General features: G+C 72.7%; 54 protein-coding genes (1 of these 54 cut by a window edge). 35 read left to right on the top strand and 19 right to left on the bottom strand.

The features are described from left to right. Together ACFXKZ_RS41100 and ACFXKZ_RS41095 are read left to right on the top strand one after the other, a co-directional pair. A protein-coding gene (locus tag ACFXKZ_RS41100; RefSeq protein ID WP_380009399.1) for a glycosyltransferase crosses the window boundary here: on the top strand, positions 1 to 265 show its 3' portion. Its footprint begins 104 nt before the window's first position; only the last 265 of its 369 coding nucleotides appear in the window; its start codon lies off the left edge, out of view; the stop codon is at positions 263 to 265. A 51-nt stretch (positions 266 to 316) separates the two neighbouring features. Next, positions 317 to 1,117 (top strand): glycosyltransferase, encoded by an 801-nt coding sequence (locus ACFXKZ_RS41095; RefSeq protein ID WP_380009396.1) that lies wholly within the window; start codon positions 317 to 319, stop codon positions 1,115 to 1,117. 89 nt (positions 1,118 to 1,206) lie between these two features. Here ACFXKZ_RS41095 and ACFXKZ_RS41090 read toward each other — a convergent pair whose 3' ends face one another. Beyond that, positions 1,207 to 2,217 (bottom strand): Gfo/Idh/MocA family protein, encoded by a 1,011-nt coding sequence (locus tag ACFXKZ_RS41090; RefSeq protein WP_380009393.1) that lies wholly within the window; start codon positions 2,215 to 2,217, stop codon positions 1,207 to 1,209. 598 nt (positions 2,218 to 2,815) lie between these two features. On the opposite strand from ACFXKZ_RS41090, the gene ACFXKZ_RS41085 reads away from it, so the two are divergent. Together ACFXKZ_RS41085 and ACFXKZ_RS41080 are read left to right on the top strand one after the other, a co-directional pair. Then, positions 2,816 to 4,951 carry an ATP-binding cassette domain-containing protein gene (locus tag ACFXKZ_RS41085; RefSeq protein ID WP_380009390.1) on the top strand — a complete coding sequence of 712 codons (2,136 nt, stop codon included), beginning with the start codon at positions 2,816 to 2,818 and terminating at the stop codon, positions 4,949 to 4,951. A gap of 28 nt (positions 4,952 to 4,979) precedes the next feature. Continuing rightward, entirely contained in the window at positions 4,980 to 5,180 is a 201-nt protein-coding gene (locus tag ACFXKZ_RS41080; RefSeq protein ID WP_380009387.1) for a hypothetical protein, read from the top strand. Positions 5,181 to 5,249: 69 nt separating this feature from the next. Here ACFXKZ_RS41080 and ACFXKZ_RS41075 read toward each other — a convergent pair whose 3' ends face one another. After that, complete coding sequence (locus ACFXKZ_RS41075) at positions 5,250 to 6,092, bottom strand: helix-turn-helix transcriptional regulator (RefSeq protein ID WP_380009384.1); 843 nt, start codon at positions 6,090 to 6,092, stop codon at positions 5,250 to 5,252. A 117-nt stretch (positions 6,093 to 6,209) separates the two neighbouring features. Here ACFXKZ_RS41075 and ACFXKZ_RS41070 point away from each other — a divergent pair, with 117 nt between their 5' ends. The 3 genes from ACFXKZ_RS41070 (at position 6,210) to ACFXKZ_RS41060 (ending at position 8,987) form a co-directional block, all read left to right on the top strand. Then, positions 6,210 to 7,019 carry an SDR family oxidoreductase gene (locus ACFXKZ_RS41070; protein ID WP_380009381.1) on the top strand — a complete coding sequence of 270 codons (810 nt, stop codon included), beginning with the start codon at positions 6,210 to 6,212 and terminating at the stop codon, positions 7,017 to 7,019. A gap of 41 nt (positions 7,020 to 7,060) precedes the next feature. Further along, positions 7,061 to 7,924, top strand: coding sequence for an oxidoreductase (locus ACFXKZ_RS41065; RefSeq protein WP_380009378.1), 864 nt, complete (start codon positions 7,061 to 7,063; stop codon positions 7,922 to 7,924). A gap of 103 nt (positions 7,925 to 8,027) precedes the next feature. After that, positions 8,028 to 8,987 carry a GlxA family transcriptional regulator gene (locus tag ACFXKZ_RS41060; RefSeq protein ID WP_380009375.1) on the top strand — a complete coding sequence of 320 codons (960 nt, stop codon included), beginning with the start codon at positions 8,028 to 8,030 and terminating at the stop codon, positions 8,985 to 8,987. Between the two features lie 37 nt (positions 8,988 to 9,024). Here the strand turns inward: ACFXKZ_RS41060 and ACFXKZ_RS41055 are convergent, their stop codons facing one another. Further along, positions 9,025 to 9,834, bottom strand: a complete 810-nt coding sequence (locus ACFXKZ_RS41055; RefSeq protein ID WP_380009372.1) for a helix-turn-helix domain-containing protein — start codon at positions 9,832 to 9,834, stop codon at positions 9,025 to 9,027. Between the two features lie 202 nt (positions 9,835 to 10,036). Next, positions 10,037 to 10,873: a class I SAM-dependent methyltransferase gene (locus ACFXKZ_RS41050; RefSeq protein ID WP_380009369.1), complete on the bottom strand. Its 837-nt coding sequence runs from the start codon at positions 10,871 to 10,873 to the stop codon at positions 10,037 to 10,039. A 100-nt stretch (positions 10,874 to 10,973) separates the two neighbouring features. Between ACFXKZ_RS41050 and ACFXKZ_RS41045 the strand changes: the two genes are divergently transcribed. Together ACFXKZ_RS41045 and ACFXKZ_RS41040 are read left to right on the top strand one after the other, a co-directional pair. Further along, entirely contained in the window at positions 10,974 to 11,573 is a 600-nt protein-coding gene (locus ACFXKZ_RS41045) for a TetR/AcrR family transcriptional regulator (RefSeq protein WP_380009366.1), read from the top strand. Positions 11,574 to 11,799: 226 nt separating this feature from the next. Next, positions 11,800 to 12,150 carry an STAS domain-containing protein gene (locus ACFXKZ_RS41040; protein ID WP_380009363.1) on the top strand — a complete coding sequence of 117 codons (351 nt, stop codon included), beginning with the start codon at positions 11,800 to 11,802 and terminating at the stop codon, positions 12,148 to 12,150. A gap of 37 nt (positions 12,151 to 12,187) precedes the next feature. Here the strand turns inward: ACFXKZ_RS41040 and ACFXKZ_RS41035 are convergent, their stop codons facing one another. Next, positions 12,188 to 15,499, bottom strand: coding sequence for an amidohydrolase family protein (locus ACFXKZ_RS41035; RefSeq protein WP_380009360.1), 3,312 nt, complete (start codon positions 15,497 to 15,499; stop codon positions 12,188 to 12,190). A 388-nt stretch (positions 15,500 to 15,887) separates the two neighbouring features. On the opposite strand from ACFXKZ_RS41035, the gene ACFXKZ_RS41030 reads away from it, so the two are divergent. Further along, the gene (locus tag ACFXKZ_RS41030; protein ID WP_380009357.1) at positions 15,888 to 17,267 is read left to right on the top strand and encodes a salicylate synthase; all 1,380 of its coding nucleotides are present in this window, start codon (positions 15,888 to 15,890) and stop codon (positions 17,265 to 17,267) included. Positions 17,268 to 17,437: 170 nt separating this feature from the next. Further along, on the top strand, positions 17,438 to 18,091 hold the full coding sequence (locus tag ACFXKZ_RS41025) for a GNAT family N-acetyltransferase (RefSeq protein ID WP_380009354.1): 654 nt from the start codon (positions 17,438 to 17,440) through the stop codon (positions 18,089 to 18,091). 57 nt (positions 18,092 to 18,148) lie between these two features. Here ACFXKZ_RS41025 and ACFXKZ_RS41020 read toward each other — a convergent pair whose 3' ends face one another. Then, positions 18,149 to 18,886: a hypothetical protein gene (locus ACFXKZ_RS41020; protein ID WP_380009351.1), complete on the bottom strand. Its 738-nt coding sequence runs from the start codon at positions 18,884 to 18,886 to the stop codon at positions 18,149 to 18,151. After that, positions 18,883 to 19,359: a hypothetical protein gene (locus ACFXKZ_RS41015; protein WP_380009348.1), complete on the bottom strand. Its 477-nt coding sequence runs from the start codon at positions 19,357 to 19,359 to the stop codon at positions 18,883 to 18,885. Before ACFXKZ_RS41015 ends, ACFXKZ_RS41020 begins: the two co-directional genes overlap by 4 nt. 690 nt (positions 19,360 to 20,049) lie before the next feature. On the opposite strand from ACFXKZ_RS41015, the gene ACFXKZ_RS41010 reads away from it, so the two are divergent. The 6 genes from ACFXKZ_RS41010 (at position 20,050) to ACFXKZ_RS40985 (ending at position 25,336) form a co-directional block, all read left to right on the top strand. Next, a complete protein-coding gene (locus ACFXKZ_RS41010; protein WP_380009345.1) occupies positions 20,050 to 20,853 on the top strand; it encodes an RNA polymerase sigma factor in 804 nt (267 codons plus the stop codon). Positions 20,854 to 20,984: 131 nt separating this feature from the next. Then, positions 20,985 to 21,806 (top strand): SAM-dependent methyltransferase, encoded by an 822-nt coding sequence (locus ACFXKZ_RS41005; protein WP_380009342.1) that lies wholly within the window; start codon positions 20,985 to 20,987, stop codon positions 21,804 to 21,806. 864 nt (positions 21,807 to 22,670) lie between these two features. Beyond that, complete coding sequence (locus tag ACFXKZ_RS41000; RefSeq protein WP_380009339.1) at positions 22,671 to 23,846, top strand: isochorismate synthase MenF; 1,176 nt, start codon at positions 22,671 to 22,673, stop codon at positions 23,844 to 23,846. Between the two features lie 131 nt (positions 23,847 to 23,977). Next, positions 23,978 to 24,304: a hypothetical protein gene (locus ACFXKZ_RS40995; RefSeq protein ID WP_380009336.1), complete on the top strand. Its 327-nt coding sequence runs from the start codon at positions 23,978 to 23,980 to the stop codon at positions 24,302 to 24,304. Between the two features lie 173 nt (positions 24,305 to 24,477). Continuing rightward, the gene (locus ACFXKZ_RS40990; RefSeq protein ID WP_380009333.1) at positions 24,478 to 24,918 is read left to right on the top strand and encodes a helix-turn-helix transcriptional regulator; all 441 of its coding nucleotides are present in this window, start codon (positions 24,478 to 24,480) and stop codon (positions 24,916 to 24,918) included. A gap of 10 nt (positions 24,919 to 24,928) precedes the next feature. Then, entirely contained in the window at positions 24,929 to 25,336 is a 408-nt protein-coding gene (locus ACFXKZ_RS40985) for a VOC family protein (protein WP_380009330.1), read from the top strand. Positions 25,337 to 25,359: 23 nt separating this feature from the next. On the opposite strand, the gene ACFXKZ_RS40980 is transcribed toward ACFXKZ_RS40985, so the two are convergent. The 3 genes from ACFXKZ_RS40980 to ACFXKZ_RS40970 form a co-directional block, all read right to left on the bottom strand. Continuing rightward, positions 25,360 to 26,142: an SAM-dependent methyltransferase gene (locus tag ACFXKZ_RS40980; protein ID WP_380009327.1), complete on the bottom strand. Its 783-nt coding sequence runs from the start codon at positions 26,140 to 26,142 to the stop codon at positions 25,360 to 25,362. A 204-nt stretch (positions 26,143 to 26,346) separates the two neighbouring features. Beyond that, entirely contained in the window at positions 26,347 to 26,850 is a 504-nt protein-coding gene (locus tag ACFXKZ_RS40975; protein WP_380009324.1) for a PH domain-containing protein, read from the bottom strand. A 106-nt stretch (positions 26,851 to 26,956) separates the two neighbouring features. Beyond that, complete coding sequence (locus ACFXKZ_RS40970; RefSeq protein ID WP_380009321.1) at positions 26,957 to 27,802, bottom strand: SAM-dependent methyltransferase; 846 nt, start codon at positions 27,800 to 27,802, stop codon at positions 26,957 to 26,959. Positions 27,803 to 27,825: 23 nt separating this feature from the next. On the opposite strand from ACFXKZ_RS40970, the gene ACFXKZ_RS40965 reads away from it, so the two are divergent. The 6 genes from ACFXKZ_RS40965 (at position 27,826) to ACFXKZ_RS40940 (ending at position 33,990) form a co-directional block, all read left to right on the top strand. Further along, on the top strand, positions 27,826 to 28,062 hold the full coding sequence (locus ACFXKZ_RS40965) for a hypothetical protein (RefSeq protein ID WP_380009318.1): 237 nt from the start codon (positions 27,826 to 27,828) through the stop codon (positions 28,060 to 28,062). A gap of 197 nt (positions 28,063 to 28,259) precedes the next feature. Then, a complete protein-coding gene (locus tag ACFXKZ_RS40960; protein WP_380009315.1) occupies positions 28,260 to 28,643 on the top strand; it encodes a hypothetical protein in 384 nt (127 codons plus the stop codon). 2,216 nt (positions 28,644 to 30,859) lie between these two features. Continuing rightward, positions 30,860 to 31,555 carry a response regulator transcription factor gene (locus ACFXKZ_RS40955; RefSeq protein WP_380009312.1) on the top strand — a complete coding sequence of 232 codons (696 nt, stop codon included), beginning with the start codon at positions 30,860 to 30,862 and terminating at the stop codon, positions 31,553 to 31,555. Between the two features lie 14 nt (positions 31,556 to 31,569). Beyond that, positions 31,570 to 33,150, top strand: coding sequence for a sensor histidine kinase (locus ACFXKZ_RS40950; RefSeq protein WP_380009309.1), 1,581 nt, complete (start codon positions 31,570 to 31,572; stop codon positions 33,148 to 33,150). Between the two features lie 190 nt (positions 33,151 to 33,340). After that, on the top strand, positions 33,341 to 33,760 hold the full coding sequence (locus ACFXKZ_RS40945; protein WP_380009306.1) for a hypothetical protein: 420 nt from the start codon (positions 33,341 to 33,343) through the stop codon (positions 33,758 to 33,760). After that, positions 33,757 to 33,990 carry a hypothetical protein gene (locus tag ACFXKZ_RS40940; RefSeq protein WP_380009303.1) on the top strand — a complete coding sequence of 78 codons (234 nt, stop codon included), beginning with the start codon at positions 33,757 to 33,759 and terminating at the stop codon, positions 33,988 to 33,990. The genes ACFXKZ_RS40945 and ACFXKZ_RS40940 overlap by 4 nt, the downstream gene beginning before the upstream one ends. Positions 33,991 to 34,165: 175 nt before the next feature. Here the strand turns inward: ACFXKZ_RS40940 and ACFXKZ_RS40935 are convergent, their stop codons facing one another. Beyond that, entirely contained in the window at positions 34,166 to 34,882 is a 717-nt protein-coding gene (locus tag ACFXKZ_RS40935) for a GNAT family N-acetyltransferase (RefSeq protein ID WP_380009300.1), read from the bottom strand. 194 nt (positions 34,883 to 35,076) lie between these two features. Between ACFXKZ_RS40935 and ACFXKZ_RS40930 the strand changes: the two genes are divergently transcribed. The 3 genes from ACFXKZ_RS40930 to ACFXKZ_RS40920 all read left to right on the top strand — a co-directional run bounded on the left by ACFXKZ_RS40930 (position 35,077) and on the right by ACFXKZ_RS40920 (position 38,173). Further along, on the top strand, positions 35,077 to 35,211 hold the full coding sequence (locus tag ACFXKZ_RS40930; protein WP_268812566.1) for a hypothetical protein: 135 nt from the start codon (positions 35,077 to 35,079) through the stop codon (positions 35,209 to 35,211). 264 nt (positions 35,212 to 35,475) lie between these two features. Further along, positions 35,476 to 36,708: an LLM class flavin-dependent oxidoreductase gene (locus tag ACFXKZ_RS40925; RefSeq protein WP_380009297.1), complete on the top strand. Its 1,233-nt coding sequence runs from the start codon at positions 35,476 to 35,478 to the stop codon at positions 36,706 to 36,708. Between the two features lie 61 nt (positions 36,709 to 36,769). Further along, positions 36,770 to 38,173: an NtaA/DmoA family FMN-dependent monooxygenase gene (locus ACFXKZ_RS40920; protein WP_380009294.1), complete on the top strand. Its 1,404-nt coding sequence runs from the start codon at positions 36,770 to 36,772 to the stop codon at positions 38,171 to 38,173. A 65-nt stretch (positions 38,174 to 38,238) separates the two neighbouring features. On the opposite strand, the gene ACFXKZ_RS40915 is transcribed toward ACFXKZ_RS40920, so the two are convergent. From ACFXKZ_RS40915 to ACFXKZ_RS40905, 3 genes are all read right to left on the bottom strand, one after another. Then, the gene (locus ACFXKZ_RS40915) at positions 38,239 to 38,964 is read right to left on the bottom strand and encodes a class F sortase (RefSeq protein WP_380009291.1); all 726 of its coding nucleotides are present in this window, start codon (positions 38,962 to 38,964) and stop codon (positions 38,239 to 38,241) included. Continuing rightward, positions 38,957 to 39,724 (bottom strand): hypothetical protein, encoded by a 768-nt coding sequence (locus ACFXKZ_RS40910; RefSeq protein WP_380009288.1) that lies wholly within the window; start codon positions 39,722 to 39,724, stop codon positions 38,957 to 38,959. Before ACFXKZ_RS40910 ends, ACFXKZ_RS40915 begins: the two co-directional genes overlap by 8 nt. A gap of 238 nt (positions 39,725 to 39,962) precedes the next feature. Next, entirely contained in the window at positions 39,963 to 40,724 is a 762-nt protein-coding gene (locus tag ACFXKZ_RS40905) for a G1 family glutamic endopeptidase (RefSeq protein WP_380009285.1), read from the bottom strand. Positions 40,725 to 41,444: 720 nt separating this feature from the next. Here ACFXKZ_RS40905 and ACFXKZ_RS40900 point away from each other — a divergent pair. From ACFXKZ_RS40900 to ACFXKZ_RS40885, 4 genes are all read left to right on the top strand, one after another. Then, complete coding sequence (locus tag ACFXKZ_RS40900; protein WP_380009282.1) at positions 41,445 to 42,290, top strand: alkaline phosphatase family protein; 846 nt, start codon at positions 41,445 to 41,447, stop codon at positions 42,288 to 42,290. Positions 42,291 to 42,292: 2 nt separating this feature from the next. Further along, positions 42,293 to 43,657: an MFS transporter gene (locus ACFXKZ_RS40895; protein ID WP_380009279.1), complete on the top strand. Its 1,365-nt coding sequence runs from the start codon at positions 42,293 to 42,295 to the stop codon at positions 43,655 to 43,657. Then, positions 43,654 to 44,694: a TolB-like translocation protein gene (locus ACFXKZ_RS40890; RefSeq protein WP_380009276.1), complete on the top strand. Its 1,041-nt coding sequence runs from the start codon at positions 43,654 to 43,656 to the stop codon at positions 44,692 to 44,694. The genes ACFXKZ_RS40895 and ACFXKZ_RS40890 overlap by 4 nt, the downstream gene beginning before the upstream one ends. Before the next feature lie 122 nt (positions 44,695 to 44,816). Beyond that, positions 44,817 to 45,230, top strand: coding sequence for a DUF3052 domain-containing protein (locus ACFXKZ_RS40885; protein ID WP_380009273.1), 414 nt, complete (start codon positions 44,817 to 44,819; stop codon positions 45,228 to 45,230). Between the two features lie 75 nt (positions 45,231 to 45,305). Here the strand turns inward: ACFXKZ_RS40885 and ACFXKZ_RS40880 are convergent, their stop codons facing one another. Both ACFXKZ_RS40880 and ACFXKZ_RS40875 read right to left on the bottom strand, forming a co-directional pair. Continuing rightward, on the bottom strand, positions 45,306 to 46,295 hold the full coding sequence (locus tag ACFXKZ_RS40880) for a hypothetical protein (RefSeq protein WP_380009270.1): 990 nt from the start codon (positions 46,293 to 46,295) through the stop codon (positions 45,306 to 45,308). A 235-nt stretch (positions 46,296 to 46,530) separates the two neighbouring features. Further along, entirely contained in the window at positions 46,531 to 47,133 is a 603-nt protein-coding gene (locus tag ACFXKZ_RS40875; RefSeq protein ID WP_380009267.1) for a helix-turn-helix domain-containing protein, read from the bottom strand. Positions 47,134 to 47,240: 107 nt separating this feature from the next. Here ACFXKZ_RS40875 and ACFXKZ_RS40870 point away from each other — a divergent pair, with 107 nt between their 5' ends. The 4 genes from ACFXKZ_RS40870 to ACFXKZ_RS40855 all read left to right on the top strand — a co-directional run bounded on the left by ACFXKZ_RS40870 (position 47,241) and on the right by ACFXKZ_RS40855 (position 53,090). Continuing rightward, positions 47,241 to 48,659: an MFS transporter gene (locus ACFXKZ_RS40870; RefSeq protein ID WP_380009264.1), complete on the top strand. Its 1,419-nt coding sequence runs from the start codon at positions 47,241 to 47,243 to the stop codon at positions 48,657 to 48,659. Positions 48,660 to 48,900: 241 nt separating this feature from the next. Further along, positions 48,901 to 50,742, top strand: a complete 1,842-nt coding sequence (asnB, locus tag ACFXKZ_RS40865) for an asparagine synthase (glutamine-hydrolyzing) (protein ID WP_380009261.1) — start codon at positions 48,901 to 48,903, stop codon at positions 50,740 to 50,742. 82 nt (positions 50,743 to 50,824) lie between these two features. Then, positions 50,825 to 52,096: a cytochrome P450 gene (locus tag ACFXKZ_RS40860; RefSeq protein WP_380009254.1), complete on the top strand. Its 1,272-nt coding sequence runs from the start codon at positions 50,825 to 50,827 to the stop codon at positions 52,094 to 52,096. A gap of 7 nt (positions 52,097 to 52,103) precedes the next feature. Beyond that, a complete protein-coding gene (locus tag ACFXKZ_RS40855; RefSeq protein ID WP_380009251.1) occupies positions 52,104 to 53,090 on the top strand; it encodes an L-tyrosine/L-tryptophan isonitrile synthase family protein in 987 nt (328 codons plus the stop codon). A gap of 8 nt (positions 53,091 to 53,098) precedes the next feature. Here ACFXKZ_RS40855 and ACFXKZ_RS40850 read toward each other — a convergent pair whose 3' ends face one another. Then, entirely contained in the window at positions 53,099 to 53,755 is a 657-nt protein-coding gene (locus tag ACFXKZ_RS40850) for an FMN-dependent NADH-azoreductase (RefSeq protein ID WP_380009248.1), read from the bottom strand. A gap of 215 nt (positions 53,756 to 53,970) precedes the next feature. Then, a complete protein-coding gene (locus ACFXKZ_RS40845; protein WP_380009245.1) occupies positions 53,971 to 54,342 on the bottom strand; it encodes a MarR family winged helix-turn-helix transcriptional regulator in 372 nt (123 codons plus the stop codon). A 100-nt stretch (positions 54,343 to 54,442) separates the two neighbouring features. On the opposite strand from ACFXKZ_RS40845, the gene ACFXKZ_RS40840 reads away from it, so the two are divergent. Continuing rightward, positions 54,443 to 55,939, top strand: coding sequence for an MFS transporter (locus ACFXKZ_RS40840; protein WP_380009242.1), 1,497 nt, complete (start codon positions 54,443 to 54,445; stop codon positions 55,937 to 55,939). 76 nt (positions 55,940 to 56,015) lie between these two features. Here ACFXKZ_RS40840 and ACFXKZ_RS40835 read toward each other — a convergent pair. Then, a partial coding sequence (locus ACFXKZ_RS40835) for a transporter associated domain-containing protein (RefSeq protein ID WP_380009240.1) occupies positions 56,016 to 56,284 on the bottom strand: 269 nt, incomplete at its 5' end.

Below are 56,284 nucleotides of genomic sequence, written 5' to 3'. Positions count from 1 at the left end.
GCCGCCGGACTTCCGGGCCTGGCTCGAAGGACTCGGGATCGAGTTCGTGCCGATCGGTCCGGAACTGGCCGGGACCGCAAAGGCCGACCCGGCCGCGGGTCCGCCCACGCCCGAGCAGCGTCGGCGGCTGATCGAGGGCACGGTGGCGACCCAGTTCGACACCATCCCGGCGGCGGCCGCGGACTGCGACGTCATCGTGGCGGCCACGGCCCTGCAGATCGCGGCGCGTTCGGTGGCCGAGTCGATGGGAATCCGTTACGTCTAGGCGAGCTATTGCCCCATCGCCCTGCCGTCCACCCGGCATGCGCCGCCCCCGATGCCGGGACGGCCGCCGAGCGAGGGCGGCGCCGACCACGCCGCGCTGTGGGCCGAGGACGCCCGGCGCCTGAACGACCTCTGGGGGCCCGCTCTCGACGCGCATCGCGCCGGCCTCGGACTGGGGCCGGTCGACGACGTGCGCGGCCACATGTTCACCGAACAGCCGTGGTTGGCCGCCGATCCGACGCTCGCGCCCTGGCCCGGGCCGGCGGATTCGGATGTGGTGCAGACCGGCGCCTGGATCCTGCCCGACGAACGCCCGCTCGCCGCCGAGGTGGAGGCATTCCTCGATGCCGGCGAACCGCCCGTGTACTTCGGCTTCGGCAGCGTCCGTGCCCCGCACGACCTCGGCAAGAGCATGATCGAGGCGGCTCGGGCGCTCGGACGCCGTGCGATCGTGCTCCGAGGTTGGGCCGAACTCGCGCTCCCGGACCGGGAATCCGACTGCCTGTCGATCGGCGAGGTGAACCATCGGGCGCTGTTTCGCCGGGTGGCGGCCGTCGTGCACCACGGCGGGGCCGGTACCACCACCGCGGCCGCACGGGCGGGCGCGCCGCAGGTGATCGTCCCGCGGCACTACGACCAGCATTACTTCGCCCGGCGGGTGGTCGAACTCGGCATCGGACACGCGCACGCGCCCGGGACGGCGACCACCGACTCGCTGATCGCGGCGCTCGACGACGTCCTGCGGCCCGAGCCGGCGCAGCGCGCCGCGGCGGTCGCCGGTCGGGTACGGACCGACGGGGCGCATGTCGCGGCGCTGCGCTTGCTCGCGGCAGAGCGCCAGGGGCCGTGTTGAGCCGTCGGGCACGGCAACGGCCTTGGCCGGCACGTCGGTTGCCTGGATCGGGCCCGCCGCCGGACGCGTCGGCGGCTCGCCCGCGTCGGCTAATCGACGCCCGGGTAGCGCACCCCGATGTGCTCGCGCACGGTGTCCAGCGTGCGCATCACGGCCAGCGTGCCCGCCAGTGGCACCAGCGGGGATTCGGTCTCGCCCGCGCGCAGGCAGCGCATGACCTCGATCGCCTCGTGCCGCATCGTGCCGCGTTCGGGATCGTCGGTGACGTCCGCGAGCAGCACGGTCCGCGGCTCCTCGCCCCGGCGGTGCACGACGAACCGGTCCGGGTAGTAGAAGCCGTCGGTGAACTCGATCCGCCCCAGGGTGCCGGCGACGGTCGCGGGCGCATCGGTGTCGGCCGTCATGGAGCAGCCCAGGGTGGCCACGGCACCGCTGTTCCAGCCCAGGACGATCCCGGTGTTCGCGTCCACCCCCTCGGGGGTCCGGTGCGCCCAGGCCCGGACCGTGTCGGGCTCGCCGAGCAGCAACTGGGCGAAGGAGACCGGGTAGACGCCCAGGTCGAGCAGCGCGCCGCCACCCTGCGCCGGGTCGCGCAGCCGGTGCTCGGGCGGGAGGTCCTCGGCGAAGCCGAACGCGGCGGACACGCTGCGTACCTCGCCGATCACGCCTTCCCGGACCAGTTCACGCATCCGGCGGATCAGCGGGTGGCAGTACGTCCACATGGCTTCCATCAGGAACAACCCGCGCTCCCGCGCCAGTTCGACCAGCTCGCGGGCCTCGCGCGAGTTCAGCGTGAACGCCTTCTCGCACAACACCGCCCGCCCGGCCGCCAGACACAGCCCCGCCGCCTCGCGATGCGCCGAGTGCGGGGTGGCGACATAGACGATGTCGATGTCGTCGTCGGCGGCCAACTCGGCCCAACTGCCGTACGCCCGGGGGATCTCGTGCCGCTCGGCGAAGGCCTTGGCGCTCGGAGTGCTGCGCGACCCGACCGCGATCACCTCGGTGTCCGGCAGGCTCCGCAGCGCCTCGGTGAACTCGGCGGCGATACCGCCGGTCGCCAGGATGCCCCAGCGAATGGTTCGTACGGCAGCGCTCATCGTCGCACCTCACCCTTGGTCCGGCCGCTCCGTCCCCGCCAGGATAGGCAGCCCCTCGGCGCCGCGCCCCGACGGGGCAGCGGGCGGCGGCGTGCGCGGCGGTTCGGCCCCTGGCGCGTGTCTTCAATCTCCCGCCGAGCTCCACGACGCCCGGCACCGCACCTCGCCACCCCCGGAGAAACAGGCGAATGGAACCACTGTGCACCTGCTTCTCCGGCACGCCGATGCACGGCATCCGCCCTTCGGGCTCCTCGCTGCGCTCACGCCGCGGAGCCCGACGGGGGCTTGAAGACACGCGCCAACGCGAGGGCGGGAGTCGTTTGTCGCGCGTCACCCCGGCCGGCCGACGCGCCTCCCGGGCGCGCCCGGCGCGCGGTGTGGTCGATCGGACGAGGGCGCGTGTCGTGGGGTGTCCGGCGCCGATCGGTCGGCGGAGCCGGGCAGCGAATCGTTTGGTCGAGCGCCCGTTCGAGGCGCCCGATTCGGTTCCACGCCTCGCTCTCACACCGGTGCGCTCTGCCGGGGTGTCACCCCACCGCACCAGCATTGGCGGACGCTCCGCCGAGCGATCCCACCCGCACGATCGGAAGGCGCCGTCGTGACCCCCAAACCCGCCGGAGAAGATCCCACCCCCCTGAGCGACGCCCGCTCGAAACCCGGGCCGAACGCCATCCCGCACCAGAGCGCCACCACGCCCGAGGCCCCCGCGGAGACCCCGCCCGAGGTCCCCACCGAAGTCCCGACCCGCGTCCCGACCGAGCGCTCCGTCGGAGCCTCGACCCGAGTCCCGCCCGAGCTCCCCGCCGAAGCGCCGACCCGAGCCTCGACCGAAGACCCCGCCGAAGCCCCGCCCGCCGACGAACGCCCGGACCAGGAACTGGCGTTCGCGCCCCCGGGCCGGGATACCGCCGTCGCGCTGACGAAGATCACCACCCGCGCCATGGCCGCCCGCCTGCCGCACCTGCTCGTGCGCGCCATGCGCCTCGCCTGGAAGGCCGACCCGCGAGCCCTGGTCGCGCTGATGGTATGTCAGGTCCTGGCCGGCGTCCTCGAAGCCGGCGGACTGCTCGCCACGACCGGCACGATCACCGCGCTGATCGCGTCGGGTGACGTCACCGACCGCTTGCGCGACGCGCTGCCCTCGATCCTCCTGCTGAGCGCGGCGGTCGGGCTGCGCGCCGTGCTCGGCATCGCCGTGGTGGCGCTGTCCGCGCGGGTGACCCCGCGGCTGACCCGCGAGTCCGAATGGCTGCTGCTCCAGGCCGCCTCCCGGGCCGAGTTGGCCGCCTACAACCACCCCGGTTACCAGGACCGATGGGACGCCGCGGACCGGGGCCTGCAATCGATGCGCGGCCTGATGCCGCAGTCCCAGGACGTCCTCGCCGCCTGCGCCTCGCTGATCGCCGCCGCGTCCGTACTCACCCTCCTGCACCCGGTGCTGTTGCCCCTGCTGCTCCTGGGCGCGCTGCCGCGCGGAGTGGCGGCGGTACGCGGCGCGCGCGTCGAATACCTGACCACGCTGCACACCCAGGACGAGCGGCGGCTGCTCAACATGCTGCGCTGGCACATCTCCGACCAGCGCTGGGCCGACCAGCTCCGGGCCGGCACCATGGCGCCGTTCCTGCTCGGTCGCTACGCCGTCGCGGCCGATCGGGTACAGCGGGTCACCCAGTCCGGCGCCTGGACCACCGCCAAGATCGGCCTGGTCGGCGCCGCCGTCGGCGGGCTGGCGGCAAGCCTGGTGTGGGCCGCGCTGGCGTACCTGCTGTCCACGAACCGTATGTCGGTGGCCGCCGCCGGCACCGCGGTGATCGCGCTGCGTACGGTCGGTACGGCCCTGGGCGGTCTGGTGGTCTCCGGCAGTCGGCTCTACAGCGTCGGCCTGTACCTCGACGACTGGGCCCGCTTCCTCGACGAGGCCGGCGGCCACGCGATGACGCGCGGCGACCTCGTCCCCAAGCCGCCCGTCGTGGTCCGCGCCGAGAACGTCACCTACCGCTACCCCGGCAAGGCCGCACCCGCCGTCGCCGACATCGACCTGGAGCTGCGCAGGGGCACCATCCTGGCCCTGGTGGGGGAGAACGGTTCCGGCAAGTCGACCCTGTCCCGTCTGCTGTGCGGCCTGTACCTGGCCCACGAGGGCCGAGTCACCTGGAACGGCGACGACGTGGGCGACCTCGATCCGCACGCGGCCTGGTCCCACGTCGGCTACGTCCCGCAGGAGATTGCCCGCTGGCCGCTGTCCGCCCGACTGAACATCAACCTCGGCCAACCCCGCGAGGACGACGACGAAGCGATCGAGCGCGCGGCCGGCGCCTCGGGCGCGGACGACGTGATCGCCGGCCTCCCACGCGGTCTCGGCACCCTCCTGGCCCGCGAATGGTGGGGTGGCGTCGACCCGTCCGTGGGCCAGTGGCAACGATTCGGCATCGCCCGCGCGCTGTACGGCGAGCCGGGGCTGATCTGCCTGGACGAACCCACCTCCGCCCTCGACCCCCGAGCCGAACACCGCATCTTCGCGGGCCTTCGCGAGATCGCCCGGGACAGCGCCGTCGTCCTGGTCACCCACCGACTGGCCAACGTCGCGGTCGCGGACCACATCGTGGTGATGGACTCGGGGCGGGTGACCCAGCAGGGCACGTTCGACGAACTCCTCGCGGAACACGACGGGTTGTTCGCCGAACTGTGGCGGCTGCAACAGGACCGGGGCGCCGAATCCGCGCCGCGCGCGTAGTCGGCCCGCCCGGACGGAGGAACACCCCATGGACATCGGTACCAGGGTCGAAGCGGTCGGGGACCTGGGCGGCGGCCTCACCCAATCCGTCCCCGCCGGGACCCGGGGCGTCGTCGTGGGCAGCCGGTTCGACGGCCGACTGGAGGTTGCCTTCACCCTGGCGGGCCTCCTCGGCGGCACCCGGTCGGTGACGGTCGCGGTCGCGTCGAACAAGGTGAAGCCACTGTGAGGAAGGCCGGGACGACCGGGGACACCCGCCACACCCGCCACGCCGGGGCATAGGGCTCGCGGACCCGCCCTATCGGGGCTCGTCTTCGGGTTCCGCCCGGCCCGCCGCCAAGCTGCCGAGCAGGCACAGTGCCTGCTCGGTGGCGCTGCCCGGCTCCGCCTGATACACCACCAATTGCTGCCCCGGCGCGCTGTTCACCGTCAACGACTCGTAGGACAACACCAGTTCGCCCACCGCGCGATGCCGGAAACGTTTGGCCTCGGTGCTCTTGCGGCGCACCTCGTGTCGGGCCCACAGCCGGGCGAAGTCCTGGCTGCGCAGCGACAGTTCGCCCACCAGCGAGACCAGCGCCGGGTCCCCCGGATCATCGCCCGCGCACGAGCGCAGCGACGCGACGGTGTTGCGCGCCGCCTGCTCCCAGTCCGGGTAGAACGTGCGCCCGGCCGAGTCGAGGAAGAGCAGCCTGAGCAGGTTGCGTTCGGGCCCGTCGAACAGCGCCGCGCCCAGCGTGTTCGCGGCCAGGATGTCCATGTAGCGACCCAGTACGACGGCCGGCTGCCGATCCCAGGACTGCATCATTTGCACCAACAGCGGACTCACCCGCTCGGCCCGCCGTACCGGCGAGCGGCGGCGCGGCGCCGGGCGGGCCAGTCGGCGCAGGTGTTCCGCCGCGTCGTCCCCCAGGCGCAGTGCACGGGCCGGCGCGTCGACGACCTGCTCGGACGGGCCGCGCTCGCGACCCTGCTCCAGGCGTACGTAGTAGTCGGTACTGACCCCGGCCAGCGCCGCAACCTCCTCCCGGCGCAGTCCCGGCGTGCGGCGGCGACCGACGTGCACGATCCCCGTCGTCGCCACGTCGACCGCCTCACGGCGGGCGCGCAGGAAGGTGCCGAGGGCGTTGTCGCTGTCCATGCCTCGACGGTACGACGAGGGGAGGCGGGCAGCCAGGGTGTGGTGCTCCCAGGGTGTGGTGCTCCCAGGGTGGGCGGCGGCCTGGTTGGGCCGGCGGAGCCCGGCCGGCCTGGAGCCATGACACACACCGCACGACACAGCGGCACCGCCGGCGGCACGACCCCTCGGCTTCCCCTGCACGGCCGGGTGGCGGTGGTCACCGGCGCCTCCAGTGGCATCGGCGCCGCGACCGCCCGCGTACTGGCCGCGGCGGGCGCCGACGTCGCCGCCCTCGGTCGCCGTGCGGACCGACTGGAGGCACTGGCGAAGGAGCGCGTCGACGCCGACACCGGCGGCACGATCGTGCCCGTGCCCGTCGACGTCCGCGACCTGACGGCGATGCGGCACGCCGCCGGCGTCGTGCACGAGCGGCTCGGCGCCGTCGACCTGGTCGTGGCGTCGGCCGGGGTGATGCTCGGCGGCGCCTTCGAGCAGGCGGAGACGGTCGAGTGGGACCGAATGCTCGACGTCAATGTGACCGGACTGCTGTACACGGGCCGGGTGTTCGTCGACGACCTGCCGGCCGCCGCGGCGGCCGGACGTCCCGCCGACCTGGTGCACATCGGCTCGTTGGGCGGCCAACGGCCGTTTCCCGGTTGGTCGGTGTACTGCGCGACCAAGGCCGCCGTGGCGCACCTGAGTCGGGGACTGCGCGCCGAGCTGGGCCCGCGCGGCGTACGGGTCGCCAACGTCGAACCCGGCGCCACGCTCACCGAGTTGGGCGACGACATGCACGACCCGGCGAGCCGCGAGCAACTGGCCGCGATGCGCACCGCGAACACCCCGCTGTCCGCCGAGGACGTGGCCGCCGCCGTCGGGCACGCCGTCGCCGCGCCCGCGCACGTCAACTTCGCGGAACTGCTCCTGGTACCGACGGGCCAGGGGTGAGTCCCATATCGCCCAGGAATCGACCCACGAAGGACATTTCGATGGACATACCGGCCTCCTCCGTATCCACTCCCGTCTGGTTCGTCACCGGCTGTTCGTCCGGCCTGGGGCGGGCGATCGCGCTGCACGCGCTCGAACGCGGGGACCGGGTCGTGCTGACCGCCCGCGATCCGGGTGCCGTTGCCGAGACGGTCGGCGGGTACGGCGATCGTGCGCTCGTGCTCCCGCTCGACGTCACCGACGCCGAGGCGATCGCCGCCGCCGTGGCCGCCGCCGAGGCCACGTTCGGCCGGATCGACGTGCTGGTCAACAACGCCGGCTACGGCTACCTGGCCGCCGTCGAGGAGGGTGAGGACGACGAGATACGGCGGCTGTTCGATACCAACGTCCTCGGTGTCGCCGCGATCACCCGGGCCGTGCTGCCCGGCATGCGCGCCCGGCGGTCCGGCCACGTGGTCACCATCGGCTCGATCGGCGGACTGGTCGCGTTCGGCGCGACCGGCTACTACCACGCCACCAAGTTCGCGCTGGAGGGCCTGTGCGAGTCGTTGGCCGCCGAGGTCGCGCCGCTGGGGATCCGGGTGACCATCGTGGAGCCGGCCGCGTTCCGGACGAACTGGTCCGGCCCTTCGATGCGGGAGTCCGCCGTCCGGATCGCCGACTACGCGGACACCGCCGGCGCCCGCCGGGCCGCCACGCGCGCGACGTACGGGCGGCAGCCGGGCGACCCGGACCGTGCCGCCGCCGCGATCGCCGCCGTGGTCGACGCCCCCGAACCCCCGCTGCGGCTGCTGCTCGGGGAGGCGGCGGTGCACATCGCCGACGCCCGACTGGATGCGCTGCGTGACGGGTTCGCGGCGTGGCGGCAGCTGAGCCTGGGCGCGGACTTCCCGCCGGAGAGGTGAGGTGAGCGGCTGTCCGGACCGGGCCGGGTCGGGTCGCGCGCGGTCGGTGCCCGACCCCGGGTGCGGCTGTGGCGGTTTTCCGGTGGCCGGGTACATTCCTGCCATGCACATCGTCGCCATCCTCGCCCTGGACGGGGTGATCCCGTTCGATCTGGCCACCCCGATCGGGGTGTTCACCCTCTCCCGGCTCCCGGACGGTCGGCCCGGCTACGACGTGCGGGTGTGCGCCGAGCAGCCGGAGGTCGATGCCGGCCTGTTCACCCTGCGGGCGCCGTGGGGGCTGGACGGGTTGGTGGGCGCGGACACGATCATCGTGCCCGGGACCGCCGACCCGCTGACCCCGCTCAGCCCCGCCGTGCGCGAGGCGCTGCGCACGGCGGCGCGGAACGGGACCCGGATCGCGTCGATCTGCGTGGGCACCTTCCCCCTGGCCGCCACGGGACTGCTGGACGGCCTGCGCGCCACCACGCACTGGATCGCGGCCGATCTCCTGGCCGAACACCACCCGTCCGTCGAGGTCGACCCGGACGTGTTGTACGTGGACAACGACCGCATCCTCACCTCCGCCGGCGCCGCCGCCGGGATGGACCTGTGTCTGCACATGATCCGCCGCGACTACGGTTCGGCGGTCGCCGCCGACGCCGCCCGGCTGTCCGTCATGCCGCTGGAACGCGAGGGCGGGCAGGCGCAGTTCATCGTGCACGACCATGTCCCGACACCGCAGGGTTCGGCCCTGGAACCGCTGCTCGCGTGGTTGCGGGACAACCTGGGCGCCGAACTCACCCTCGCCGACATCGCCGCCCGGGCGGGAACCAGCACCCGGACCCTGATCCGTCGTTTCCGCGAGCACACCGGCACCACGCCGCTGCAATGGCTGCACCGCGCGCGCATCCGCCAGGCCCAGCATCTCCTGGAGACCACCGGCGACCCGGTCGAACGCATCGGCGCCCAGGTCGGGTTCGGCTCGCCCACCGCCTTCCGCGACCGCTTCAAGAAGACCACCGGCGTCAGCCCCCACACCTACCGCCGTACCTTCGGCTCGGCGCAACCGGCGTGTCCCTGACCATGCCCGGCGTCCGGCCCGGGCCGCGGGTCGCGGCTCAGGACGGCCGCGACTCGACCGCCGGGAGCATGGCCAGCAGGTGTCGGCCGTCGGTGTCCTCGTGGTGCAGGAACACCACCTCACAGGTGCCGAACACCCGGAGCCGTACGTGGTGGCGCAGTCGCGGACTGCACGGCAGTACACACCGGTGCCAGCGGGTCGCGGCGGCCGGATGGGCCAGCAGGGTCCGCACCAGCGCGGCGACCGTCGGGTCGTCGCCATAGCGTACGTAGGTGAGTTGCGCGGTGGTGACCGCGTCGCGGCGGACCGCGTCGATGTCGGCGAAGGTCCCCGCCGCCTCGTCGCCGAAGATCCAGTCCAGCACGTTCGGCGGGCCCGCCGGCGCCCGGCGGTGGTGCAGCGCGGGGAAGCAGGCGAACACCATGTCGTTGGCGGCGAGCACGTTCCAGGCGTGGTCGGTGAGGATCGCCGGATTGGGGGACAACCGGCACAGGGTCTCCCGGTCGTCGTGCGACACGTCCGGGTCCGGTCTGGGCACGGGCCGGGGGAACACCGTCGAGTCCGGCCCCGTGGCCAGCAGGTGCAGCAGTCCGCGCTCGCGGTGCGGGACGCGCAACGTGTCCGCGACCCGGGCGAGCCGATGCGGGTCGAAGGCGACCCGGTCGCCCCGTTCGAGATGCCCGTACCAGCGCAGACTCACCCGGGCCCGGCCGGCGACGTCCTCCTGGCGCGGAACCCGGTTCGCCGCGCCCGCGAAGCCGAGCCCGGGTACGGCCGGGACCAGTCGGGTGCGATATCCGATCAGCATGCGGTGCAGGAGGGCGCGCCGAAGTCCCTCGTGATCCACGATCGACCTCCCGAGCCGGGGCACGGCGACAAGACGGCAGCGGCGGAGCCGGCATCACGGGTCGGCGCGGGAGGCACCGAACGCCTCCACCCTCGCGATGAGTGCGACCATCAGACACGCCCACCCCCCAAGGTCACAACCCCTCGACCACCCTCGACTGCGCCCGCCGATGGGGCGAGGCAGGCTTGTGGCGGTCAGGCGGTCAGGCGGGGTTGCGGGCCGTGGTGAGGGTCAGCGTGCCGTAGTCGACGGGGACGTTGCCGCCCGCCGCGTCGATCGCGGCGCCGAGGGCAGCCAGGAGTTCGGCCGAGACTTCGGGGGCGAGTCGGGTGTAGACGCCGATGGTGGGGACCTGGTCCAGCCACTCGTCCCGGGTGTAGGTGTGTCGCCAGTCGAGCCGCCACTGCTCCGGTTCGGCGAATGCGCCCGCCGCCCGGAGGCCGTCGGCCGCCTGGGTGCACATGGTCGCGTACGCCCGGTCGATGTCCGCCGGGGTCGGCAGTGCGGCGGGGGAGTCGGGCAGCAGTCGGCGGTGGATCTCGGCGAAGGCGGCGGCGAGTTCGGGCTCGGGCGAGGCGGCGTTCCAGAACAGGGCGAGCCGGCCGCCCGGGCGCAGCACCCGCGCCGCCTTGGCCGCGCCCGCGACCGGGTCCACCCAGTGCCAGGCCTGGCCGCAGACGAGCGCGTCGAAGGTGCGTCCGGCCGGGTCCCAGTCCTCGAACGTGGCGACCTCGACGTCGAGCCCGCGTCCGCGCGCCCAGTCGGCCATGCGCGGGTCCGGGTCGACGCCGAGCACCGTACATCCGGCCGCCCGGAAGCGGCGGCCGACGATGCCGGTGCCGCAGCCGACGTCCAGGACCTCCGGGCCCGGGGCGGCGGCGACGATGCGGTCCACCAGGGCCTGCGGGTAGCGGGGGCGGGTCCGGTCGTAGCGTTCGGCGTCCACGCCGAACGACTCCGCCGTCTCGCGGTGTCGGTGGGGCGGGATCGGGGGTTCGGGTCGGGGGGTGTGCTCCTGCCCCGACGGTATAGTGGGCATGTGCCCACTATGAATGGGCGTCTGCCCACTCGTCAATCGCCTCCCCGTCGAGCGCCGGATGCGGGGCGTGGGGCGATCGAGCCGGAAGGGGCGAGTGACCATGCCGACGGGAGTGGCCCTGCGCGACGTGCGGGAGCAACTGTTCGACGCGGCCGAGCGGGTCCTGCTCCGGGACGGGCCGAGCGCGCTGACCAGCCGGGCGGTGACCACCGAGGCGGGCTGCGCCAAGGGCGTCCTGCATCGGCACTTCGCCGACTTCGACGACTTCCTCGCCGAACTCGTCCGCGACCGGGTGGCCCGGATCGACGGCCGCGCGGCTGCGCTGCACGGCCTGGCCGGGTCGGGCGACGTCGCCGAGCACCTCGCCGAGGCGTTGATCGACCTGTTCGGATCGGTCGCCGTGGCCATCGTCGGCCTGGTCGTCTCCCGCGACGAACTGCGCGCCCGGCTGCGCCGCACCACACCCACCGGTGTGCCGATCCTGACCGAGGCCACGGCGATGATCGCCGGCTATCTCGCCGCCGAGCGTGCCCTGGGCCGGCTCGTCCCGGACGCCGATCCCGACATGCTCGCGCCCATGCTGGTCGGCACCGGGCACCTGCTCTTCGCCGACCGCAAGGGCACACCGCCCACTCGCGAGACGGTGCATCGGGCGGTGCGCACCTTCCTGGCGGGTGTGGTGTCGGGGGTCCCGCGCTGATCATCGGTGCGCACCTTCGGAAGAAGGTTCCGGAATTCATTGACGCGGGTTTCGGGGCGTCCGATGCTGGGAGCAGACCAACCCGACAGATGTCGACGAAACGCGCATACGGTACGCAAGGGAGTCGACCATGTCTCGACGACCGCGTCGCCCCGAGCCCCGCGGCGGGGGTGGATCCTCCGCACCACCGCCGCGGCCGAGCCGACCCGAGCGGTACCAACAACCCGTGCCCGCCTCGGAACTGCTGCGCCTGTACGTCACTGCCGACGGGGAACCGGTCCTGCTCCGGGTCGCCGGCGAGATCGACGTGGCCACCGGTCCGCGATTGTGTCGGGCGCTCGGCCGGCTGCTCGACAGCGGCGCGGAGCACGTGCACGTCGACCTGGCGGACGTGACCTTCTGCGACAGCACGATCGTGCATGCGTTGCTGCACGCGCGCACCCGGGCCGGCGCGCGGGGCACCACGCTGACCCTGGATTTGGGCGAATGGGCCCGCCGCCTGCTCGACATCACCGGGACGACGCATCTGTTCACGCTGCGTCGACGGCCCGAAGCGCCGCGCTCCGCCGATCCCTGATCGACTCGCGTCCTCGCCCGCCGGCGGTTCGGTGGTGTCAGCCGCAACAGCCGTCCCGCTGCAACTCCAGGGCGATGGCCAACCAGCCGTCGGCGGGCTCGGGTTCGGGGCGGGCGTGGTGGCCTGCTCCGGGCGGCGTCACCCGGGCCTGGCCGGCGGCGGGCGCGGAGGCGGCGGGCGCCGGGAAGGAGCGGACCAGGTCGTCCCGGTGGAAGGGGGTGCCGCCGCGTACCGCCGAGACGGTGCGGACCAGGGTGTCGAAGTCGGTGAACGGATCGCCGTCCACGATGGTCAGGTCGGCCAGTCTGCCCGTCTCCAGCGTGCCCAGGTCGCGGTCCACGGCGAAGAGTCGGGCCGGCAGCACGGTGGCGGTGCGCAGTGCCTGGGCGGGGGACAGGCCGTGCGCATGCAGCGCGCGCAGTCCCAGGTGCAGGTGCAGGCCCACCGGGACCAGGGGCGCGTCGGTGCCCAGGGCGACCCGGCCGCCGGCGCTCAGGATGCGACGGTAGGTGTCCATCTCGGTGCCCAGCGCGGCCAGTTGGGCGGGTGTGGGTGGGCGGCCGGCGAGTTGGCGAACCAGCGCGGTGTGCCAGGGTGGCATCAGCACGGTGACCCGGTCGTCCGCGGCCAGGGCCGGGTCGGCGCCGATCAGGGGCAGTGCGGTGAACGGCGTGGCGATCATGGCGAAGTCGCCGGTGGTGTAGATCTCGTGCACGTCCTGGTACGAGTGGCCCGTCGCGGAGACGGCGCGGCCGAACTCGATGCGCTGGGTCGCGTTCAGATGGGTCGTCAGGTCTTGGCCCACCTCGATTCCGGGCGAACACAGGTGACTTCCGGCGGGTACGCCCAACTCGTCGTGGGCGTACCGCGCCGCCTCGGCCATCAGCCACGTGGGGGCGCGCACGTACGTCTTCACGAAGTCCCAGTCGAGCGCGGCGGCGCGGGCCAGCGACCGGGTGAGCCCGGCCGGCGTGCGGTGGCTGCGGCCCATGCTGTACGCCACCCGTGCCCCGTCGAGGAGTTCGCCGGTGCTCAGCAGGCGGGGGCCGGCCAGTTCGCCGGCGTTGATCGCCTCCTTGAGCCGGGCCTGTTCGTAGGCGAAGCCGCCGAGCGAAACGGCGGTGGTGATGCCGTAGGCGAGTTGGGTGGCGGTCTGCCGGCCGCCGAAGGTGTACTGCCATGGGTGGGTGTGCGCGTCCCACAGGCCGGGGAGCACGGTGCGCGCGGACGCGTCGAGGGGTGGGGCGGCGGACGGGCGGCCGGGGCGATGCGGTTCGATCGCGGTGATCCGGCCGCGGTGGACGAGGATGTCGACGTCGTCCCGGGTGCGCTCGCCGGTGCCGTCCCACAGGCGTCCGGCGTGGACGACGAGGTCGGCCGGGGTGGGGTGGCGGTGGTCCAGCGGCACCCGGACGGTGCGGGCGGTGCCGGCGGCCACGTCGAACAGGCGCAGCCGCCCGGCGGACAGGTAGAGCAGTCGGCCGCCGTCGGCGGACCAGGACGGATGGTCGGCGGTCTCGGTGGTCAGCTGTCGCGCCTCCCCGTCCGGAGCGCCGTCGGCGCGAACGGGCAGCAGCCACAGGGCGGATTCGACGATCACCGCCATCGAGCGCCCGTCGGGGGACCAGACCGGCCCCGAGTCGTAGCGGTCGGCGATCGAGGCGTGCGGGGCGACCGCGTACAGCCGGCTTGCGCCGGCTGCCTCGTGCGCGTCGCCGGCGGGCGCGTCGACGTCGATCACCCGGATGAGGTTGTAGCCCTCACGGAAGCGCCGGTTGAGCCGGTTGCGATCGCACAGCGCCACGCGGCGGCCATCCGGCGACCAACTCGGCCGCCCCGGCAGTCCACTGCCCGACAGCGGCGGCGCGAGGACCCGTTCGGTGCCGCCGGCCAGGTCGGTCAGGACCAGGTTGCCGGACATGTCGAGGCTGACGAGCCGGCGTCCGTCGGGGGACAGGGCCGGGTGTGTGCGCCCGCCGGCCGCCAGGACCGTTTCGGTGCCGGACGCCAGGTCGAGGCGGCGTACCGCGTAGAGGCCGTCGCGGTCGTCGGCGAACACCAGGCCCCGGCCGTCGCCGGTCCAGGTCGGCGCCATGACGTAGCGTGTGGGCGCGGTGGAGAACACCCGGCGCGGCACTCCGCCACCTGAAATCGGCGCGATCCAGAGGGAGTTCAGCGCCGCGAAGACGACCTCGCGGCCGTCGGGGGACAGCGCCGGCAGATGGATGCCGCGGACCGGCCGCACCCGGTCCGTGTCGAACTCGCGGTGTTTGGCGCGGTATCGCGGCCGGTCGAGCGGCAGGGTGGCGTCGAACGCGAACTCGACGGCCGTCGTGGGGTCCTCGGGGCGGAGCAGCCGGAACCGTCCGTCCACGTTGAGCAGCAGCTCGCCGCCCGCACTCCAGCGCGGCGGCACCGGCAGCACGTCGCCGTCGATCGGGACCCGCGCGCCGTCGACGATCAGGGCGCACTCCCCGTCGGGCCGTTCGCTGTCGGACCCGCCCATCGTGCGCAGATACGCCAACCGCCCGGAGGCGGACAGCGCCGGGGTCATGATCTGTGTGCCGGGCGTGGTCTCGGTGTGCTCGACGGTCACCGGGCCGGTGCCGTCGGGGGGCACCGAGGCGACGGTGCGGGCGTCCGGGGACGCGCCGCCCGCGGCGGCCCGGACGAACAGGATCCGGGTGCCGTCGGGGGCCCAGGTCGGATCGAAGTCCTCCCACGGGCCGTCCTGGAACGGGCCGTCCTGGCCGGGCAGTCCGGTGATCCGGGTGAGCGCGCCGCCGCGCACGTCGAGGACCCAGAGGCGGTAGGGGCTGCCCGTGATCGGGTCGCCGTCGCGTTCGGACGCGAACACCAGCCTGGTGCCGTCCGGGGACCAGGCGGGCGCGCGGTCGTCCCACGGGCCGTCGGTGAGTTGCCGAAGGCCGCCGCCGTCGGGGCGCATCGTCCAGACGTGGAACCGGCCGTCCCGATACGCCGAGAAGGCCAGGAGTCGGCCGTCGGGGGCGAACACCGGGCGGCCGGGCTCCAGTTCGGGGGCGGTCAGCGCACGGGCCGGGCCACCGTCGGGCGGGATCGCCCACAACACGCTCTGCACCTCGGCGACCAGGCCGCCGCCGACGGGATCGAGCGTCGCGGCGCCGTTGGTGGCGGCGGTGAAGGACAACGAGTCGCGGCCGGCGGCGACCTCCGCGAACGGATCGTGGGCGGGCCGGGCGCCGGGCCCGATCGCGTCGCCGATCAGTGCGCCGCCCACCGCGACACCGCCGGCGGCGATCACGAACCGGCGCCTGGTGAGTCCCGAACGGGACGAACGGCCTTCGTCGGCCGGGTCGATGCTTTGCACGGAGCCTCCTGGTATACGACGCACGGGGTCGGGAGGGCGGACTTCGGCAACGTATCGGTTTGTCCGGTATGGCGATCGTCGATGCGGCACGGGAGGCCGAAGAAACCATCCCAACGGGTGAGTCGCGGTGTGGGCTTGCGGGCCGATCGGTGTGCGTGGGCGAGTGGGTGCCGCATGGACGGGTTACCCAACTCGCGTGGCATGCAGCCGAGTTGGTTTTTCTGGAGGGGTTGACGAGCGTCGGCGGGACGCCTGGATATTGCCTTGGCGTCTCTTGTTAGGTAAGGCTAACCTAAGTGGACATTGCTCTATCCGTGCGGTCGGGTGGGCGCCGCGCGCGACGCGTCGAGGCCCGGGCCGGCCGCAGTATCCGAGGACGGTGCATCCCATGACCATCGACTCCGCCGCTGCTGCCGCGCCCGCCGCTGCCGCCGCGACCGACCCGCGCCGACTGTGGGTGCGCCACGAGGGGGAGTTCGATCCGCTCGACGTCGTGGTGCGGTTGGCCGAGGCCGGGGGGTTCGAAGAGTCGGTCGTATACGAGGGGGAGGGGCGGTGGTGGTTCGCCGGCGGCGCCGTCGCGGAGGTGGCCGTGCATGCCGACGCCGTGGTCGGCAAGAGTGGGGGGCGATGTACTCGTGTGCCGTGGGAGGGGTCGCCGGCGCGGGCGATCGAGGCGGTGCTGGGCGGGCTGCCGATCGAGGACTGGCGGCTGTACGGGTGGGTGGGCTTCGAACTCGGGCGGGCCGTGGCCGGGTTGCCGGTGGGCGCGGATCTGCTCGGGCGGCTGACGGTGCCTCGGATCGAGGTGGGGGTGGACGAGACGGCGCTGACCGTGTGGGCGTGCGACATCGAGGAGTTGCGGCGGGTGACGCGGATCGTGCTCGACGGCGATCGGGCGACGGCCGCGCCGAGTCGGCCGGTCGACGTCGAGGACGACGATCCCGCGCCGTTCACGGCGGCAGTGGCGGCGACGGTGGGGCGGATCCGGGCGGGCGAGGCGGACAAGGTGGTGTTGTCCCGGCGGGTGGCGGTGCCCTGTGCCGTCGACTTTCCGGCCACCTACCTGCGGGGGCGCCGGGCGAATACGCCGGCCCGGTCGTTCCTGCTGGATCTGCCGGGACTTCGGGCCGTCGGGTTCAGCCCGGAGACCGTGGTGGAGGTTGCCGGCGATCGGACCGTGACCGTGCGACCGCTCGCGGGCACGTGTCCGCGCGACGGCGACCCCGCCTTCGACGCCCGACGGCGCGGCGCGCTGTTGCGGGACGCCAAGGAGGTGCACGAGCACGAACTGTCGGTCCGTGCCGCCGAGGCCGAACTGCGTGCCCTGTGCGAGCCGGACAGTGTCGGCGTGGACGAGTTCATGGCGGTCCGGGAGCGGGGCAACGTGCACCACATCGGCTCGCGCCTGTCGGGCCGACTGGCACAGCCGCACAGCGCCTGGGACGCCCTCGTCGCGACGACTCCCGGCCTCGCCGCGACCGGCGTCCCCAGGGCGGCGGCCTACGCGGTGATCGACGCCCACGAGCCGGGCCCGCGCGGTCTCTACGGCGGCGCCGTGATCCGGGCCGGCCGGGCCGGGGAGTTGGACGCGACGCTGGCCCTGCGGATGATCCACACCCGGGACGACACCACGTGGCTACAGGCCGGTGCCGGCATCGTCCGCGACTCCCGGCCGCCCGGCGAATACCGCGAGACCTGCCACCAACTGACCACGACGGCGCCCCACATCGTCCCCCTGCCGAACGGCTCCCCGAAGCTGCGCTGACCCTTCGTGTGCGCGCTCGCCGGTCCGTGGCGGATCGTGGTCTTCGTCACCCGGGAGGGATACCGCCCCGTTTCGGGGCCGGTCCGGCCTGCGGCGCCGGGGCCTTGTGCGGATCGCCGAAGTCTCGGTTGCAGCATGTTCGGCTCGACCACTGTCCGTCGCGTGGGGACATGCCGGAGAATGTCCCGCAGCACTGGTTCGCGAGTCGGCGGGAGAGGAGCAGGTCGTTGATCGGTTTCGCGCACCGCGCCAAGGGCGGGGCCGTCCTGGGGGCCGCTCCGGGCCACCACGGGCCGTTCGGCGCCGACGCCCCGAGCGGTCCGGGCGACATACGCCTCGTGCCGCGTCCCTACACGCATCCCGACACCCAGCGTCTGCTGCACGCGCTCTACGCCCAGCAGGTCGCGCTCTACGGCTTCGCCGACCACCCCGACACCACCGAACCGCGCGATCTGGAGCCGCCCGAGGGCCTGTTGGTGGTGGCTTACGCCGGCACCGAGCCGATCGGCTGCGGCGGCTGGCGCACCCTGCCCAGTCGCACGGCGGAGATCAAGCGGCTGTATGTGGTGCCCGAACATCGGGGCCGGGGCTGTGGTCGCCGCCTGCTGGCCACCCTGGAGCACACCGCCGCCGAGGCGGGGGCGCGGCGCCTGGTGGTGGAGACCGGCGCGCGCAACATCCGTGCGCTTGCGCTGTTCGCGGCGACCGGGTACACGCCCCGCATCCCCTATGTCGAGGGCCGTGACCCGGCGATCAACCGGGCCATGACGAAGGAGTTGTTCCGCACCCTGGGCACCCGCCCCCTGTCGGCGCCACCGCGCTGAGCGGCGCCACCGCGCCGAGCGCCACCGCGCCGAGCGGCGGCGCGCCCCGGGCCGGGGTCAGCGTCGGGGGGTCCCCCGGGCGGTGGCGACGGCGAGTTCGCGCGAGAGGGTGGGGTCGGGGACGGGTACCTCGCCGAAGTCGGGCGCGGCCGCGTCCACCGGAAGGCCGTGGATGACCCGCTCGACGGCCGGCGGCAGCCGAGGATCGGCGCCGCGATGACTGGCGGCGATCAACGCGTGCCGTACGGGATCGGTGAGCAGCGGGCGGGCGGCGCACGGCACTTCGCACGGCGCGTCGGGTGCGCTCATGCGCTCGGCCCGGCGGCGCCAGTGCACGGCGTCGCGGGTCTGGCCGTGGCTGCGGTGCAGGAGGTACAGGCAGTGTGCGGCGGTGCGGTTGCCGCAGCCGGCCGCGACCTGCCACCAAAAGCGGGCGCCGTCCCCGTGGTGGGCCAGATACAGCAGCGAGGCGAACACCAGCGCGCCGTCCGGTCCGCCCTCGTGCAGCGTGGACAAGCGCTGGAGCGCGTCGGTGGCCTGGTCGGCGTTGAGCACGACGGCCGCGGCCAGGGCGAGTTCGTGGGCGGCGCGCTCGCGGACGGCCCGGGGGCCGGACTCGGCGTCGGCGTCCGTACCGGCCTCGGCCGGGGTCGACGCGCCGAACAGGGCGGCGGCGATGGCCCGTTCCGCCTGGGCGTGGTCGTAGTCGTCGTATTCGTGCGCGAGGACGCCTTCCGCGCCCAGCATCTCGTCGATGGTCGGCCGGTGTTCGCGACGGTCGGGGTGAGTGCTCACGGGATGTCCTCGCTGGGGTCGGTCGTGCCCGGATGGGTGGCCGATCGGCGCAGCGCCCACCGCAGATCGCAGCGCACGCCGTCGGCGGTCGTACCGAGCAGGTCCGCGACCTGCTCCGCGGAGCAGCGCAGTCGGGTGCGCAGGATCAGTACGTCGTAGTGCCGCCCCGGGAGCGACGGGATGTGCGGCGACGCCGCGACGGCGATCCGCGCCGGGTGCGGGCCGTACTCGTCCAGATGTCGCCGGAACAGGGCCCAGGCGTACGCGTGCACGTTGGGGCGGCGCAGCGCGTGCGCCCACGTGCGGGCGAGGTCGAGGAGCGCTCGGGCGACGAGGGTCCGGGCCCGGTCCGGGTCGTCGAGGTGCACGCGCGCGTAGTCGAGCCAGGTCCCCGCGTGTGCCTGACGGTAGCCGTGGAACGACACGGGCAGCGTGCGGGGTTCGCCGCCGATCGCGGCGTCGGTGGGGCTCATGGGCGGGTCGGAGGGGGACGGTCTGGGCGCCGATGGTCGCTCACGGGTGTCCTTGCCTGTTCGGGGCGCGTGTCGAGACCGGATCCGCAAGGTCGTCGATGCGGACATCGACAGGACTTCGGGATGCGCTCGAGGGGACTTGACACACAGCCAAGCGGACGCGGAGGCCGTCTGTGCAAGTGCACGGGAAGTATTTTGTCCCATCCGGGGGGTTCGCCGCGCGGAACGGCGGACCGCGGCCCCCGAATGCGGCACACTCGGTACCCGCCCGGCGCAACCGGGTTCGCCGGGTCCCCCGACCGCCGGGTGGTGGTCACCCGCTCGGCGCGCGATCGACTCGCGACCGCGGCGCGGTCACCGTGCGACGGGGCTCGTCGATCCCGGATAAATGATCGTAAACATGTCAAAACCGGGCCCGTTCGATCAACGGACAGCGAATACGTACTTACGTGCAGTTAGCCTTCATCTTGCACACCCGGGCTCTCCACAGGGTTTGCTGTGCCTGGGAGCGCGCCGCGCCCCGCATCGACGCCCCGACCCACACGGGCCGGGGAGCCAACAGAGAGGTCTCCGCGTGGAGACGCAGAACCACCCTCTGCGGGTCCTCGAACCCGGCTCGCGGATGCCCCTCCCCGGGCCGGGGACGGGAGTTCCCCGCCGGACCCCACCGCGCAACAGGAAGGACGGGTCGTGACGAACCCGGGGGAACGATCCGCCGAAGGCCAACTGCCGCCCGATTTCGTCCGGTTCCACCGCAGGCACGCCACCCTGTGGTTACGGGTCGCACACCTGGAACTGGGCGCGCGCGAGCCGGCCGCGGAAGTCGTCGAACAAAGCCTGATCGAACTGGCCACGGTATGGGAGCGCGCGTCGGGACCCGTCGAACCGCTCGCCTGGCGCATGTTGCGCCGGCACATCGTCCGCCACATGCAACGCAGCGGCAAAACCTCGGCGTTCGTGTCCACCGCCGCCTTCGACCCGGCCGCCTTCGAGGCGCTGCGCCTGCCGCCGAAGGTATTCGACACCCTCGAACACCGCATCGCGCTGTTCACCGCCGTGCACGAACTGCCCCGGGACCACCACGAGGTCTTCCTGCTCACCCGGGTCCTCGGACAGAGCAACCAGGACGCCGCCCGGCTGCTGGGCATCCGGGAGAAGACCGTGCGCGAACTCCGGCGCGACGCGATCGCGCTGCTGATGCAGGGGTTGAGCGAGGACGACCCGGACACCGCGACAGCCGCCCGCCGCGTCCTGCACCTGTCCCGCGACCAACTCGCCGAACTGGAAGGGCCCATCGGCCTGTTCCGGGCCATCGCCCGGCTGCCGGACCGGCAGTTCGAGGCGATGACGCTGCGCTACGTGCTGGAGTACTCCGACGAGACGGCCGGTCGCCTGCTGGGCATGACCGCCGCCACCGTGCGCTCGAACGTGCGCCACGCGAAGGAGACGATCGCCCGCACCCTGGGCCTGCCGGAGCTCCCGGACCCGGACTGACGCGCGGTGATGTCCCCCCGATTTCGGGTAGTTCCCCGATGTGCCCCGCGGATGGGGCCGGTTCGCGATGATCGGCGGACGACGACCGGTACCGCGCGGAGGATCCGGTCGGCAACCAGGGGGAGACGACGGTGGCGGACGAGCCCGGACGCGGCACGGACAGGCCCTTGGAGATCGGCATCGAACGAGCCCACCCGGCCCGGATGTACGACTACTACCTGGGCGGCAGAACCAACTTCGACCCCGACCGCGAGGCGGCCGAGGCGGCGCTCGCGGCCTTTCCCACTCTGCGGACCACCGCCGAGGAGAACCGCGGGTTCCTGCTGCGCGCGGTCGAGCACCTGGCCCGGTCCGGCATCCGGCAGTTCGTGGACGTGGGCAGCGGCATCCCGGTCGCCGGCCGCAACACGCACGATGCGGCCCAGGCCGTGCGCGCCCAGGCCCGGGTGCTCTACGTGGACAACGACCCCATCGTGCTCGCGCACGCCCAAGCCCTGCTCACCAGCGGGCCCCGGGGCCGCACCGCCTACCTCAACGCCGACCCGCGCCGACCCGAAACGATCCTCGAGCACCCGGAGTTCGTGCGCTCGGTGGACTTCGACGAGCCGGTCGCGATGTTGCTCGTGGCGATCCTGCACTTCGTCGCCGACCACCAGGACCCGCTCGACCTGCTGCGCCGGCTGACCCGGCGGCTGCCCTCGGGCAGTCGGCTGGTGATCGCGCACGTGACCGGCGACTACGACCCGAAAGGCTGGGCCGGCCTGGTCCGGGCCTACGCCGACGCGGGCATCACCGTACGCCCGCGCAGCCGCGCCGAGGTGGCCGAACTTCTGGACGGCTGGGATGTGGAGGCGCCCGGCGTGGTCCCGGTGTCCCGATGGCACCCCACCGCCGAGCCGTCCGCCGAACCCGCGCTCGTCTCCTGCTACGGGGCGGTGGCCCGCAAGCCGTGAACGCACCGCGGACGCGCACTCGACGCGGGTCGTCGGCACTCCGGCATTCCGGGCGCCCGGCGCGGTCGAACTCGCGGGAGGGTCGGTACGGTCCCGCTGCCCGTGGTCAAGGCGCGGATCCCGGCGGCGAGTTGGGTCACGCTCGGGCCTGGGCGGATGGACAGGGCCCGCGCCGGAAGGGTTTGGAGTCGGCCGCGGGCCCGGGCCGGGGCGTGGCGGGGGACGACCAGGACCACGCCGACGCGGGCCGATCCGGGGCCCGGCGCAGCGGCCCGACGAGGCGATCCGCCCGATACTCGCCCAACACCACGACACGGGTCACGCGACGGTGTACGGGGCCGGTGTCGCCGATGTGGATCACGGCTCTCCCTTGCCGGTCGTCCGGATGGCCCTTCCACGATGTGCGCCGCCGAGGGCGGGTTCCAGTGCCGGCCACCGGCGCACCGGAGCATCCCGGCGCGCGGGGAACTCCCTTGCGCGCCGCGGGAGTCGGTGACCGGAAGGCGGCATCCGGGCGAACGGGCGGGGTCGGCGGTCCGGTACGGAACGCGCGAATCCACCTGCGGGGCAAGGCGGAACGCCCCGCGAGGCGCCCCCGTCCGTACCGGTCGGGAGCGGGGTAGGGCACGGCCGATTCCGTCCGGCGCGCAGGATGGGCCGCCGTGCTTCGGGACGCGAGCACACCACCCCCGCGCGCCCTGCCGCCGACCCGTGGCCGGATGTTGCACTGGCGGGACGGCGGTGAGCCGCGCGGGCCGTTCCCGTCGTCGACCCCGCCCGCCACGACATCCCGTACAGCTGCCACGTCGGCGGCGGCGCCGCCCGTACACGGCCGGTCGGCGTCGCGCGGAACAGGAGTCGACGATGCCCCTCGGCCCGGCCCGCTTCCTGCTCGCCACCTCCCGACACCTGCTGCGCGCCCACCCCGGGCCACCGCTGCGGGTCCGGCCCGGCCCGGGCCAGTTCGTCCGCGTCGCGCAGAGCGCCGAGCGGGCCCTGCGGCATGCCGGGCCCGGCCGGTGTGTGGTCGGCGCGCTCCCCTTCGACGAGAACACCCCCGCCGTGCTGGCCGTCGGTCGCATGTACAGCACGGCCCGCACCACCGTCGCGACCTGCGGAACGGCCCCGCCCCGGCCGGCCGGACCGTCGGCCACCGACCCCGCCTACCTGACCGCGGTCGCCGAGGTGGTGCGGCGGTTGCGGGCCGGCGACGCGCGCAAGGTGGTGCTGGCCCGCAGCCTGACCCTGGCGGGCCGATTCGACCCCACGGTGACGCTGGATCGGCTGTACCGCAACAACCCGGGCGGACACGTCTTCCGGCTCGACCTCGACCCGTGCGCGCCCGGACCCGACGCCCACCGCCCCGGCGTGCGCGGGCCCCGGCGCACCCTGGTGGGCGCCTCGCCGGAACTGCTTTTGTCCCGACACGGCGACCGACTCCTGCTCAACCCGATGGGCGGCAGCGCACCGCGACACCCCGATCCCGCACTGGACCGGGCCCGGGCCGCCGAGCTGCTCGGCTCGGCCAGGGAGCGACGCGAACACGCCCTGCTGGTGGACGAGTTGCGCCGGGTGCTGACCCCGCTGTGCACCAGGCTCGACATCCCCGACCGGCCGGGCGTGGTGGCCACCGCACGGGTGTGGCACCTGTCCACCCGGATCCAGGCCAGATTGCGCCCACCGGTGCCCAGCGCGCTGGCGCTCGCGGCGCTGCTGCACCCGACCCCGGCGGTGTGCGGACTGCCCCGCGCGGCGGCCCGGACCCTGATCGACCGCCTGGAGACCCACCCGCGCGGCTACTACAGCGGCCTCGTCGGCTGGATGGACCGGCACGGCGACGGCCGCTGGATCATCGCGCTGCGCTGCGCGGTGGTCGGCCGCTACGGCATCCGGCTGTGGGCGGGCGCGGGCATCCTGCCCGAATCCGACCCGGAGGCCGAACTCGCGGAGACCAGCGTCAAGTTCGCCACCATGCTCGACGCCCTCGGCCCGCTCCCGGTGGAACACCGCCTGGTCCCGATGCCACCGCGCCACGCGTGAACGCACGCCGACGCGCGAGACACGCCCTCGTCCGGGCGAACCGGTCGGTTGCTGCGTGGTGGGGAGGTAGACCGGTCACGGGACCCGGCCCTCCCGGGTCCCGTGACGACCACCCCGATTCGGAGATCCGTATGTACTCGCTGAAGCGGTTGGGCCGGATGGCCGCGACCACCGGTGCGGCGCTCGTGCTCTGTACCGCGATGTCCACGAGCGGCGCGTACGCCGCCACGGGCACGTTCACCTACGTATCCCCGGACTCGGGTGCGTTGACGATCGAGAACCCGGCGAACGGGGAGTGCCGGCTCCTGCTCCAGGGTGCGGTGCAGGTGGAGAACGGCACTGACGCAGGCGCCCGCCTGTTCGCGGACCGGGGCTGCGAGGAGCCGCTGAGCGTGCTGGCACCGGGCGGGTCGGCGAACTTCGAGGAGCCGATTCCGCACAGCGTGATGTTCGGCTGAGCGGGTCGCCGGCGCCGGCTCCTTCGCTTTCGCGCTTGCGCTCGGGGTCGCCTTCGCCGAGGCGGGTGTGCTCCGCCTCGGCGGCGTCCTCCGGGTGTTGTTCGCGGCCCCGTTCACGGTCCCGTTCGCGCAGGTCGTCGGGTATGTCGGCAACCGGCGGTAGCGTGGGCGGCATGACTCCGGAAGAGCTGGCCGATCTGGCCCACCTGCGGCGTGCGCGGGACCTGATCGACCGGGACTACGCGCGACCGCTCGACGTGCCGACGATGGCCCGTCGGGCGCTCATGTCGCCGGCGCACTTCTCCCGGCGGTTCCGGGCCGCCTACGGCGAGACCCCGTACAGCTACCTCATGACCCGCCGGATAGAGCGGGCGATGGCGCTGCTGCGCGGCGGGATGACGGTGACCGAGGCGTGCATGGCCGTCGGCTGTACCTCGCTCGGCTCCTTCAGCTCACGGTTCACCGAGATCGTCGGCGAGACCCCGAGTGCCTACCGTGGCCGGGAACACCCGGCGGTGGCGGCCATGCCCGCGTGCGTGGCCAAGGTGCGGACCCGGCCGGCCCGGGGCGGCCCGAGCAGGATTCGAGAAGCGGGTCCCGACGACGCCGGCTAGCGTTGGGCGCATGAAGATCGCACTCCAGTACTGCCACATCACCGTCAACGACGTCGACGAGTCGCTCGGCTTCTACCGCGACGCGCTCGGCCTCGAACTGCGCAACGACGTCGCCTCCGGCGACTTCCGCTGGGTCACCCTCGGCAGCGCCACGCAGCCCGACCTCGAGATCGTGCTCTCCGAGCCGCACGCCGGCCGCTCCCAGGCCGACGGAGACGCCCTTCAGGAACTGCTCGTCAAGGGCATGCTGCCGATGACCGTCTTCAGCACCGACGACCTCGACGCGACCTTCGAGCGGGTCCGAGCGTCCGGAGCCGAGGTCCTGCAGGAGCCGATCGACCAGCCGTGGGGACCGCGCGACTCCGCGTTCCGCGACCCCTCGGGCAACATGGTCCGGATCCAGCAGGCCAAGGGGTAGCACCGCTCGCCTTCGCGGTCGGCTCAGCGCAGCCGGCCCACGCCCGCGAACATGTTGGTGTCCTCGACGCCGACCGGCTCCTCCCCCTCGACGGGGTGCCAGTGCTGCATCGGCACGACACCCGGCTCGACGAGATCGCACCGGTCGGCGAACAGGGCGGTCAACTCCTCCCGGGAGCGCAGATACATCGGCACGCCCCGGCGGTTGTACACCTCGGCCAGCGCGGTCGAGCCCTTGGCCAGGTCGGCCGTCGCGGCGGTGATGGCCAGGTAGCTGCCGGGGGCCAGCGGCGCGGTCAGCTTCTCGATCAGCCCGGCGGCGTCCTCGACGAACTGCAACATCGCGATGACCGTCACCGCGACCGGTTGGCTCAGGTCGAGGGTGTCGCACAACTCGGGGGTCGAGAACAGCGTGTCGGGCTTGCGCATGTCGGCCTCGACGTAGGAGGTGCGGCCCTCCGGGGCGCTGCTCAGCAGCGCGCGGGCGTGCACGAGCACGATGGGGTCGTTGTCGACGTACACCACCCGGGACTCCGGGGCGGTCTCCTGCACCACCTCGTGCAGGTTCGGCGAGGTGGGGATGCCGGTGCCGATGTCGAGGAACTGGCGGATGCCGGCCTCGGCGGTCAACCAGTGCGCCATGCGGCGCATCACGGCCCGGTTGACCCGCATGCTCGTCCACAGCCCCGGCCACACCTTGAGGGCTTCCTCGGCGGCCTCCCGGTCGGCGAGGTAGTTGTCCTTGCCGCCGAGCACGTAGTCGTACATCCGTGCCGAATGCGGCACCGTCGTATCCACCTGAACCATCCTCGGCCACTCCTGACTTCCGACTGGTAACGCGCTGGGGCCGGCAGGCACACGATCCTGCATCTCAGGAACGTATAAGCGAGTTTCGAATCCGACAACCGCGCCGGGGCGTTCGTCCGCTTTGCCGACCGCGTTCCTTTGTTCGGGCCTGTTCGGGCCTGTTCGGCGCCCCGGCCCGTCCGGCCCGGCCCCGCCCGGTGCCGGTCAGCGGTGGTGGGCCGCCGGGTGCGGGTCGAGGGCTTCGCGCCAGTAGCCGACCATGGCCGCGCAGGGGTCCGCCAGGCCGTCCGCCGCCACCCGGTCCTGGACGCCGGACAGATACACGGGGCGGCCGTGCCGGCGGCGGACCCGGATACGGCGGGTGAGGTAATTCGGGGCAATGGCCCGGATCGAGAGGTCGGTGACCTCTGCCCAGGGAACGAACCGGGTACGGAAGAGGCCGCGGTCGGTGATGCCCTCGGGAGTGAGCCGGGTGCGTGCCACCACGCCGCGCACCATGAGGGGCGGGACGAGTAGGAGCACCACCAGGCCCATCCAGATCGGGATGTACCAGCGGCTGACGTCACCGGCGACCGAGCGGCGCAGGAAGTGCGCCCACCCCGGGTCCACGGTCACCCACAGCGCCGCGGCGATCCCGACGCCGGCTGCGACGGCAGCGGCGATCCACTCCCGTCGCCGAGGGGTGATCCGGTATTCGAGCGTGTCCATTCGCCCAGGTTAGAGGCCTGAAGCGGCCCCGTCGGCGCGCTTTGACGGGTGCCTGAGAAGTCTTCCCACCTTCGGCAACGACGGGGTGTGCGACGTTGCCGGGATCTCAGGCGGCGCGGCGGCAGTGGAAGATGCCCCAGCTCATCCGGCCGCTGCGGCACGCGTCGACCCACAACGGCAGGTTCTCCTGGAGGGTGGCCAGGTAGGTCGGGTCGATCACGTCGCGGAGTTCGTCGGCGCGCCGGCGGGTTTCCTCGGTCAGGCGCAGGTAGTGGGTGAGCGCCTGCTCGCTGCGGTCGTCGAAGTCGATATGGGTCAGGCCCAGCGCGGCGATCTCGCGCAGGTAGAACGACGGCGTGGCGAACTCGGCCACCTCGAGCCGGGCCAGCACGGAGCGCAGCGCCTCGGGCGGGGTGCCGTCGGCGGCCATCAGGTCGGTGAAGACCAGGTCCCCCTCCGGGGCCAGCACACGAGCGGCCTCGGCCAGGAGTTGCCGCCGATCGCCGCTGTGGCAGAACGCCTCCTGCGACCACACCACGTCGAATTGCCCCGCCGGATACGGGATGTCCTGGAACGACCCGGTGACGACCTCGATCAGCCCGTCGAGACCGGCCTCGACGTTGGTGTCGCGATGCCGGGCGTTCTGCGTCGGACTGATGTTGAGCGCAACGACCCGACACCCGAACTGCCCGGCCAGGTAGCGAGCCGGCCCGCCGTACCCCGAGCCCAGGTCCAACACCGTATGCTCCGGCCCGAGCCGCCCGGCGACCCGATCCGCCGCGAGCTCGACGGCACGGCGTGATGCGACCGCCACGGATTCGTCGGCGCGGGCGTACACGCCGGTATGGATGTCCTCGCCGCCCCACACGGCCCGATAGAAACCGTCGACGTCACCCGTGCCGTAATACCGCCGCGCCGCCTCGGCAGCCGCGACCGCGCTCTCGTGACTCATCACCGCCACCTTCACCCTCCACTATGCGCCGCCACCGGGTCGCCCGACGGCAGATGCGCTCGGATGTACCGAATTCGACGTTAGTCGGCTTCATCACCGATGACCGGGATTCGGCAATCATCAGCTTTTTGGGGGTGGGCGGTCTCGGCGTGGTCGCCGATGGAAACGGAGACGGAAACGGAAACGGAAGCGGAGAGGGAGACGTGTCGTTCGCGCTGTCCGAGAAATCCGAAGTATTCGAGCCCAACACACCTATCTGAAGCGCGAATCGGACAGTGAAAGACCGCGCGTCGCTGCGTCAATCAAAGCCCGTGCGATTGCCGACGTGAAGCCCGGTTGTTCTCACGGGAGTTCGCGCTACGATCCAGCGATCGTGGCGATGAGCGGGGGAAACGTGGGGCGTTGCGCCTGGTGGCGAACGGTGGTGTCGCGGGCCGTGCGCGGCACCACACCGGCTGTGGCAGCCGTCGTGATGATCTCCTGCTCGGTGTCGGGGGCCGACTTCGACCGCCCGTGGCACGACACCACGCGCGACTACCTCCACGCGGTCGCCGCAGGCCGACCGGCCACGGCATTTCACGGCGCCTGCAACGGCGCGCGCGAGGAGGACACCCGCCGGGTGGTGGCGGGCGAGGGCGCCGACTTCACGTTCTCGTTCGTCAATTCCACCAGGGAGGACGACCTGGCCACGGTGAACGTCTCGATCACCGGCGCCGACCATTCGCCGTCGCCCTACTGGGTCGACCTGCGCCGAGAAAACGGCAAGTGGGTGGTCTGCCGCCTGGCCCCAGGCAACGTCGCCATCGACGCCGGCCTCCCAGGAGACGCCCCAATCGGCTGACCGAACCGAGGCCGGCGCGTTGCCGGTTGGGCTGCGGGTGGCCGGTGCGGGGCTCCGAGGCGGCGGCTTCCGGCGAGGCGGCCCCATTGCTGGGCGGAAACCCGGCCGGCAGCGGGGGCGGGGAGGTTGGTCGAGTCGGGTCCTCCGGGGCGCCTTCCCGAGTGGGTCGGGTGTTTCCGGCGGGCGTTGCGCCCTGGGTTGCGGGTGGCTGGTGCGGGGTTGCTCTGAGTCGGCGGTGGGCCGCCGCCGGCGTGCGGGGCTCCGAGACCCGGGCCGCCCGACGAGGCGGGCGTTTTGCTCGGCGGAAAACCGGCCGGCAACGGGGGCGGGGAGGGTGGTCGGGTCGGGTCCCCCGGGACGCCTTCCCGAGTGGGTCGCGCGTTCCCAGCGGGCGTTGCGCCTTGGGTTGCGCGGGCTGTGCGGGGCTTGGCTGAGTCGGTGGTGGGCCGCCGCCGGCGTGCGGGGCTCCGACACCCGAAGCCCCCAACGAGACGGCCGCGTTGCTCGGCGAAAAACCGGCGGGCAGCAGCGGCGGGGAAGGTGGTCGAGTCGGATTCTCCGAGGGGCCTTCCCGAGTGGGCCGGGTGTTTTCGCCGGGCGTTGCGCCTTCGGTGGCGTGGGCCGGCCCGGGGCTGGTCTGAGTCGGTTGTGGGCCGCCGCCGGCGTGCGGGGCTCCGAAACTGCGGTCTTTCGGCGAGAGGGGCGCGTTGCTTGGCGAAAAGCCGGCGGGCAGCGGGGGCGGGGAGGGTGGTTGGGTCGGGTCCTCCGGAGGGCCTTCCCGAGGGGGTCGGGGCGTTTCGGGGGCGTTTGGCGAGGGGTTGGAGTTCGAAACCGGATCTCGGCGGGTGGTCTTGAGCTTCCAGCTTCCGTGACCTGCGGTTTTGTGCGATCGGGGCGGAAAGTCAGGCGCCGAGTGCCGGTTTCGTGTGCTCCGACCTCCTCAACGCCGGAGCAGGGACCGAAACGGCTCCATCGGAGTCGGGCTTCGGGCGCTGCGACCTCACAAAGGCCGTCGAGGAGACCGAAAGTGCCCAGTGGGAGCCGAAACCGGATCCCGAGGCATCCGAAACAGTCGCCGCCCGCACTGACCTGCGGTTTTCTCGCGCACCGAGGCTCCGGATACTCCGCGTCATCCGGGTTCGTGAACCTTCGTAACCCACATGCCACCGCCTGCCGGAAACACCCGGCCCACTCGGGAAGGCGCCCTCGGCAGACTCGACCCGAGCAGCTCCCTCCCGCCACTGCCGGCCGGTTTTCGCCGGGCAACGCGCCTGCCTCACCCGGGAGCCCGGGTCTCGGAGCCCCGCACGCCGGCGGCGGCCCACCACCGACTCAGACCAGCCCCGGGCCGGCCCACGCCACCGAAGGCGCAACGCCCGGCGAAAACACCCGGCCCACTCGGGAAGGCCCCTCGGAGAATCCGACTCGACCACCTTCCCCGCCGCTGCTGCCCGCCGGTCTTTCGCCGAGCAACGCGGCTGTCTCGTTGGGGGCTTCGGGTGTCGGAGCCCCGCACGCCGGCGGCGGCCCACCACCGACTCAGCCAAGCCCCGCACAGCCCGCGCAACCCAAGGCGCAACGCCCGCTGGGAACGCCCGACCCACTCGGCAAGGTCCTCCGGATGAGGTGCCCTTACCGCCACCGCCACCCTGCCCGCCGCTGCAGGTCGGTTTTCGCCGAGCAATGCGGCCGTCTCGCCGGGACCCCCAGGTCTCGGAGCCCCGCACGCCGGCGGCGGCCCGCCTCCGACTCCGACCGGCCCCGCACCGGCCGGCCTGCACCACAAGCGCAACGCTCGCCGAAAGCGCTCGACCCCCTCGGGAAGTTGCCCCGGCGGAATCGACCCGACCATCTGCCCCGCCCCGCCCCGCCACGCTGTCGGCCGGTTTTCGCCGAGCAAGACGCCCATCTCGCCGGAAGCCGCCGTCCCGGAGCCCGGCACGCCGCCGCCGGCGTGCCACCACCGACTCGGACCAACCCCGCACCAGCCACCCGCCACCCCGAGCGCACCGCCCGCCCGGAACGTCCCGCCCCCTCGGCCAGGCCCCGGCGGGCTCGCGCTTCGCTCGACCCTCCGCCACCCCCGTCCCCGGAGCCGCGTGGGCGGGGGATACTCCCGGCGTAGAGTCCGACCAGCTTTGGGAGGGCCGGTGAGTTTGGGGTGATGGCGGGTGGTTGAGGGGGAGGGGGCCGTGGGGGCGGCTCGGGTGTTGGTTGTGGATGATGATCCTGCCATTCGGCGCGCCCTTGAGCGGGGGCTGCGGTTGGCCGGCTATCGGGTGCAGTTGGCCTCGGATGGGGCGGCGGCCCTGGCTGCGGTCGGGACCGGGGAGGGGGCCGGGGGGCAGGCGGCGCCGCAGGCGATCGTGTTGGACGTGGCCATGCCCGGGCTTACCGGGATCGAGGTGTGTGCCGCGTTGCGTGAGCGCGGGGTGGATACCCCGGTGCTGATGTTGTCCGCTCGGGACGAGACCGTCGATCGGATCACCGGGCTGGAATCGGGTGCGGACGACTACCTGGTCAAGCCCTTCGACCTGCGTGAACTCGAACTCAGGCTGCGTGCGCTGCTGCGCCGTCGACCGCCGGCCCCGGCCGGGGATCGGGTGCTGCGGGCGGGGCCGCTGACCCTGGACGGTGCCGCGTATCTGGCCACCTACGACGGTGAGCCGGTGAACCTGACCGCTCGCGAGTTCGCGGTGCTCGACGTGTTCGTGCGCAACGCCGGGCTGGTTCTGACTCGGGATCAGCTGCTGGCCCGGGTGTGGGGCTACGACTTCGAGGTGCGGACCGATGTGGTCGACACCTTCGTGAGCTACCTGCGTCGCAAGCTGGAGGCCGGTGGCAGGCCGCGCCTGTTGCACACCGTGCGCGGGGTGGGCTTCGTGCTCCGGGTGTCGGACGGCCGGCGGTGAAGGCGGCGGAAGCGGTGAACATAACGGGCGGGGTCACCCCGACCACCCCCGCTGGTGGGTCCACCGAGGCCGACCGCCGTCCCTCGGGCGCGCCCTCCCCGCCCCGGCGCCGGCAACTGTCGATGCGGTTGTCCACCCGGATCGCGCTTGCCGTCGGCGTCCTGGTGCCCCTCCTCGTGATCGCGGCCGGGAGTCTGGTCGTGCGGTGGGTCACCGCTGATGTGACTCACCGTCAGGACGTCACGTTGCGGCAGCGCGCCGACCGGCTTGCTCCGGATGCGCGGGCGCTGCTGCGTGCCGTCGAGAACGATCGGGAGAATGCCGTGCGGGCCCGGGAGACCAGGCTGTTCGACGGGGCGCTCGACGTCGGGGTTCGCGTCGAACTGCCCGGTGGGCCGGTCGCCGCCGGGCCGCAACCGCCGCCCGCGGTGGCGCTGCCGGAGAATCGGCGGTCCGGGCCGGTCACCGTGCGCTCCGGCGGCAAGGCGTGGCGCGTGATCACCCGGCCGCTGGGCGCTACGCGTTCCGGGGCGCCCGCGACGCTGCGGGTGTTCCAGCCGACGGCGGAGACCGAGGCCCGTACCGCGCTGCTGCGCCGCCGGGTGTTCGTGGTCGCGCTGTTCGCCGTACCGATCTCCGCCCTCGCCGGCCTGGTTGTCGCCGGTACGACCACTCGCTCGTTGCGGGCGCTGCGTCGACGGGCGGCGGCGATCGAACCGGACGACCGGGAGCGGCCCGACGTACACGTCCCATCGGGGGTGGCCGAAGTAGACGAACTCGGTCGCACCCTCGCGGACGTGCTCGGGCGCTACGACGTACAGACCGCGCGAACCCGGGACGCCCTGGATACGGCGCGCGCGTTCGCCGCGACCGTAGATCACGAACTGCGTGGGCCGCTCACCGGGATGCGTACCGACCTCGACGTGCTCGCGGCCTACCCCGACCTGGCGGCGCACGAGCGCGTCGAGGTATTGGCCGACCTGACCGCCGGCCACGAGCGGATCCTGTCCCTGCTCGCCTCGCTGCGCGCACTCGCCCAGGGCGACCTGGCCGACGCGCAACCCTTCGACCAGGTCGACCTGGTCGAACTCGCCCACGAGGCGGCCCACGACGCGCGGCTCCGGCAGCCCGGCGCGGAGGTCGAGGTGGTCGGCTCCGGCGAGGTCCGGGTCGACGGCCTGCGTCCGGGACTGCGCCTGGTCGTGGACAACCTGATCGGCAACGCACTCGTGCACGGGCGCGGCCCGCACGGGCCGACCCCGATCCGGGTCGCCGTCGAGGCGGTACCCGACGGTGCCCGGATCCGGGTGGACGACGCCGGCCCGGGGATTCCGATCGACCGCCGCGCGGCGGTGTTCGAGCGGTTCCGGCGCGGACCGGACAGCCCGGGAGCCGGTCTGGGACTGACCCTGGTCGCCCAGCAGGTCGAGCTGCACCGGGGCCGGGTCACGGTCAGCGACCCGCCCGAGGGCGTCGGTACGCGCGTCGAGGTCGTACTCCCGCTGCGGCACCCGGCGGCGGACGCGGCCGGCGACGACGGGATCCGGCACGACTGGCTGACCCGCGAACCGGGGGCGGTCGCCACCGCGAAGTGATCGTCGAAGCGGCCGGAGGAAGTGAGCCTCGAAGCGGCCCGGAGACCGGGGGATCGGGCGATTCCCCGGCCGAGTCCGGCTTCACAAGAACCGCACAGACGGCTCACAAGAACCCCACAGATCGGCGACCTACTCTCGCGGCACGCCACCCCGCAGCGGGGCGGTGAACCGTGAACTCGGGAGATCCACCATGTCTCGCCGTACCACCACTTCGCGCACCCGCGCGCCCCGGCGCCTCGCCACTCTGGGCGCCCTCGCCGCCCTGACCACCGTCGGCGCCCTGGTCTCGGCACCGGCCGCCCAGGCGGGCCCGATGCCGGCCGGCGACAAGCACAAGCCGGGCATCTGCAAGCGGGTTCCGACCATTGACACGCGCCTGACCAAGGCGATCGAGCGGCTCGGCGGCGACGCGACCGTCAAGGGATCCATCGCACACCTGCAGGCGCGCATCGCCGAGGCGGACAAGCTCAACCGCCCGGCCGTGAAGACCTACCTGAACGACAAGTTGACGACGCGTCAGCGTCTGTTGCCGGAACTCAAGCAGCGCAAGGCCGACCTGGCGAACGTCAAGACGTGGTGCGACACGCAGCCGTCCGCCGCGGGCAAGTGAGCAGCGTGCGCCGCCGGATCGGCGGACTCGTCGTGGCGGCGCTCGCCCTCGGTGTCACTCTGACCGGGTGCGGCGGCTCCGACGGCGGCGACAACGGGTCGAAACCGGCCGGCAGCCAGGTCACGCCCGCCGACGCGCCCTCGGACATGGCCTCGACGGTGGCCGAGGCGGAAAAAGCCGCCGACCGCGCCGACCAGGACGCCACGGCGGCAGAGGACCCGCCGGGCTGACGGCCCCGCCGAACCTCGCGGGCCCCGGACCCTACGGCCCTGGGACCTCACGGGCCTGGGCTCTCGCGGGCTCCGGGACCTCACGGCCCCACCGACCCACGACGATCGGTAGGTACACCCCGGCGGGTCGCACGCGCGGCCCGCCGGCCCCACGTCCACCCGGCGCCCCGCCTACCTACCGCGCATTCACTCCCGCAACAGGCTCGTCGGCCGGAACCCGTACCGCCAGGAAGGTCGGGGTGTGCCGCAGCCGGAACCCCAGCGACTCGTAGAGCCGTATCGCATTGGCATTCCCTGCCGAGGCATGCAGGAACGGAGTCTCGCCCCGACCCCGTATCCCGGCCACCAGCGCCAGGACCAACCGCGTCGCCAGCCCCCGCCCCCGGTGCGCGGGATCGGTGCACACCGCGCTGAGTTCGGTCCAGCCGGGCGGATGCAGGCGCTCCCCGGCCATCGCGATCAGCGCGCCCTCGTGGCGGACACCGAGATAGGTGCCCAGTTCGATCGTGCGGGGCAGGAACGGCCCGGGCTCGGTGCGGGCGACCAGGTCCGACATCTCCGGTACATCGGCGGCGGTGAGTCGGACCAGCGAGTCGTCGGGGATGCCCATCACGACGTCGCCCAGGAGCTGTACGCCCGCCAGCCGCATCACCACCTCCCAGTCCTCGGGCGGCCGCAGGGTCTCCCCATCGGCCAGTGGTACGACCACGCCGGGACCGGCCAGTGCGGCCAGATCCGCCCAATCCGCCGCGCCCGGATCGTCCGGCAGCGCCGCGAACGGCGATACGTCGACGGGATAACGCCGCACCCGACCCTTGCTCTCGGCAAGGCCGGCATGCGGTCCGGTCAGGGACGTGTAGACCGCGTTGTCCAACACCCGCAGATCGCTCACGCGGCACCGCCCGGCCATCGGGACTGAGACATGATTCGCAGGCTACGAGCATGATCCCGCTCCGTCAAAGGGTGTTCACGGTTCGAAACGACGCCCGATGCCGGCGTCGAGCGGGTCGATGGACAAGACCGGACATGCTGCGTTAGCGTCGCGACGTCGACCGATATCGGGGGAACGATCGCATGAGCGGGTGGATGAGTACGGCGAATCGCCGCGCCACGCCTGCCGCGTACCCCCGCACCGCCGCCGGCGCGATGTCGCCCCGGGCGCGGTTGACCCGGCGCCTGTTCATCGATCTGCGCCGCTCCGCCGGCTCCCTGTGTCACTGACCGGGTAGCACCCTCCACCCACCCGGGCCCACCCGGCTGCTCCACGAAACCGCCCGTTCCGTGCGCGACATCGCGTGCGCCAGGGCTCGTGGTCGGCCGATTCCGCGCATGAACTCCCGCCTGTAGCAGGCAACTTCGGCATGCCCCAGCGGGCTGTCCGGCGCCGCCGCGCGCCCGGGCCCAATCATGGCGCGCGTCTTCCCGGCCGGGACCCACCTTCACCACCGCCACCCGCCCTGCCCGTCGAAAGCGAGAACCGAACCCATGTCATCCGTACCGAACCCCGCGACCCCCCTCCACCTGGCCGTGGCCCTCGACGGCGCCGGTTGGCATCCGGCCGCCTGGCGCGAACCCGAGGCCCGCGCCGACGAGTTGTTCACCGCCCGCTACTGGACCGACCTGGTCGCGGAGGCGGAGGCCGGGCTGCTCGACTTCGTCACCATCGAGGACGCGCTCGGCCTCCAGTCCACCGCGTACGACCGCATCGACGACCGGACCGACCAGGTGCGCGGTCGACTGGACGCGGTGTTGATCGCCGCCCGCGTCGCGCCGTCGACCCGGCACATCGGGCTGGTCCCGACGGCGACCGTCACGCACACCGAGCCGTTCCACGTCTCGAAGGCGATCGCCACCCTCGACTATGTGAGTCTGGGCCGGGCCGGCTGGCGGGCACAGGTCTCCCGGCCGGTGGACAACGCCCACTTCGGGCGGCGCGAACAACCGGCGTTCACCTTCGCGGACCTCGGGCAGCCCGAGGCGGTGGCCGCGGTCGCGGAAACCTTCGCCGAGGCGCGGGACTTCATCGAGGTGGTGCGCCGACTGTGGGACAGCTGGGAGGACGACGCGGAGATCCGCGACGCGGCGACCGGCCGCTTCATCGATCGCGACAAGCTGCACTACATCGACTTCGTCGGGCCGAGGTTCCGGGTCCGCGGCCCGTCGATCGTGCCGCGCCCGCCGCAGGGGCAGCCGCTGGTCACCGTGCTGGCCCACGACACGGTGCCCTACCGGCTCGGCGCCGACGCGGCCGACGTCGTGTACGTAACCCCGCGCGACCACGACCACGCGCGGGCCATCGTCACCGAGATCCGAGCCGAACAGCGGGTCGCGGGACGGGAGTCGGAGACCGTACACGTCTTCGGCGACGTGGTCGTCGTCCTCGACGAGAGCACCGCGGCGGCGCGCGAGCGCAAGGCACGTCTCGACGACCTCGACGGCGCGGAGTACCAGAGCGACGCGTTCGTATTCACCGGCAACGCCGCCGAGTTGGCGGACCTGCTCCAGGACTGGCAGCGCGCCGGGCTGACCGGATACCGCCTGCGCCCGGCCGCGCTGCCCCACGATCTGCGGGCGATCACCCAGGAGTTGGTGCCCGAACTGCAGCGCCGCGGCGTCTTCCGTACCTCCTACGACGCGGGTTCCCTGCGCTCCCGCCTCGGCCTGCCGCGGCCCGCGAACCGCTACGCCGCGCCCGCGCCGGCCGCCGCCGCGTCGTGACTCCGGCGCACCCCACCGTCTCGCCACCCGCCCCGCCACTTGTACGAAGGAACCCATCCCGATGAGCAAGCCGCACAAGCAGATCATCCTCGGCGCCTACCTGGGCGGGGTGAACCACCACACCCTGTGGTCCGATCCCGGGGCCGGCAGCCAGATCGACTTCGCCTCCTTCCGGCACCTGGCGCAGACCGCCGAGCGCGGCCGGTTCGACTTCTTCTTCCTCGCCGAGGGCCTGGCGCTGCGCGAACGCCTCGGCCTGATCTTCGACCAGGACATCGTCGGCCGCCCGGACACCCTGCCGGTGCTCGCCGCGCTCGCCGCCGTCACCGAACACCTGGGCCTGATCGGCACGATCAACGCCACCTTCAACGAACCCTACGAGCTGGCCCGCCAGTTGAGTTCGCTCGACCACCTGTCCGGCGGCCGGGCCGGGTGGAACGTGGTCACCTCGTTCGACGCCTTCACCGGCGCCAACTTCCGCCGTGGCGGCTTCCTGCACCGGGACGACCGCTACACCCGGGCCGGCGAGTTCCTGGCCGCGGCCCGCGAACTGTGGGACTCGTGGGGGGCGGACGCGGTGGCCGCCGACCGGGAGGCGGGGGTGTTCCTGCGCGACGCCAAGGCCGGTGAATTCGCCTTTGCGGGCAAGCAGTTCGACATCTCCGGCCGGTTCACCACGCCGCGCGGCCCGCAGGGCAGGCCGGTGATCCTCCAGGCCGGCGTCTCGCCGCAGGGTCGCGACTTCGCCGCCGGCGGGGCCGACGCGATCTTCTCCCCGTACCATCGCCTCGACGAGGCCCAGGAGTTCTACCGGGACATCCGGGCCCGGGCCGTCCGGCTCGGCCGGCCCGCCGACGCGGTCAAACTGCTGCCGCACGCGTCCTTCGTACTGGGAGAGAGCGAGGCCGACGCGATCGAACGCCACCGCGACATCACCCGGCGGCAGATCGGCGGACGTACCGCGCAGATCCTCCTGGAGACGGTCTGGAACCGCGACCTGTCCGGCTACGACCCCGACGGGCCGCTGCCGGACGTGGATCCCGACCCCGAGGGCCCACCGGTGGTCCGCGGTCGGGCCCGGATCGCCGAGGACGCGCACCGCAGGGTGGCCGAATGGCGTCAACTGGCGGAGGCCAACTCGTACTCGCTGCGCGACCTGGCGATCCACGTCTTCGGCCGCACCGAGTTCGTCGGCACTCCCGAGCAGGTCGCCGACCGGATCGACACGTTCGTCCAGCAGGACGGCTCCGACGGGTTCATCCTCGGTTCGCACCTGACCCCCACCGGCCTCGACGAGTTCGTCGACAAGGTCGTGCCGCTGCTCCAGGAACGTGGTTCGCTGCGCACCGACTACACCGGTACGACGCTGCGCGACAACCTCGGCCTGCCGTACCCGGACGCACAACCGGAGGCACAACCGCACGCGCTCTCGGACACCCGACCGGACGCGACCCGGGTGGCCTGAGCCACCACATGCCCATGCCCGGTCGTCGCGGACGACGACCGGGCATGGGCACGCGCGAGGGTGGGTCAGCGCGAGCCCGTCAGGTGCGCGAACAGGATGGTGTTGTCCTGGTAGCCGCCCTTGTCGGCGTCGTACTCGCCGCCGCAGGTGATCACCCGCAACTCGGCGCGGTTCAGGTCGCCGTACACCCGCTGGGTCGGGAAGTCGGTCTTGGTGAAGCGCTCCACCGCGTCGACGGTGAAGATCGCGGTGCTCTGGTCGGCTCGGCGGATCTCGACGGTGGCACCCGGACGCAGGGTGCCGACCTCGTAGAAGACGGCGGGGCCGGCGGCCGAGTCGAGGTGGCCGACCAGTACGGCCGGGCCGAGTTCGCCGGGAGTAGGTCCCTGGTCGTACCAGCCGGCGTGGCGCTCGTTGTCGGCGGGCGGCACCTGCACGGCACCGTCGGCGTCGAGGTCGACCGAGGTCAAGGGGGCGTGCACGCCGATCTCCGCGATGTCGATCGTGACCGGCTCGGAACGGGCCAGGACCGGGCCCTCCGGCGGTGCCGGCGCCGCCGCGGGGCCGGCTGGATCGGCGGGACGGGCGGGATCGGCGGCATCGGCCGGTGCGCCGGCGGCCGGGGAAGGGGCCGCCGTGGCAACGGCCTTGGGCGCGGCCGTGGCCGTCGCGGGCGGGCGACGGTTCTGGTAGCCGATCACGCCGAGCACGACACCGCACACCACCGCCGCGACGGCCACCACCAGCAGGAGGCGGTGGCCGGCGCGACGAAGGAAGGACGTGTCAGCCACGCAGGCTGCCCCGACGCAGCGCGAACGCACCGGCGCCCGCACCCGCGACGGCCAGCGCGCCGCCCAGGGCGAGCAGACCGGCGTCGGACTCGGTGGTCCCGCCCGAGCCACCGGCGACGGCGCCGACCGGCATGGTCTTCGTCTGCGTCCCGTGCTGGGCCGCCGGCTTGGCGATGTGGTGCGGCGTGGTCTTGTCGTTCTTGTGGTGCACGTGCTTGGGCTGCTCGTGCTTGGGGTGTTCGGGCTTGTGGTTGTGCACGATGTTCGTCGTGTGGTTGTTGTTGATGTTCACCGTGTTGTTGGTCGTTTCATTGACCGTCACGTTCGACGTGTTCACGGTGTTGTTCGTGACGTTGTTGATCACGATCGGCCCGGGGCTCGGCTTGTGATCGGGCTTGTGGTCCGGCTTGCCGGCGGGCCGGTGATCCGGCTTGTGGTCGGGCTTTTCGGCCGGCTTCCCGGACGGCTTGTGGTCCGGCTTCTCGGTGGGCTTCTCGGTGGGCTTGTGGTCGGGCTTGTCGGACGGCTTGTGGTCCGGCTTCCCGCTCTCGCAGTCGTGCGTGGGCCGGGGGCAGCGACCCACGCCGTCGGCGCTCCGCGCCGCCTGGTCCTCGTCGGACCCAACACTGGTGCCGGTCGCCGGCGCCTTGAGGGTCTTGCTCTGCGGGCCGAGACCTTCGGCTGCGGCGGCCGTGCCGCCCAGGGCTACGGCCAACAGGCCGGCGGCTACCGTGCTGCTAAGGACACGAGTGGTACGCATCAGCGTTGTTCTCTCCTTCGCGGCCGGCGCGTGATCGGTGATCCGATGGGGAACGCGGCGGCGCATCGGAGGGTTGCCTCCGGTTTATGCGAATATCACTCTTTGTAGCTTTTTTGACACATATGGGCGATCGTGGCGATGGTCGGCGGTGCCTTTATCACGGCCGCCGCCGACCACCCGCGACCGGCGGCCCGCCGACTGCCGGGCCGGCGACCCGCCGACTCCCGTCGGACCGACGTCAGTAGTGCTTCCAGGTATCGGTGAACGCGTCGCCGGAGGCCGACAACGGGCCGGGAGTCGCGTCCGTGACACCGTTCTGCACCATGGTGACCGGCCCGGCCGATGCGGCGGCGAGCGTACGGCCGTCGATCGTGGCGTTGGTGAAGGTAACGCTGCCGAAGTCGGCCAGTGGGGTGCGCGCGCCGTTGCGGCTCGGCGCCTCCGCGATCACCTCCGCGCTGCCGTTGGTGGCGCCCCGGTAGCGCGCGAGCGTCTTGGTCTCGGTCCAGCCGAGCGTCGAATTGGTCAGCTTGGTGGTGTAGTTGTCCGAACCCGGGTTGTACACCACCGAGGCGGTCATGGTGTCGCCCGGTCGGACCGGATCGCGGAACACCGACTCCGGGTCCGGGTAGTTCTCCCACCAGGCGAAGTAGCGCGGCGTGCCGCCGACCCGGTTGCACTCGGCCTGGGTGCCGGTCTGCTCGACGGTTTTGCTTCCCCTGCCGTCCAGGCCGACCCAGATCGACACCGCCCCGGTATGGGCACAGGTGATCGACGGCTGGACCCATGAGGCGGAGACCGAGTGGTAGGTGGATCCGGAGGCGGCGTAGCCGGACCAGTTGCCGGAGGTGCCACCGGCGACCGAGCGGGCCCCGGCCGGGGTGTCGGCAGCCGACGACGCGGCGGCCGCGGCGGGTGCCGCGCCGATCAACGGCGCACACAGCAGCAGCGCGACGCAGCCGCCGTAGGACCGAAAGGGCGTTCGGGCACGTGGGATCACGATGACTCCCGAGGAGTGATGGGGGAGGGTGGACGCCCCCGAAGGTCCCGTCGAGGCGAGCCGGACCGACGGGGGCGGTGCCCGGGGACCCGGATGGACGAGCGGGCCGCCGTGGCGATCCAGAGGTTGGCGCGTTTCGGCGGGGTCGGTCAACGGTCCTTCGAGGTCCCGCCGTCCACTGGCGACGACGGCCCTCGACCGGCAACGGCGAACACCCGCGACACCCGCTCCGACCTGCGCCGAAGCGTCCCGACCGGCCGAACCCGGCGGCCAATTCCGTGGATTCGCCAGTGGACGGACCGGCAATCGGCCAGGGGCGTGCGTCCACTGGCGAATCCAGGGAATTGGCCCCGCCCGACGAGCGATCGGGGGACGCACGGGGAGCGCTCGACGGGCCCCCGACCCGCTCCCGACGAGCACCCGGCGACCCCGAGCCCCCGGCCCCCGCTCCCGCGCCGTCCACAGATTTGCCGGGCCGTCGACAGAAAGCCGGCCGACGCCCGGCGACGCGTTGACGTGTGCTCCGTCGGTGCGGGACCTTCGTCGGCACCACGCCCCGGCCGACCGACCCCGTGTCGCGAGCCGGGCGGGTTCCCCACTCACTCATCGGAGACAGGCATGCCTTTCGCATTCGCCGAGGCTCGTTCCCGTACCCGCGCCCGAGACCGGTCCGGCTCCCGCGACCGGACGCCCCGCCCCCGCTCCCGGTTCCGCTCCCGCGTGTCCCTCCCGCTCGCCGCCACCGCCGCCGGCGGCCTCGCGCTGGCCACCCTGTCCGGGGCCGGCCCCGCCTCGGCCGCGACCACCCCGGCACCGGACCACATCGTCGTGGTGATGATGGAGAACCACGCCTACGGGCAGATCATCGGCAGCGGCAGCGCCCCGTTCATCAACTCGCTGGCCAACGGCGGCGCCCTGCTCAAGGCGTCGTACGGGATCACCCACCCCAGCCAGCCGAACTACTTCGCCGTCTTCTCCGGCAGCACCCAGGGAATCACCGGCGACTCCTGCTACCAGGTCGGCTTCTCGCACGCGGCCAACCTGGCCTCCGAGGTGATCGCCGCCGGCAAGACCTGGGGCAGCTACAGCGAATCGTTGCCCAGCGAGGGCTCGACCACGTGCAGCAGCGGCAAGTACGCCCGCAAGCACGTGCCCTGGTTCGGCTTCGACAACGTGCCCACCTCCAGTGCGCACACCTTCGGCCAGTTCCCCGGCGACTACGCCAAACTGCCGAACGTCTCCTTCGTGATCCCGAACCTGTGCAGCGACATGCACGACTGCGGGGTGTCCACCGGCGACAACTGGCTGAAGAAGAACCTGGGCGGCTATGCCGATTGGGCCAGGACGCACAACAGCGTGCTGGTGGTCACCTACGACGAGGACGACAAGCACAGCGGCAACCACATCCCGACCGTGCTCTACGGCCAACCGGTCAAGGCCGGCAGCTCCACCTCCACCTCCTACAACCACTACGACGTCCTGCACACGATCGAGGACCTGGCCGGTACGGGCGCGCACGCGGGCAAGTCCGCCTCCGCGCAGTACATCAGCGGCATCTGGAACTGATCGTGTACCTCGCGGACAGCCGTCGCTCCCCGGCGTCCGACGCCGCCCCGGTCCGCCGACCGGGGCGGCTCCGGGGCGTCGCCGGCACCGTGCTGGTCCTGGGGATCGTCAGTCTCCTCACCGACGTCTCCTCGGAGATGGTCACCGCGGTGCTGCCGCTCTACCTCGTCACCACGGTGGGCCTGTCGCCGCTCGGCTTCGGCGTCCTGGACGCGGTCTACAACGGCTCGGCGGCGCTGATGCGGCTGCTCGGGGGGTTTCTCGGCGACCGCGGCGGCGGCCGGTACAAGGTGGTGGCGGTGATCGGCTACGCCCTGTCGGCGCTGTGCAAACCGGTGCTCGCGTGCGTACACACCCTGACCCTGCTCGGCGCGGTACTGGCGGTGGACCGCACCGGCAAGGGGCTGCGCACCGCGCCGCGCGACGCGCTGATCTCGGCGGCCACGTCGCCTGAGCGGCGGGGACGCGCGTTCGGGGTGCATCGGGCGATGGACACCGTCGGCGCGCTCGCCGGTCCGGTGCTGGCGTACCTGATCCTGCGCGTCGCCGTCGACGGGTATCACGCGGTGTTCGTGGTGAGTTCGTGCGTGGCGGCGTTCGGCGTACTGGTGCTCGTGTTGTTCGTGCCGCGCGATCCGCGGCCGGCTTCCGCGGACGTGGGTGCAAGCGAGGTCGGAACAGGGCCCCCGCAGGCGACGTCCGGCCCGGACGGGGTGCGGGCGCTGCCGGCCCGACGGCGGCTGCGTCGGCTCACCGTGTGCGCCGCGCTGCTCGGACTGGCCACCGTCGGTGACTCGTTCGTGTATCTGCTGCTGCAACACCGGTATCGACTGTCCGCCGAGTGGTTCCCGCTGTTACCGATCGGCACCGCCGCCGTGTTCCTGCTCCTGGCCGCCCCGTTGGGCGCGGTCGCCGATCGTATCGGCCGGTGGCGGATGTTCCTGCTCGGACACCTGGCGCTGCTCGGGGCGTACGTGTTGCTGCTGCGTTCCGGGGCGGACGGCGGATGGTTCGCCGGTGCGGCGCCGGTCGTGGTGCTCGCGCTGCACGGGCTGTACTACGCGGCCACCGACGGGGTGTTGCCGGCCGCCGCCGCGAGTGCGGCGCCGGCGGGGAACTGCGGCGCGAGCCTGGCCCTGGTTGGCACCGGGCAGGCGATCGGGCGCTTCGTGTGCTCCCTGACCCTGGGCGCGCTGTGGACCCGCTGGGGTGATCGGGCCGCGTTGTCCCTGATGGCGGCGGCGCTGGTGGGGGCCCTGGTCGTGGCGTGCCACGTGCTGCGGGGGGCCGAACCGCCGGCCGCGCAGGGGACTTGCCCGCCCGTCGCCGCGTCCCCTACCCGCCCGACCGACGAGGAGCCCGGATGACCGTCGACCGAACGACCGCCGCCCGCCGCCTGGTCGTACTGCTCGTCGCCTTCGTGGTGTTGGCCGCGGCCGGCACGTGGGCGGTCCTGGACGCCGCCGAACGTGCGGGTCGGCGCGATCGGGAACAGCCGGGCGGGCCCGCGGTGCACCCGGGTCCGCTCGCGCTGGGCCCGGCGGCGGGCGGCCCGCGGTTGCTCTTCCGCAGCATGGCCTGGGGGCCGCACCGGGACGAGATCGCGGGCGTACCCGCCGATCGACCGGACGGGCCGCGCACCGTGTCCGGCCTCAAGTGCCTGCGTTTCCACGCCGCTTCGGGCACCGGGATCTGCCTGCGGGCCGAGCACGGGCCGCTCGTGGACACCTACCGGGCGGTGATCCTGGACGCCGACCTGCACGAGAGGCGCAGCTTCCCGGCCGCCGGAATCCCGACCCGGGCCCGGGTCTCGCCCTCCGGCCGGATGGTCGCCTGGACGGTGTTCGTCAGTGGAGACAGTTACGCGGGTGCCGAGTTCTCCACCTGGACCACGATCGTGGACACGCACACGTGGACCGTCCAGGAGAACCTGGAAAGCTTCGCGGTGACCAGGAACGGTCGTCCCTACCGGGCACCCGACCTCAACATCTGGGGCGTCACCTTCGCCGACGACAACCGGTTCTACGCGACGGTGGCCACCGACGGACACACCTGGCTGGCCGCCGGCGACGTCGCCGCGCACACCCTCACCACGCTGCACCAGAACGTCGAATGCCCCTCCCTGTCGCCCGACGGCACCCGGATCGCCTACAAGAAGCGCGCCCCCGAGGCGCCCGACGACGCACCCTGGCGGTTGTACGTGCTCGACCTGCGCACGATGACCGAGAGCGCCACCGCCGAACGACGCAACGTCGACGACCAGGCGTTGTGGATCGACGCCGCCACCCTGCTGTACGCCCTGCCCGGCGACTACGGCGCCGACCTGTGGACCGTCCCGGCCGACGGCACCGGCGCGCCCCGGATGCTCGCCGCGAGCGCGCTCGCCCCGGCCCTGGTGGGATGACCGGAAGGCGCGCCGGCACCGGCGCCCGGCGACGACCTCCCGCGTGGATCACCGCGAGCACCGTATGTATCTGCTTGGCTACTGTGTGACGTGACAGGCGCGTCGTGATTCGGGAGGCAGCGATGAGCACAACCGAGTACGAGCAGACCAACCCCGCCGTCCGGCTGGACCTCGAACCCGGCCAGATCGTCCAGGAATTGGGCTACGACGACGACGTCGACCACGACCTTCGCGAGGGCATCGAGTGGCTGACCGGCCACGACCTCGTCGACGAGGACTACGACGACATCGCCGACGCCGTGCTGCTCTGGTTCCGCGCCGAGGACGGCGACCTCGCCGACACACTGCTCGACGTCGTCGGCCTGCTCCCCGAGGACGGCGCCGTCTGGCTGCTCACGCCCAGGCCCGGCCGGGACGGCGCGGGCGATCCCGACGCGGTCGAGGAGGCCGCGCGCAACACCGGCCTGAGCCGGACCCCGGCCGTCGACGTCGGCCCGGACTGGGAGGCCACCCGGCTGGCCGTCGCCGGGAAGTAGCCGTCCGGGTACCGACGCGGGGGTGTGGCGGACGATCGAGCCGCCGCACCCCTTCGGCGTGCCCGCCGCACGGCCTCAGTCTTGTACCACGTCCTCCGCCGGCCCGTCGTCCCACTCCCATTGCAGGCCGTAGATGCCGGGGGTCACCTCGGGAAAGACCGTGCAGGCGTGGCCAGTCGCCGCGATCCGGATCTCGCGGTGATCCTGCGCGGGCGCGTCGTGCCGGGGCCGCCACCCGGCCGTACACCGCACCGGCATCATGCGGCGGTCGAATCGCGCGCACAACACCATGGTCCGGCCGGGGAAGCGCACCATCCGCGCGTAGCCGGTGGAGACCACGGACGACGCGTAGGCGTAGCTGTACTCCACGACGGTCGTCTCGTCCTGCTGCAACGGCACGTCGAGAAGCAACTCGACTGCGGCGAAGCCGTGTTCACGATCGACCCGACGGCGGCCGAGCCGGCAGCCGACCAGCCGGGACAGGCCCAGGTCGGCGCCGAGGGACATCTCCGGCTTCGCCTCGGTGAGCAGGATCAGTCGGTCCGCCCGGGTGGCGACCGCGCGCAACACCTGGACGACATCGATGCGTTGCTCCTCGCGGGCCCGGCCGATGTGCACGTCGATGCGACTGTGCAGGCACTCCAGGCGGGCGTTGGTCCGCGGATCGAAGTCGGTCAGTACCCCCTCGACCGCGGGATCCCCGAACGTGCCGGTGTCGTCGAGCGATCCGGGGATGTGGTCGACCCAGCGGCCTCGGGGCCGGCGCGGGCCGAGCAGCACGATCAGCGCATCGGTGCGCAGGTGCAGCAGGTTCTCCAACGCCCGTACGGCGGCCAGGGAATCGGCCCGTTCGGGGCGACTGCGCCCGCGCTGCCAGTAGCTGAGGCTGGACACGCTCACCTGGACGCCCCGGTGGGCGAGTCGGCGCTGGATGTTCTCCAGGCTCAGTCCGCTCTCGCGGATCGCGATCCGCAGCGCGAGTTCGAACGGGCCCGAGCGCAGCGCCCGATCGAGTTCGGCCGACTTCGCGGCACCGGCGTGGGGGAGTGACGGAGAAATCGGCATGCACCTGCTCTCACCGGGAGCACTGTGCGGCCACGGCCGCGTGACTGCGCGGAATCTACCGCGACGCGCTTGTGTCCGGCGAGGGTTCGGGCCGGCCGTTGCCCGGATTTGCCATGCCGACCGGGAAACCCCCGGGTGGGCGCGGGCCTTGCGAACGGGAAAGTATCCCGGACCCGCCGGTGGGGGCGGTTCGGGCCCGCGCGTGTGCCGGCGCGGGGCCGACCGGCGACCGTCGTTACTCGGAGTCGGTGGCGGCGCGGGGTTTGGCGCGTACGTGCATACGTTCGCCCTGGCGACCGAAGAGGCTGAGCACCTCGACCGGCCGTTCGTCCGCGCTGCTGAACCAGTGCGGGACCCGGGTGTCGAACTCGGCGGCCTCGCCCGGGCCGAGGACCAGATCGTGCTCGCCGAGGATCAGCCGCAGCCGGCCCTCCAACACATACAGCCACTCGTAGCCCTCGTGGGTACGGAAGGTGGGCTCGGTGCCCCGGAACGGGATGATCATCTTGAATGCCTGGAGCGGGCCGGGGGTCCGGGTGAGGGGGATGAACGTACCGCCGCTGGGCAGCGGGTGCGGGTTCAGCCGGATCCGGGGATCCCCCACCTCCGGGGCACCGACCAGATCGTCCAGCGGCACCCGGTACACGCCCGCCAGCGGCAGCAGCAACTCCAGCGTGGGTCGGCGTTGCCCGGACTCCAGTCGGGACAGCGTGCTCTTGGAGATGCCGGTCGCCTCGGACAGCGCGGCGAGCGTGAGACCACGCTCGGCCCGCAGCCGCCGAAGGCGGGGCGCGACCTCGTCGAGGACCGTCCGGTAGGGGAGTGCGTCGTCCGTCATGCGGGCATTCCACCGCGCCGTCCCCATCTTGGCAACACGAGTTGCCGGGGCGGGGGAGCCGGTGCAGCCTCCTCGCCATGACCTCAGAGATTTCGCGGGATGCGCCGGTGACACACGATGTGCGGCCGGCCTCGGGCTCGGTGCGGTGGGCGCTCGCCGGGCTGTGCCTGTCCATGTTGTTGTCCTCGCTGGGCACGAGCGTCGCCAATGTCGCGCTGCCGACACTGGCCGATACGTTCTCCGCCTCCTTCGCCCGCGTTCAGTGGATCGTGCTGGCCTATCTCCTCGCCATCACCACCGTGATCGTCGGCGCCGGCCGGCTCGGCGACCTGATCGGGCGCCGCCGACTGCTCCTGGTCGGGATCGGTGTGTTCACCGGGGGCTCGGTGTCGTGCGGCCTGGCACCGACCCTGGAGACGCTGATCGCGGCCCGTGCCGCGCAGGGCCTGGGGGCGGCCGTGATGATGGCGCTCACCATGGCGTTCGTCGGCGAAACGGTGCCCAGGGAGCGGACCGGGAGCGCGATGGGCCTGCTCGGCACGATGTCCGCGATCGGGACCGCGCTCGGTCCGTCGCTCGGCGGCGCGCTGATCGCCGGGCCGGGGTGGCGGGCGATCTTTCTGGTCAACGTGCCGTTGGGGATCCTGGCCCTGCTGCTTGCGCACCGACACCTGCCGAGTGACCGCCGCGAGCCCGGGGCCGACCGACCCCGCTTCGACCACGTGGGCACGCTGCTGCTGGCCGGAACGCTCGGCGCGTACGCCCTCGCGATGACCGTCGGGCGCGGCGGGTTCGGCGCACTGAACGCGGCGCTGCTCGTGGCGGCCGGGCTCGGCGTCGTGCTGTTCGTACGGACCGAGGCGCGGGTCACGTCGCCGCTGATCCGGTTGGCGATGTTCCGCGAGCCGGCGCTGAGCGCGAGTCTGGCCACGAGTGCGCTGGTGTCGACGGTGATGATGGCCACGCTCGTGGTGGGGCCGTTCCACCTCGCGCGGGCGCTGGGCCTCGGCGACGCGCTCGTCGGACTCGTCATGTCGGTCGGCCCGGTCGTCGCCGCGCTCACCGGGATTCCGGCCGGCCGGATCGCGGACCGCTTCGGCGCACGGCGGATGACCGTCGTCGGGCTGATCGCGATATCCGTCGGCGCGTTCGCCCTGGCGCTGACCTCGGGACACCTCGGGCCGGCCGGCTACCTGGCGCCGATCGTGGTGACGACCGCCGGCTACGCGGTGTTCCAGACCGCGAACAACACCGCTGTGATGGCCGACGTCCGACCCGATCGACGCGGTGTGGTCTCCGGCATGCTCAACCTGTCGCGCAACCTCGGCCTGATCACCGGCACATCGGTGATGGGCGCGGTCTTCGCGCTCGCGTCGGGCGCACACGACGTGACCACGGCACGCCCCGACGCGGTGGCGGCCGGCACTCGGATCACCTTCGCCGTGGCGGGAGCCCTGATCGTGGCGGCGCTCGCCATCACGCTGCTCGCCCGACGCCCCGCCGTGCGCCCCGCCCCGACCGCGTGAACCAGGCCGCGTGGACCGAGCCGCGTGAACCCGCCCGCGCGAACCGCCCGCGCGAATCGCCCGCGTGAACCCGCCCGCGTGAACCCGCCCGCGCGAACCGCCCGCGCGGCGGGAACTTTGTCGGTCGGGCGGACGACTGCTCGGGTGGAACGACGAGGGCGGGGGCGCGCGCCCGAGCGGTGCCATCGCCCCCGCCCCGATCCCTCCGCAGCCGACGCCTCGACCGAAGGACGGATCACGCATGTGTGGAATCGCCGGCTGGGTGTGCCTCCGCCCCGACGGGCGCCCGCTCCGCCCGGTCGTCGAGGCGATGACCTCGACCCTGGCCCGGCGCGGCCCGGACGCGGGGGACGTATGGGCGGACGCACACGCGGCGTTCGGCCATCGACGCCTGGCCGTACTCGACCTCGCGGGCGGCGCGCAACCGATGGTGGATCGGCCCGAGGACCCCCGGGTGGTCCTCGGGTACAGCGGCGAGGTGTACAACCACCACGAGCTGCGCGCCCAACTCCGCCGCGCCGGGCACGAGTTCCGCACCCGAAGCGACACCGAGACGGTGCTTCGCGCCTACCTCGAATGGGGCGAGGAGTGCGCGGAACACCTGGAGGGGATGTACGCGTTCGCGATCTGGGACCTGCGGTACGACCGCCTGGTCCTGATCCGCGACCGTCTCGGCGTCAAGCCGCTGTACTGGGCGCGGGTACGCGACGGCATCGCCTTCGGCTCCGAACCCAAGGCCCTGTTCGCCCATCCCGAGATCGAACCGCGCGTGGACGCGGACGGACTGCGTGCGGCCTACGGGCTGCTCTTCGACACCGGTCCCACCGTCTGGACCGGGATCCGCGAACTCGAACCCGGCTCGATCCTCACCCTCGACCGGGCCGGGTTCCGCGAACACCGGTACTGGCAACTGACGGTGGGCGCACACCACGACGACCGCGACACCACCGTGGAACGGGTGCGCGCCCTGGTCGAACACGCCGCCCGCGGCCAACTGGAGGCGGACGTACCGGTGTGCAGCCTGCTGTCCGGCGGCCTGGACTCCACCGTGGTCACCGCGCTGCTCGCCGACGAACTGCGGCACCGCGAGGGCCCCGACGCCCGGCTCCGCTCCTACGCGGTCGACTACACCGACCAGGCCGACACGTTCACCGCCGACATACTGCGCACCGGCCACGACACCCCGTACGCCGCCGAGGCGGGCCGGTTCATCGGCACCGACCACGACACCGTGGTCCTGGACCCGCGCTCGCTGCTCGACCCGGAGCACCGACGCGCGGTCGTCGCCTGCCGCGACTCGCCGATCGGCGTCGGCGACATGGACACCTCGCTGTACCTGCTGTTCGGCGAGATCCGCCGGCACGCCACCGTCGCGTTGTCGGGGGAGGCGGCCGACGAAGTCTTCGGCGGCTACCCGTGGTTCCACAGTCCCGCCGCGCGCGCCGCCGACACCTTCCCCTGGCTCCTGGTCACCGGCGACGAGGCCGCGATGCCGCTGCATCCCGACGTCGCCCGCACGCTGCGCATCGGTGAATACCGGGCGGACACCTACCACACCGCGCTCGCCGCCGTGCCACACGCCGCACACGAGAGCGCCGAGGAGCACCGGCTGCGCGAACTGCGGCACCTGTCGCTGACCCGCTGGCTGCGCCAACTCCTGCACCGCAAGGACCGGTTGAGCATGGCCCAGGGGCTGGAGGTGCGGGTGCCCTACTGCGACCACCGGCTGGTCGAGTACGCCTACGACGTGCCGTGGTCGCTGCACTCCTTCGACGGTCGGGAGAAGAGCCTGCTGCGGGGCGCGGCCGGCGACACGCTCGCCCCGCGCTCGATCCGGGAGCGGCCCAAGAACCACTACCCGGCCACCCATCACCCCGACTACAACCGGGGATTGCAGGACCTGGCCCGGGACGCCCTCGACGGGCACGGCGGACGGGTCCGCGCGCTCGTCGACGAGACGGTGATCAGGTCCTGCCTCGACACGCCCGCGCACGAACTGCGGTGGGGGCACCGGTTGCGCCTGGAACGGGTGGTCGACCTCGGCCTGTGGCTGGACCTGTACCGACCGGAGATCACCATCTGAGCCCCGACCGGCGCCCCGACCCACGCCGCCTGCCCAACCACCGCCCCCGCACCTGCACCGCACCGCCAGGGAGATACACCCCGTGACCCGGATCGAACCCGGTACGAACCGCCCCGACTGCACCACGAACGACCCGCACGCCGTCGAGCTGTACGGGCGCGAGTACAAACGCGACCCCTACCCCCTCTACGCCAAGCTCCGCGACGCCGGCCCGATCCATCGGGTGCGCTTCCCCAGCGGGGTGGGCGCCTGGCTGGTCACCGGATACGACGCGGCGCACGCCACCCTCAACGATCCCCGACTGGGCAAGAACCACGACCTGGGCAACGACCGTTGGCGGGCCCTCGCCTCGATCATGCCCGAGCCGCAACACACCGAACTCCAGGTGCATTTGCTCCACCAGGACCCGCCCAGGCACACCACCATGCGCCGCCTGGTCACCGACGCCTTCGCACCGCGTCGGGTCGACGCGCTGCGACCTCGGATCCAGAAGATCGCCGACGACCTCGTCGACGCCATGCCGGCCGGCGGGGGAGCGGACGTCGTGGCTTGCTTCGCGGCCCGCTTCCCGCTCCGGGTCCTCGCCGAAGTCATCGGCCTGCCCGCGGAGTTCGCGGCCCGGTTCCGGCGCGAGTGGTGCAAGGTGGTGCAGCCCGTCGGTCCCGGGGACCCGCGCCGGGCCGGATACGAGGCGCTGCTACGCGAACTCCAGGGCTACATCGCCGACCTGGTCGCCGATCGCCGGGCCGACCCGGACGACGACGGCCTGCTCGGCCGACTGGTCGCCGCGCACGCCGCCGGCCGGCTGACCCGGGCCGAGCTGGACTCGATGATCTTCCAACTCCTGGTCGCCGGCCAAGAACCCGTGACCAACCAGATCAGCACCGCCCTGATCACCCTCCTGCGACACCCCGGACACCTGGACCGACTCCACGAGGACCCCACGCTCCTGCCCACCGCCGTGGAGGAACTGCTGCGCTACGACAGCGCCTTCGAACTCACCACCTGGCGCTTCCTCGCCGCGGACGACGACCTGCACGGCACCGCCGTCCCTGCCGGTGACTCGGTGATCGTCTCGCTGTGCGCGGCCAACCGGGACCCGAAACGTTTCCCCGACCCGGACATCCTCGACTTCGACCGCAGCCCCAACCCGCACCTCGCCTTCGGCCACGGCATCCACTTCTGCCCGGCCGCCGCGCTGGCCCGGGTCGAACTCCACGTCGCGCTCGGCACGCTCCTCGCCCGCCTGCCGGGCTTGGCCCCGGCCGTCCCGGTCGACGACGTCGAGTGGATCCCCGCCGTGCTCGCGCGCGGCGTCGACACGCTGCCGGTTACCTACACCGAGCGGGCGTGACCAGGCCATGCACGCCATCGACCGCCGAGACCGCCCGGGTCCCGCGCAGACCGCCGCGATCAGTGCCGCGATCCTGGAACTGCTCCTGCCACACCGCCGTGCGGCCGAACGCGACCTCGAACCGGGCCGCGAATCGGTCGCCGACTTCCCCGAACAACTCGACCGAGTGGCCGACTTCGTCGCCCGGGGCGAACCCGTCGTGTTCGCGCTGCCGGGATTCCCCTGCAAATCGCCCAACCCCGCCAAGGTCCTGGGACATCTGCCCGACGAGGGCGAACGGCTGAGCCTGGCCTTCCTGGACGGGCTGTGCGCGTCGGTGGCGGCCGTACACCCGCCCGGCGCCCGGATGTTGATCTGCTCCGACGGCCACGTCTTCGCCGACCTCGTCCGCGTCCCGGACGCGCACGTCGACGCCTACACCGACGAACTGCGCGCCGTCATCGCCGACAACGCCTTGGACCGGCTGAGCGTGTTCGACCTGCGCGACGTGCTCGGCGACGACCCGACCGGCCCGGCAGGCCCCCGCACACACGCGGACAAACGTGCCTGGCTGCACGCGCGCCACGCCCCGACCCTGGCCGAACTACGCGCCCAAGTCCGGTCCGACGAGGACACGTTGCGGCTGTACCGGGGCATTACCCGGTTCCTGTTCGAGGACACCGCCGACTTCCCCGGCACCCGATCCGCGCTGCAACGCGACTGCCGCGACCGGGCCTACGGCGTCATCCAGCGCAGCCGGGCCTGGAGCGACCTGATCGCCGAACACCACCCGCGCGCGGTGCGCCTGTCCATCCACCCGCAACGGCGCGGCGCCGACAAGTTCGGGATCCGCCTCTTGGATGCCCCCGATGTTTGGGCCACCCCGTGGCATGCCACCGTGCTGCGCCGCGCGGACGGTCGCGCGCGTCTACTGCACCGCGCCGAGGCCGCACGCCTGGGTACCCTGGTCCACCACGACGGCCGACCCAGCCACTTCCACCAGGCCGCCCACTGAGCGACGGGCTACCCCGCCGTCGCCGGATCCCGGCCGGCGAGTGTTTCCAGGGTCCGGTAGGCCCGTTCGAGGGACTGCTCGGCGAGCGGCTTCAGGGCGGCCATCTGCGGCACGACCGCGGCGAGCGTCAACTCGGCGGGTACGAAGGTGGTCAGGTCGTCGGTGCGGCCGATGGCCCCCAGGACGGCGCGCAGGTAGGGCTCCTGGTGGTCCCAACCCGCACGCGGCGTGCCCGGGGCGTACGAACCGCCACGAGGGCTGATCACGATCACGGACGTGCCCGCCAGGGGGCCGGGTTCGCCGCCGGGCACCGCCATGGTGGCCGGGGAGACGACCCGGTCCAACCACGTCTTGATCGTGGACGGGATCGAGTAGTTGTACATCGGCACACCCATCACGACCGTGCTCGCCGCGCGCAACTCGGCGTTGAGCGCGGCGGTCAGCGCCCATTCGTCCGCCGGCGCGCCGTGTTCGGCGCCCGGGTCGACGAGCGCTTCGCGCACCGCGTGGGTCAGGTGCGGGATCGGCTGGGCGGCCAGGTCCCGGTAGGTGTACGCGCCGCTCGGGTGGCGTTCGCGCCAACGGGCGGCGAAGTGGGCGGACAGGAGCCGGGATACGGATCCCGTCCGACGCATGCTCGCGTCGAGATGCAGAAGGGAGGGCACGCTCGGGCCTCGAATCGTCGCGGTGTCGGTTCGGCACGGTGCCGGACGCCGTCGCGTGGCCGATCCGATTCCGGGATCGGCCCCGCGGCGGCCGGCGATGACGACCGTAGACATTGACGCCGGCGTGAAGGCAAGCATGCCCGGCGCCCTCCGACCAGGCGTGCGGGCCAGGAGTGCAGACCAGGAGTGCAGACCCGGTGTGCGGACCCGGTGTCTCAGACCAGGTGTTCGCCGAGCACGGCGAGTTGGGTCACCCGGGCCTGCTCGTGGAGGGCGCGGCCCTTGTCGGTGGCGATGACGAAAACGCCCCGGCGGTCGCTCTCGCACATCGCGCGCTGGACCAGGCCGCACTTCTCGAGGCGGGCCACGGCGCGTGAGGAGGCACTCTGGCTCAAATGCAGATCGACGACGAGGTCGTGGATGCGGGACTTGCAGCCCTCGGCGTCGACCAGGCGATCGAGGACCTCGTAGTCACTCATCGTGAGGCCATGCCGGGCCTGAAGGGCGCGATCGAGTTCGTGCGCCACCCGGCTGTACTGCGACAACAGCTCGCGCCAGCTCTCGATCAGCGGGTCCTTCGTCTTCATTGCGTCACGGTAGCGCCGCCCGTCGTAACATGCAAGCAAATTTATTGCACCCACATTTAATGCGTAGACATTCAATGCGTGCGCATGTACGTTCTTGCCCATGGCTTCAACAGTCGAGACCTACGCGGGACCGTCCTCCCGCGAGCACTCCGTCCCCTCGTCCTCCTCGTCGGCCGAAACACCGTCCGGTTCGCACTGGACCCCCAGACTCTGGGGCGTCCTGGCCGTGCTGTGCCTCGTGCTCTTCCTGGATGGCCTCGATGTCTCGATGGTCGGCGTCGCGCTGCCGTCGATCGGCCACGAACTCGGTCTGTCGGCGACGTCCCTGCAATGGATCGTCAACGGCTACATCCTCGGCTACGGCGGGCTGCTCATGCTCGGCGGTCGCACCGCCGACCTGCTCGGCCGCCGCCGGGTCTTCCTGATCGCGCTCGCCGTGTTCGCCGGCGCCTCGCTGCTCGGCGGCATGGTCGACAGCGGCGGCCTGCTGATCGCCACCCGCTTCATCAAGGGCCTGGCCGCCGCGTTCACCGCGCCCACCGCCCTGTCCATCCTCACCACGACGTTCCCCGAGGGCCCCGCCCGCAACCGGGCGCTGTCCGTCTTCTCCGTCTTCGGCGCCAGCGGCTACTCCTCCGGCCTGATCCTCGGCGGCCTGCTCACCGAGTTCGGCTGGCGCTGGACCTTCCTGATCCCCGTGCCGCTCGCCATCCTGGCGCTGATCGGCGGCTGGTTCCTGATCCCGCGCGACCGTCCCGCCGACTCCGGCGGCCACGACGTGGTCGGCGCGATCACCCTCAGCGGCGGCATGTTGCTGGCCGTCTACACCGTCGTCTCCGCCCCCGAACGCGGCTGGGGCGCACCGCTGACCCTCGGCTCGATAGTCCTGGCCGCCGCCCTGCTCACCGCGTTCGTCCTGGTCGAGAAGCGCATCGCGCACCCGCTCGTGCGGTTCGGCATCCTGCGTGTCGGCACCGTGGTCCGGGCCAACCTGAGCATGGTCGCGCTGATGGGCTCCTACATGAGCTTCCAGTTCATGATGACCCTCTACCTCCAGGACGGACTGGGCTGGTCCGCGCTGCGGATGGCGCTCGCGCTGCTGCCCGCCGGCCTGGTCGTGGCCTTCGGGTCGCCGTTCACCGGCAAGCTGATCAACCGCTACGGCACCGCGCCGCTGCTGATCGCCTCGATGGCCTCGATGAGCCTCGGCTACGTGTGGTTCCTCGCCACCGCCGGCACCACGCCCAACTACGCGTTCGCGGTGCTGCCTACCATGCTGCTCCTGGGCGGCGGCTTCGCCTTCGGGTTCAGCGCGATCATGGCCCAGGCCACCGAGGGCATCGAGGACTCCGAACAGGGTCTCGCCTCCGGCCTGGTGCAGACCTCCGGCCAGGTCGGCGCGGCCCTCGTGCTCGCCGTGGTCACCGCGCTGACCACCGGCGCCAAGGCCGGCGACGCCGACTTCGGCTCCTACCGCCCCGGCGCCAACCTGGTCACCGCCGTGGCCGTGGTCGGACTCCTGCTCAACCTGGTCCCGCTGCTCGGCGCCAAGCGTCGCGGCATCGACAAGGACGATTCCATCGCGAACGTCCGGTAGCCCGGACGGCGCGCGGACGGCTCGACGTCCGCAACGGTCGGACGGGGTGGGCCGGGCGGCCGGCACGGCGGGTGACTCAGGCATCGGCGGGTTGCCTCTCCTCGGAACGGTTGTGGTTGCCACGGGGGTCGGTCTGTTCGCCGCGCCCCGCGCTGTCCGGCGCGTCGCCCGGCTCGACCCGGCTGACCAGCACGGTGTCGATCCGGTTGCGCCGCCCGGTGGTGCCCTCGGCGATCAGCCGGAGCCCGGCCACCTCAGCCCCGGAGCCGGGGATCGGCACCCGGCCGAGCGCCTGGGCGAGCAGGCCACCGACCGTCTCCACCTCGTCGGTGGGCAGTTCGGTGT

Source organism: Embleya sp. NPDC059237 (genome assembly GCF_042754105.1).
Lineage (GTDB): Bacteria > Actinomycetota > Actinomycetes > Streptomycetales > Streptomycetaceae > Embleya.
The sequence above is the reverse complement of the archived record's forward strand: the minus strand, read 5'-3'. Positions and strand labels throughout refer to the sequence as shown.

Excerpts from the sequence above, each read along its gene's own strand:
- ACFXKZ_RS41095 (WP_380009396.1), top strand. The coding sequence starts at position 317 with ATGCCGGGACGGCCGCCGAGCGAGGGCGGCGCCGACCACGCCGCGCTG.
- ACFXKZ_RS41090 (WP_380009393.1), bottom strand. The coding sequence starts at position 2,217 with ATGAGCGCTGCCGTACGAACCATTCGCTGGGGCATCCTGGCGACCGGC.
- ACFXKZ_RS41080 (WP_380009387.1), top strand. The coding sequence starts at position 4,980 with ATGGACATCGGTACCAGGGTCGAAGCGGTCGGGGACCTGGGCGGCGGC.
- ACFXKZ_RS41075 (WP_380009384.1), bottom strand. The coding sequence starts at position 6,092 with ATGGACAGCGACAACGCCCTCGGCACCTTCCTGCGCGCCCGCCGTGAG.
- ACFXKZ_RS41070 (WP_380009381.1), top strand. The coding sequence starts at position 6,210 with ATGACACACACCGCACGACACAGCGGCACCGCCGGCGGCACGACCCCT.
- ACFXKZ_RS41065 (WP_380009378.1), top strand. The coding sequence starts at position 7,061 with ATGGACATACCGGCCTCCTCCGTATCCACTCCCGTCTGGTTCGTCACC.
- ACFXKZ_RS41060 (WP_380009375.1), top strand. The coding sequence starts at position 8,028 with ATGCACATCGTCGCCATCCTCGCCCTGGACGGGGTGATCCCGTTCGAT.
- ACFXKZ_RS41050 (WP_380009369.1), bottom strand. The coding sequence starts at position 10,873 with ATGCCCACTATACCGTCGGGGCAGGAGCACACCCCCCGACCCGAACCC.
- ACFXKZ_RS41045 (WP_380009366.1), top strand. The coding sequence starts at position 10,974 with ATGCCGACGGGAGTGGCCCTGCGCGACGTGCGGGAGCAACTGTTCGAC.
- ACFXKZ_RS41030 (WP_380009357.1), top strand. The coding sequence starts at position 15,888 with ATGACCATCGACTCCGCCGCTGCTGCCGCGCCCGCCGCTGCCGCCGCG.
- ACFXKZ_RS41025 (WP_380009354.1), top strand. The coding sequence starts at position 17,438 with ATGCCGGAGAATGTCCCGCAGCACTGGTTCGCGAGTCGGCGGGAGAGG.
- ACFXKZ_RS41015 (WP_380009348.1), bottom strand. The coding sequence starts at position 19,359 with ATGAGCCCCACCGACGCCGCGATCGGCGGCGAACCCCGCACGCTGCCC.
- ACFXKZ_RS41000 (WP_380009339.1), top strand. The coding sequence starts at position 22,671 with ATGCCCCTCGGCCCGGCCCGCTTCCTGCTCGCCACCTCCCGACACCTG.
- ACFXKZ_RS40995 (WP_380009336.1), top strand. The coding sequence starts at position 23,978 with ATGTACTCGCTGAAGCGGTTGGGCCGGATGGCCGCGACCACCGGTGCG.
- ACFXKZ_RS40990 (WP_380009333.1), top strand. The coding sequence starts at position 24,478 with ATGACTCCGGAAGAGCTGGCCGATCTGGCCCACCTGCGGCGTGCGCGG.
- ACFXKZ_RS40985 (WP_380009330.1), top strand. The coding sequence starts at position 24,929 with ATGAAGATCGCACTCCAGTACTGCCACATCACCGTCAACGACGTCGAC.
- ACFXKZ_RS40980 (WP_380009327.1), bottom strand. The coding sequence starts at position 26,142 with ATGGTTCAGGTGGATACGACGGTGCCGCATTCGGCACGGATGTACGAC.
- ACFXKZ_RS40975 (WP_380009324.1), bottom strand. The coding sequence starts at position 26,850 with ATGGACACGCTCGAATACCGGATCACCCCTCGGCGACGGGAGTGGATC.
- ACFXKZ_RS40970 (WP_380009321.1), bottom strand. The coding sequence starts at position 27,802 with ATGAGTCACGAGAGCGCGGTCGCGGCTGCCGAGGCGGCGCGGCGGTAT.
- ACFXKZ_RS40965 (WP_380009318.1), top strand. The coding sequence starts at position 27,826 with ATGCGCCGCCACCGGGTCGCCCGACGGCAGATGCGCTCGGATGTACCG.
- ACFXKZ_RS40945 (WP_380009306.1), top strand. The coding sequence starts at position 33,341 with ATGTCTCGCCGTACCACCACTTCGCGCACCCGCGCGCCCCGGCGCCTC.
- ACFXKZ_RS40930 (WP_268812566.1), top strand. The coding sequence starts at position 35,077 with ATGAGTACGGCGAATCGCCGCGCCACGCCTGCCGCGTACCCCCGCACC.
- ACFXKZ_RS40925 (WP_380009297.1), top strand. The coding sequence starts at position 35,476 with ATGTCATCCGTACCGAACCCCGCGACCCCCCTCCACCTGGCCGTGGCC.
- ACFXKZ_RS40920 (WP_380009294.1), top strand. The coding sequence starts at position 36,770 with ATGAGCAAGCCGCACAAGCAGATCATCCTCGGCGCCTACCTGGGCGGG.
- ACFXKZ_RS40910 (WP_380009288.1), bottom strand. The coding sequence starts at position 39,724 with ATGCGTACCACTCGTGTCCTTAGCAGCACGGTAGCCGCCGGCCTGTTG.
- ACFXKZ_RS40890 (WP_380009276.1), top strand. The coding sequence starts at position 43,654 with ATGACCGTCGACCGAACGACCGCCGCCCGCCGCCTGGTCGTACTGCTC.
- ACFXKZ_RS40885 (WP_380009273.1), top strand. The coding sequence starts at position 44,817 with ATGAGCACAACCGAGTACGAGCAGACCAACCCCGCCGTCCGGCTGGAC.
- ACFXKZ_RS40880 (WP_380009270.1), bottom strand. The coding sequence starts at position 46,295 with ATGCCGATTTCTCCGTCACTCCCCCACGCCGGTGCCGCGAAGTCGGCC.
- ACFXKZ_RS40875 (WP_380009267.1), bottom strand. The coding sequence starts at position 47,133 with ATGACGGACGACGCACTCCCCTACCGGACGGTCCTCGACGAGGTCGCG.
- asnB (WP_380009261.1), top strand. The coding sequence starts at position 48,901 with ATGTGTGGAATCGCCGGCTGGGTGTGCCTCCGCCCCGACGGGCGCCCG.
- ACFXKZ_RS40855 (WP_380009251.1), top strand. The coding sequence starts at position 52,104 with ATGCACGCCATCGACCGCCGAGACCGCCCGGGTCCCGCGCAGACCGCC.
- ACFXKZ_RS40845 (WP_380009245.1), bottom strand. The coding sequence starts at position 54,342 with ATGAAGACGAAGGACCCGCTGATCGAGAGCTGGCGCGAGCTGTTGTCG.
- ACFXKZ_RS40840 (WP_380009242.1), top strand. The coding sequence starts at position 54,443 with ATGGCTTCAACAGTCGAGACCTACGCGGGACCGTCCTCCCGCGAGCAC.